56 protein-coding genes (1 of these 56 only partly in view) are annotated in these 57,671 nt (G+C 48.4%); 38 read left to right on the forward strand and 18 right to left on the reverse strand.

Features of this window, described 5'->3' with window-relative positions; translation table 11 throughout:
- From B0D95_RS18155 to B0D95_RS18180, 6 genes are all read left to right on the forward strand, one after another.
- Positions 1-916, forward strand: the 3' portion of a protein-coding gene (locus B0D95_RS18155) for a glycoside hydrolase family 13 protein (RefSeq protein ID WP_078045178.1). It extends 932 nt beyond the left edge of the window; the window shows 916 of its 1,848 coding nt (coding positions 933-1,848); the start codon falls outside the window, past its left edge; its stop codon occupies positions 914-916.
- A gap of 82 nt (positions 917-998) precedes the next feature.
- On the forward strand, positions 999-2,909 hold the full coding sequence (locus B0D95_RS18160; RefSeq protein ID WP_078045179.1) for an alpha-amylase family glycosyl hydrolase: 1,911 nt from the start codon (positions 999-1,001) through the stop codon (positions 2,907-2,909).
- Positions 2,910-3,459: 550 nt separating this feature from the next.
- On the forward strand, positions 3,460-7,944 hold the full coding sequence (locus B0D95_RS18165) for an alpha-1,6-glucosidase domain-containing protein (RefSeq protein WP_168172479.1): 4,485 nt from the start codon (positions 3,460-3,462) through the stop codon (positions 7,942-7,944).
- Positions 7,945-8,016: 72 nt separating this feature from the next.
- Positions 8,017-11,010 (forward strand): TonB-dependent receptor, encoded by a 2,994-nt coding sequence (locus B0D95_RS18170; protein WP_078045180.1) that lies wholly within the window; start codon positions 8,017-8,019, stop codon positions 11,008-11,010.
- A 450-nt stretch (positions 11,011-11,460) separates the two neighbouring features.
- On the forward strand, positions 11,461-11,922 hold the full coding sequence (locus B0D95_RS18175; RefSeq protein ID WP_078045181.1) for a CYTH domain-containing protein: 462 nt from the start codon (positions 11,461-11,463) through the stop codon (positions 11,920-11,922).
- A gap of 125 nt (positions 11,923-12,047) precedes the next feature.
- On the forward strand, positions 12,048-12,260 hold the full coding sequence (locus B0D95_RS18180; protein WP_078045182.1) for a DUF2061 domain-containing protein: 213 nt from the start codon (positions 12,048-12,050) through the stop codon (positions 12,258-12,260).
- A 46-nt stretch (positions 12,261-12,306) separates the two neighbouring features.
- On the opposite strand, the gene tatC is transcribed toward B0D95_RS18180, so the two are convergent.
- Genes tatC through B0D95_RS18215 form a run of 8 tightly spaced genes read right to left on the reverse strand, consistent with a single transcriptional unit; the run spans position 12,307 to position 16,769 of the window.
- Positions 12,307-13,074: a twin-arginine translocase subunit TatC gene (gene tatC, locus B0D95_RS18185; RefSeq protein ID WP_078045183.1), complete on the reverse strand. Its 768-nt coding sequence runs from the start codon at positions 13,072-13,074 to the stop codon at positions 12,307-12,309.
- Positions 13,075-13,080: 6 nt separating this feature from the next.
- Positions 13,081-13,539, reverse strand: coding sequence for a Sec-independent protein translocase protein TatB (gene tatB, locus B0D95_RS18190; protein ID WP_078045184.1), 459 nt, complete (start codon positions 13,537-13,539; stop codon positions 13,081-13,083).
- A 2-nt stretch (positions 13,540-13,541) separates the two neighbouring features.
- On the reverse strand, positions 13,542-13,787 hold the full coding sequence (gene tatA / locus B0D95_RS18195; RefSeq protein WP_078045185.1) for a twin-arginine translocase TatA/TatE family subunit: 246 nt from the start codon (positions 13,785-13,787) through the stop codon (positions 13,542-13,544).
- A gap of 29 nt (positions 13,788-13,816) precedes the next feature.
- A complete protein-coding gene (locus B0D95_RS18200; RefSeq protein ID WP_078045186.1) occupies positions 13,817-14,155 on the reverse strand; it encodes a phosphoribosyl-ATP diphosphatase in 339 nt (112 codons plus the stop codon).
- Positions 14,156-14,183: 28 nt separating this feature from the next.
- The gene (gene hisI / locus B0D95_RS18205; RefSeq protein ID WP_078045187.1) at positions 14,184-14,564 is read right to left on the reverse strand and encodes a phosphoribosyl-AMP cyclohydrolase; all 381 of its coding nucleotides are present in this window, start codon (positions 14,562-14,564) and stop codon (positions 14,184-14,186) included.
- 21 nt (positions 14,565-14,585) lie between these two features.
- The gene (locus B0D95_RS18210) at positions 14,586-15,449 is read right to left on the reverse strand and encodes an aldo/keto reductase (protein ID WP_078045188.1); all 864 of its coding nucleotides are present in this window, start codon (positions 15,447-15,449) and stop codon (positions 14,586-14,588) included.
- Positions 15,450-15,492: 43 nt separating this feature from the next.
- Positions 15,493-15,903, reverse strand: a complete 411-nt coding sequence (locus B0D95_RS20900) for a hypothetical protein (protein WP_246841650.1) — start codon at positions 15,901-15,903, stop codon at positions 15,493-15,495.
- The gene (locus B0D95_RS18215) at positions 15,885-16,769 is read right to left on the reverse strand and encodes an FAD-dependent oxidoreductase (protein WP_246841651.1); all 885 of its coding nucleotides are present in this window, start codon (positions 16,767-16,769) and stop codon (positions 15,885-15,887) included. Before B0D95_RS18215 ends, B0D95_RS20900 begins: the two co-directional genes overlap by 19 nt.
- A gap of 97 nt (positions 16,770-16,866) precedes the next feature.
- Here B0D95_RS18215 and B0D95_RS18220 point away from each other — a divergent pair, with 97 nt between their 5' ends.
- Positions 16,867-17,784, forward strand: coding sequence for a sugar nucleotide-binding protein (locus B0D95_RS18220; RefSeq protein WP_246841652.1), 918 nt, complete (start codon positions 16,867-16,869; stop codon positions 17,782-17,784).
- Between the two features lie 89 nt (positions 17,785-17,873).
- Here B0D95_RS18220 and fabB read toward each other — a convergent pair whose 3' ends face one another.
- From fabB to B0D95_RS18240, 4 genes are all read right to left on the reverse strand, one after another.
- Positions 17,874-19,085, reverse strand: a complete 1,212-nt coding sequence (gene fabB, locus B0D95_RS18225; protein WP_078045190.1) for a beta-ketoacyl-ACP synthase I — start codon at positions 19,083-19,085, stop codon at positions 17,874-17,876.
- Positions 19,086-19,234: 149 nt separating this feature from the next.
- Positions 19,235-19,759, reverse strand: coding sequence for a 3-hydroxyacyl-[acyl-carrier-protein] dehydratase FabA (gene fabA, locus B0D95_RS18230; protein WP_078045191.1), 525 nt, complete (start codon positions 19,757-19,759; stop codon positions 19,235-19,237).
- Positions 19,760-19,926: 167 nt separating this feature from the next.
- A complete protein-coding gene (locus B0D95_RS18235; RefSeq protein WP_078045192.1) occupies positions 19,927-20,889 on the reverse strand; it encodes a polyprenyl synthetase family protein in 963 nt (320 codons plus the stop codon).
- Between the two features lie 66 nt (positions 20,890-20,955).
- Entirely contained in the window at positions 20,956-21,732 is a 777-nt protein-coding gene (locus B0D95_RS18240) for a 4'-phosphopantetheinyl transferase superfamily protein (RefSeq protein WP_078045193.1), read from the reverse strand.
- 152 nt (positions 21,733-21,884) lie between these two features.
- Here B0D95_RS18240 and B0D95_RS18245 point away from each other — a divergent pair, with 152 nt between their 5' ends.
- Positions 21,885-22,382 carry a peptidylprolyl isomerase gene (locus tag B0D95_RS18245; RefSeq protein ID WP_078045194.1) on the forward strand — a complete coding sequence of 166 codons (498 nt, stop codon included), beginning with the start codon at positions 21,885-21,887 and terminating at the stop codon, positions 22,380-22,382.
- Between the two features lie 229 nt (positions 22,383-22,611).
- Positions 22,612-23,823 carry a DUF5009 domain-containing protein gene (locus B0D95_RS18250; protein ID WP_078045195.1) on the forward strand — a complete coding sequence of 404 codons (1,212 nt, stop codon included), beginning with the start codon at positions 22,612-22,614 and terminating at the stop codon, positions 23,821-23,823.
- Between the two features lie 56 nt (positions 23,824-23,879).
- Here B0D95_RS18250 and B0D95_RS18255 read toward each other — a convergent pair whose 3' ends face one another.
- The gene (locus B0D95_RS18255; RefSeq protein WP_078045196.1) at positions 23,880-24,527 is read right to left on the reverse strand and encodes a TetR/AcrR family transcriptional regulator; all 648 of its coding nucleotides are present in this window, start codon (positions 24,525-24,527) and stop codon (positions 23,880-23,882) included.
- Positions 24,528-24,855: 328 nt separating this feature from the next.
- On the opposite strand from B0D95_RS18255, the gene B0D95_RS18260 reads away from it, so the two are divergent.
- The 4 genes from B0D95_RS18260 to trxC all read left to right on the forward strand — a co-directional run bounded on the left by B0D95_RS18260 (position 24,856) and on the right by trxC (position 31,428).
- Positions 24,856-26,025, forward strand: coding sequence for an efflux RND transporter periplasmic adaptor subunit (locus tag B0D95_RS18260; RefSeq protein WP_078045197.1), 1,170 nt, complete (start codon positions 24,856-24,858; stop codon positions 26,023-26,025).
- Between the two features lie 129 nt (positions 26,026-26,154).
- Positions 26,155-29,364, forward strand: a complete 3,210-nt coding sequence (locus B0D95_RS18265) for an efflux RND transporter permease subunit (protein WP_078045198.1) — start codon at positions 26,155-26,157, stop codon at positions 29,362-29,364.
- Complete coding sequence (locus tag B0D95_RS18270; protein ID WP_078045199.1) at positions 29,361-30,812, forward strand: efflux transporter outer membrane subunit; 1,452 nt, start codon at positions 29,361-29,363, stop codon at positions 30,810-30,812. The genes B0D95_RS18265 and B0D95_RS18270 overlap by 4 nt, the downstream gene beginning before the upstream one ends.
- Before the next feature lie 175 nt (positions 30,813-30,987).
- Positions 30,988-31,428: a thioredoxin TrxC gene (trxC, locus tag B0D95_RS18275; protein ID WP_078045200.1), complete on the forward strand. Its 441-nt coding sequence runs from the start codon at positions 30,988-30,990 to the stop codon at positions 31,426-31,428.
- 69 nt (positions 31,429-31,497) lie between these two features.
- Here the strand turns inward: trxC and B0D95_RS18280 are convergent, their stop codons facing one another.
- Positions 31,498-32,136 (reverse strand): Crp/Fnr family transcriptional regulator, encoded by a 639-nt coding sequence (locus tag B0D95_RS18280; protein WP_078045201.1) that lies wholly within the window; start codon positions 32,134-32,136, stop codon positions 31,498-31,500.
- Between the two features lie 146 nt (positions 32,137-32,282).
- On the opposite strand from B0D95_RS18280, the gene B0D95_RS18285 reads away from it, so the two are divergent.
- From B0D95_RS18285 to B0D95_RS18300, 4 genes are all read left to right on the forward strand, one after another.
- A complete protein-coding gene (locus B0D95_RS18285) occupies positions 32,283-34,499 on the forward strand; it encodes a tetratricopeptide repeat protein (RefSeq protein ID WP_246841653.1) in 2,217 nt (738 codons plus the stop codon).
- 28 nt (positions 34,500-34,527) lie between these two features.
- On the forward strand, positions 34,528-34,962 hold the full coding sequence (locus B0D95_RS18290; protein WP_246841654.1) for a hypothetical protein: 435 nt from the start codon (positions 34,528-34,530) through the stop codon (positions 34,960-34,962).
- Positions 34,963-35,229: 267 nt separating this feature from the next.
- Complete coding sequence (locus B0D95_RS18295) at positions 35,230-35,577, forward strand: hypothetical protein (protein ID WP_078045202.1); 348 nt, start codon at positions 35,230-35,232, stop codon at positions 35,575-35,577.
- 275 nt (positions 35,578-35,852) lie between these two features.
- Positions 35,853-37,226 carry a sensor histidine kinase gene (locus B0D95_RS18300; RefSeq protein WP_078045203.1) on the forward strand — a complete coding sequence of 458 codons (1,374 nt, stop codon included), beginning with the start codon at positions 35,853-35,855 and terminating at the stop codon, positions 37,224-37,226.
- A 28-nt stretch (positions 37,227-37,254) separates the two neighbouring features.
- On the opposite strand, the gene B0D95_RS18305 is transcribed toward B0D95_RS18300, so the two are convergent.
- The 3 genes from B0D95_RS18305 to B0D95_RS18315 all read right to left on the reverse strand — a co-directional run bounded on the left by B0D95_RS18305 (position 37,255) and on the right by B0D95_RS18315 (position 39,845).
- Positions 37,255-38,232: a response regulator gene (locus B0D95_RS18305; RefSeq protein WP_078045204.1), complete on the reverse strand. Its 978-nt coding sequence runs from the start codon at positions 38,230-38,232 to the stop codon at positions 37,255-37,257.
- 273 nt (positions 38,233-38,505) lie between these two features.
- Positions 38,506-39,012: a thioesterase family protein gene (locus B0D95_RS18310; RefSeq protein ID WP_078045205.1), complete on the reverse strand. Its 507-nt coding sequence runs from the start codon at positions 39,010-39,012 to the stop codon at positions 38,506-38,508.
- A gap of 254 nt (positions 39,013-39,266) precedes the next feature.
- A complete protein-coding gene (locus B0D95_RS18315; RefSeq protein ID WP_078045206.1) occupies positions 39,267-39,845 on the reverse strand; it encodes a hypothetical protein in 579 nt (192 codons plus the stop codon).
- A 493-nt stretch (positions 39,846-40,338) separates the two neighbouring features.
- Between B0D95_RS18315 and B0D95_RS18320 the strand changes: the two genes are divergently transcribed.
- A complete protein-coding gene (locus B0D95_RS18320; protein ID WP_210403647.1) occupies positions 40,339-40,785 on the forward strand; it encodes an excisionase family DNA-binding protein in 447 nt (148 codons plus the stop codon).
- Between the two features lie 79 nt (positions 40,786-40,864).
- Here the strand turns inward: B0D95_RS18320 and B0D95_RS18325 are convergent, their stop codons facing one another.
- Positions 40,865-42,517 (reverse strand): P-loop ATPase, Sll1717 family, encoded by a 1,653-nt coding sequence (locus tag B0D95_RS18325; RefSeq protein ID WP_078045207.1) that lies wholly within the window; start codon positions 42,515-42,517, stop codon positions 40,865-40,867.
- Between the two features lie 310 nt (positions 42,518-42,827).
- On the opposite strand from B0D95_RS18325, the gene B0D95_RS18335 reads away from it, so the two are divergent.
- From B0D95_RS18335 to B0D95_RS18430, 20 genes are all read left to right on the forward strand, one after another.
- Complete coding sequence (locus B0D95_RS18335) at positions 42,828-43,670, forward strand: ParA family protein (protein ID WP_078045209.1); 843 nt, start codon at positions 42,828-42,830, stop codon at positions 43,668-43,670.
- Between the two features lie 10 nt (positions 43,671-43,680).
- Positions 43,681-43,932 carry a hypothetical protein gene (locus B0D95_RS18340; RefSeq protein WP_078045210.1) on the forward strand — a complete coding sequence of 84 codons (252 nt, stop codon included), beginning with the start codon at positions 43,681-43,683 and terminating at the stop codon, positions 43,930-43,932.
- Positions 43,922-45,616 carry a ParB family protein gene (locus B0D95_RS18345; protein ID WP_078045211.1) on the forward strand — a complete coding sequence of 565 codons (1,695 nt, stop codon included), beginning with the start codon at positions 43,922-43,924 and terminating at the stop codon, positions 45,614-45,616. Before B0D95_RS18340 ends, B0D95_RS18345 begins: the two co-directional genes overlap by 11 nt.
- Positions 45,616-46,164 carry an STY4526/YPO1902 family pathogenicity island replication protein gene (locus B0D95_RS18350; protein WP_078045212.1) on the forward strand — a complete coding sequence of 183 codons (549 nt, stop codon included), beginning with the start codon at positions 45,616-45,618 and terminating at the stop codon, positions 46,162-46,164. Before B0D95_RS18345 ends, B0D95_RS18350 begins: the two co-directional genes overlap by 1 nt.
- Positions 46,165-46,169: 5 nt before the next feature.
- Positions 46,170-47,474, forward strand: a complete 1,305-nt coding sequence (locus B0D95_RS18355) for an STY4528 family pathogenicity island replication protein (RefSeq protein WP_149867947.1) — start codon at positions 46,170-46,172, stop codon at positions 47,472-47,474.
- Between the two features lie 350 nt (positions 47,475-47,824).
- Positions 47,825-48,709: a PFL_4669 family integrating conjugative element protein gene (locus B0D95_RS18360; protein ID WP_078045214.1), complete on the forward strand. Its 885-nt coding sequence runs from the start codon at positions 47,825-47,827 to the stop codon at positions 48,707-48,709.
- A 41-nt stretch (positions 48,710-48,750) separates the two neighbouring features.
- Positions 48,751-49,446: a hypothetical protein gene (locus B0D95_RS18365; protein ID WP_168172480.1), complete on the forward strand. Its 696-nt coding sequence runs from the start codon at positions 48,751-48,753 to the stop codon at positions 49,444-49,446.
- A gap of 10 nt (positions 49,447-49,456) precedes the next feature.
- The gene (locus B0D95_RS18370; protein WP_078045216.1) at positions 49,457-49,693 is read left to right on the forward strand and encodes a hypothetical protein; all 237 of its coding nucleotides are present in this window, start codon (positions 49,457-49,459) and stop codon (positions 49,691-49,693) included.
- Between the two features lie 133 nt (positions 49,694-49,826).
- Complete coding sequence (locus tag B0D95_RS18375; protein WP_149867948.1) at positions 49,827-50,357, forward strand: hypothetical protein; 531 nt, start codon at positions 49,827-49,829, stop codon at positions 50,355-50,357.
- Positions 50,358-50,618: 261 nt separating this feature from the next.
- On the forward strand, positions 50,619-51,104 hold the full coding sequence (locus B0D95_RS18380) for a single-stranded DNA-binding protein (RefSeq protein ID WP_078045218.1): 486 nt from the start codon (positions 50,619-50,621) through the stop codon (positions 51,102-51,104).
- Positions 51,105-51,119: 15 nt separating this feature from the next.
- Positions 51,120-53,060, forward strand: a complete 1,941-nt coding sequence (locus B0D95_RS18385; protein ID WP_078045219.1) for a DNA topoisomerase — start codon at positions 51,120-51,122, stop codon at positions 53,058-53,060.
- Positions 53,061-53,063: 3 nt separating this feature from the next.
- Entirely contained in the window at positions 53,064-53,447 is a 384-nt protein-coding gene (locus B0D95_RS18390; RefSeq protein ID WP_078045220.1) for a hypothetical protein, read from the forward strand.
- Positions 53,428-53,850: a hypothetical protein gene (locus tag B0D95_RS18395; protein ID WP_078045221.1), complete on the forward strand. Its 423-nt coding sequence runs from the start codon at positions 53,428-53,430 to the stop codon at positions 53,848-53,850. The genes B0D95_RS18390 and B0D95_RS18395 overlap by 20 nt, the downstream gene beginning before the upstream one ends.
- 22 nt (positions 53,851-53,872) lie before the next feature.
- Positions 53,873-54,061, forward strand: coding sequence for a carbon storage regulator CsrA (csrA, locus tag B0D95_RS18400; protein WP_078045222.1), 189 nt, complete (start codon positions 53,873-53,875; stop codon positions 54,059-54,061).
- Between the two features lie 49 nt (positions 54,062-54,110).
- The gene (locus B0D95_RS18405) at positions 54,111-54,860 is read left to right on the forward strand and encodes a complement resistance protein TraT (protein WP_078045223.1); all 750 of its coding nucleotides are present in this window, start codon (positions 54,111-54,113) and stop codon (positions 54,858-54,860) included.
- A gap of 56 nt (positions 54,861-54,916) precedes the next feature.
- Positions 54,917-55,114: a hypothetical protein gene (locus B0D95_RS18410; protein ID WP_078045224.1), complete on the forward strand. Its 198-nt coding sequence runs from the start codon at positions 54,917-54,919 to the stop codon at positions 55,112-55,114.
- Between the two features lie 42 nt (positions 55,115-55,156).
- Positions 55,157-55,330, forward strand: coding sequence for a hypothetical protein (locus tag B0D95_RS20595; protein WP_168172481.1), 174 nt, complete (start codon positions 55,157-55,159; stop codon positions 55,328-55,330).
- A 493-nt stretch (positions 55,331-55,823) separates the two neighbouring features.
- Complete coding sequence (locus tag B0D95_RS18420) at positions 55,824-56,033, forward strand: hypothetical protein (protein ID WP_078045226.1); 210 nt, start codon at positions 55,824-55,826, stop codon at positions 56,031-56,033.
- Between the two features lie 12 nt (positions 56,034-56,045).
- Positions 56,046-56,267 carry a hypothetical protein gene (locus tag B0D95_RS18425; protein WP_078045227.1) on the forward strand — a complete coding sequence of 74 codons (222 nt, stop codon included), beginning with the start codon at positions 56,046-56,048 and terminating at the stop codon, positions 56,265-56,267.
- Positions 56,268-56,509: 242 nt separating this feature from the next.
- Positions 56,510-57,316: a DUF3577 domain-containing protein gene (locus B0D95_RS18430; RefSeq protein WP_168172482.1), complete on the forward strand. Its 807-nt coding sequence runs from the start codon at positions 56,510-56,512 to the stop codon at positions 57,314-57,316.
- The last annotated feature ends 355 nt before the right edge of the window (positions 57,317-57,671 follow it).

The following is a 57,671-nucleotide window of genomic DNA, read 5'->3' on the forward strand; positions in this document are numbered from 1 at the left end:
AATTCAGAACAGTTTATGGTGGGTTGAGTTCGCCGGCTTAAGTGGTATTCGTGAAGATACTTATGGCTACGCTGATCAGGCATTTTTATCGCGCTGGGCAAAAACCATTATGGACGAATACCCCAACTTCAATATTGTTGGCGAAGAGTGGAGCGCGAATCCTGCAGTGGTTGCACATTGGCAGCGCGGTAAAGTCAATGCCAGTGGCCATGTGCCTTATATGCCCAGTGTGATGGATTTTCCAAATCACGAAACCCTGCGCGAAGTGCTGCTGGAAAAAGAAGCCTGGGATAAAGGCTGGGTTCGCCTGTATGAAATGCTGGCCAATGATTTTGTGTATGCCGACCCCTTTAATTTAGTGATCTTTCCCGAAAACCATGACACATCGCGGCTGTATTCCTATGTGAATGAAGATGTTGATTTATTTAAAACAGCGATGGTGTATATGGCGACCATGCGCGGTATTCCCCAGTTTTATTATGGATCTGAAGTGTTGATGACCAGCCCGCGTGAGCGCGACGATGGCGCCGTGCGTGCCGATATGCCGGGTGGGTGGAAAGGTGATGCTAAAAATGCCTTTACCGGTAAAGGTCTGAGCGCAAAAGAGCGGGATATGCAACATTATTTAAAAACCTTGCTCACCTGGCGAAAAACCTCAGCGGTTATTCATAAAGGAAAATTGCAACATTTTTCACCGGCAAACGGGTTTTATGTTTACTTCCGTTATTTGGATAATCGTGCTGTTATGGTAGTGCTCAATAAAAATGAACAGGAAGGTTCATTGGATTTAAATCCATACCAACACTTTTTAGCGGGTAAGAAAACAGCGCGCAATGTAATAACGGGAAAACAGGTTACGCTGGGTTCTGCATTGGTATTGCCGGCAAAAACCTCGGTCGTTATTGAATTGCAGTGATGCAATAGGTGGGAAACTATCCGGTTTAGGGTTTCTTTTACTGCGCCAGTCAATATTGGCTGGCTATTTTCAGGTGTCACTTATGAATGATTATAAAAAAATAATTACCGCCCTGACAGGTATATGCGTGGTGAGTATTGTTGCGCTGGGACTGGTTGGCTGTAATCCATCGCCACCTCCGCCGGTCGAGCAAAACAAAACAGTAACGTCAGGTAAGCCTGTTGTATACCAAATATTTACCCGCCTTTATGGCAACACTAACTCCACCAATAAACCCTGGGGAACCCAGGAGGAAAATGGTGTTGGTAAATTTAACGATATTAACGAGGCCGCACTTAAATCGATAAAAGAATTGGGTGTTACGCATGTGTGGTTCACCGGTGTTCCGCATCACGCTGTCATTCGCGACTACACCGCTTACGGCATCAGTAACGATGATCCTGATGTAGTGAAAGGTCGCGCCGGTTCACCCTATGCGGTGAAGGATTATTACAACGTTAACCCGGATTTGGCGGTTGACCCTGCACAACGCTTACAAGAATTTGAAGCGCTTATCGCTCGCACCCATGCACAAGGTATGAAGGTGATTATCGATATAGTGCCCAACCATGTTGCGCGCCATTACGAGTCATTGAGCAAGCCCCAGGGTGTAGAGAATTTTGGTGCGCGCGATAATGTGACTGTGGAATACCAGCGCGATAATAATTTTTATTACGTGGTGGGCGAAAATTTCCGAGTGCCAGAGGCGCAAGGAGATTATCAGCCGCTGGGTGGAGAATCTCATCCCCTCAGTGATGGCCAGTTTGATGAGAAACCGGCGAAGTGGACCGGCAATGGTTCGCGCTTGGCGCAACCAAAATTTGATGATTGGTATGAAACCGTAAAAATCAATTACGGTGTACGCCCGGATGGCACCAAAGATTTTCCTGAATTACCCGCAGATTATGCGCAAAAAGACCTGCTTGCTCACGCCCAATTCTGGCAGGGTAAAGACGTACCGGATTCCTGGATCAAGTTTCGTCAAATTGCAGAATATTGGTTAGCCAAAGGTGTGGATGGGTTTCGTTATGACATGGCAGAAATGGTGCCGGTAGAGTTCTGGAGTTATTTGAATTCAGCGATCAAACAAAAAAATCCCCAAGCCTTTTTATTGGCTGAAGTCTATAACCCCGCCGAGTATCGTAATTATATCCGCCTGGGAAAAATGGATTACCTTTACGACAAGGTGGAAATGTACGATGGTTTAAAAGCGGTTATGCAGGGTAAAAGCAGCACCGACGTTATTGCGCAGGTGCAAGAAGGCATGAGCGATATTGAAGAACATATGCTGCACTTTTTGGAAAATCACGATGAACAGCGAATTGTCAGCCCCGAGTTTGCCGGTAGCGCCGAAAAAGCCAAACCAGCAATGGTGATATCCACGCTGATTAGCCGTTCACCAACCATGTTGTATTTTGGTCAGGAAGTTGGTGAAACCGGTGCATTGGATTCCGGTTTTGGCGATCCATCGCGCACGACTATTTTTGATTACGCCGGTGTTCCTGCGCATCAACGTTTTATGAATGGTGGAAAATTTGATGGCGGGCAATCTACGGCGGAAGAAAAAGCGCTGCGGGAGTTTTATCGCGGTGTATTGAACTTGTCTCACACTGATGTGATTGCAGTGGGCGATTATCAGGAGTTGCACAGCCACAATATTAACGCTGGCCAAGGTTATAACAATAAGTTGTTCGCTTTTACTCGTGCAACCCATGCTCAGAAATGGATTGTCATTAGCAATTTTTCAGCGCAAAAAAGCGGGCCGTTACGCTTGTCATTACCCGCGAGCTATGTGACGGCCTGGGCACTGGACAAGCCGGTGTATGAGCTGTCGCCCCAGCTTGCACATCACTCACAATTTTCAACCTTGGCTGTTAATGCAGAAGGGGCAAGTGTTGAACTTGAGTTAGCGCCCTATGACTCTCTGGTACTGGCGATAAAGGGCAGTAAATAAAATAATTTTTCGCATGGTTTACATCAATAATTATCTCTACTCCTGTAAGACATATTGGTTAGTGACAGTTTATGTAAGCTGTTTTTAATAGGCCTGTGCAGGCCGGGCCTCTGTTGCGAAGTAGCACATATGCCCGGCTTTTTTTTGCCAACAAATATTTAATAACACTGATTTAATTAATGCTGCCGATCGCTTGATATGTGAAGCATGTGTTTCCATGTTCTGTGCTTGTCTGTGATCGCCCAATAATCCCAACTGTTGAGTGACGCACAAAGTGTTACTTTTCTTCATGTTTTTTGCTTTTGCATACGTATGCAATTTGCGTTTTTTTATTCCTCGTTTTTTGCATACGTATGTAGTTTGCGAATTAAATTTGCCCCTCATAGACTGATTAATAACACCCGTCCGTGTTTTTTTATTTTGGTTAATAAATATAACAACCGTATTTTTCAATGTCTCTGGCCGCTGTTTTTTGCCAGTCAGCCTTACTCAATGTATCCGTTTTAATGTTCGAATCTGTTGTAAAAAATAATTAAATGGGGGAAATCAAATGAAGTTCAATTCGCGAAATGAATCCGCGCGAAAAGCACTAGGGCTAGCTGCACTATTGCTTGGCTTATTCGCACTCAGCTCTTGTGGCGGTGGTGGCAGTGGCACCAATAACAATGCCGCTGAATTACCAACCTGTCGCGACCCACAGGTCTTGTTGGATAACGGTGTGTGCGGCGATCCGCGTCCGCCATTTGAATTGCCTGCATGCCCTGAGGGAACTATTCGTTCCGGCGCTGATTGCATAGTGCCCGATTTCCCCGTGCCGGAAAGATTGGCAGGGCCAAATGAAGCGGTGATCTTCGTTAATATTGAAGGTACTGCCGATGAAAAAAATGCGGCGTTCGCTTCATACAATCTGCACTTGTGGCAGGCTTGTGGTAATGGTTGGGGCAGCTCCGTAACAGACGGTAATAATACTACCTATGCTATCCCCACAACTTGGCCAAATGGTCCAGGTGTTGCCAGTAAAAATGACGGTGCCGTGGGCGTTCGTCACGATCCTTACTATGGTGCTTATTTTGTTATCCCTGTCAGTGAAACAGGGACTTGTGGTAATTACATTATTAAAACTCCCGGTGGTGCCGCGCAAACCAACGACTTGTCGTTGACGATTAAGCGCGATGGTGGGGATTACGAGCGCATGGCGTGGATCATTGTTAACGCCGATAACATGCGCAACAGCCGTGTGAGCAATGTGCCTATTTGTATCAACGATGTGTGCAGCCTTGAGCGCCCGTTGTTGAGTATCAGTGATGTGGAGGCGCACTGGATTAGCCCGCACACTATTATTTGGAATCGCTCATTTACTGCGGATAAACCCGTGAAGCTCTATCAGTCCGCCGCTGGAGGCATGGCGCCGGATGCAAGCGGTAACCTTCAGGGTGGTGAGTTATTTGCCACATTGAACGCTGGTCGTCCAATGACTGATGCAGAAAAGGCTTTGGTTCCTCATTTGGCCGATTATGTTGCCTATGATCTCCCTGTAGAAATCAGTATCGACAGTATTAAAGCTGCGTTGAAAAACGAGTTGCTGATTGTTGGCCGTTTCGATTCTGTTGAAGAAAATGAGCAAGGCCAAACCGTTACTGTTGAGCGCGGCCGAGCGACGCGTTTGCAGTTGCCTCATGTATTGGATGCGCTTTATGCCGACAGTGCCGCCGATGAAAAATTGGGCGTTAGCTATGGCTCCGGCGTAACCGCCAAGGTATGGGCGCCTACCGCGCAAAATGTTGATCTGCGCGTTTTCTCTGGCGATCCCTTGCGTGTATCTGCCACCTTGCCAATGACATTTGATGCAAATACCGGTGTGTGGAGTGTTACTGGCAGCGTTGCGGAATTGGATCGTAAGTTTTATCGCTTCCGCGTGACTGCATTCCATCCATTACAGAAAGCGGTGCGTCGCCTTGAAGTGACAGATCCTTACTCTGTATCGCTCTCCACGAATGGTCGTCATTCCCAGTTTGTAAACCTGGATGACGTAGATACCAAGCCTGCCGGTTGGGATGGCCATTTTATTCCTGAAGTGACGGCGCCAGAAAACATGGCAATTTACGAAGCACATATTCGTGATTTCAGTATTGATGATGCCAGCACGTCAACCAGCTATCGCGGCAAGTACCTTGCCTTTACTGAATCCAATTCCGTACCTGTACAGCATTTGAAATCCTTGGCAAATGCAGGTTTAACACACGTGCACCTGTTGCCGAGTAATGACAGCTCTAACATGAAAGAGGATTTTGATGGTCAGGTGAATTTGAACAGCTACATCCTTGAGCTTTGCCAGCGTGTACCTAATCGTGCTGCGGTCAGTGTGTGTGATGGCTCTGTGCCTAACAACTCTACTGTGCGTCAAGTGTTGGAAAGTTATGATCCACAAACGCCTGCTGCCCGTGAATTGATTGCCGCTATCGCCGATTTGGATGGCTTTAACTGGGGTTATGACCCTCAGCATTTCAATGCACCAGAAGGCACTTATTCAACCAATCCGCAGGGTTTCACTCGTGTAAAAGAAATGCGTGCGATGAACATGGCTCTGCATGAAATGGGGCTGCGCGTGGTGATGGATGTGGTGTACCCACATACTGTATCGTCTGGGATTGAGGCTGCAAACTCAGTGTTCGATAAAGTGGTTCCCGGCTATTACTACCGTGTAAATCCGGCTACTGCAGAGGTGGAAACTGGCACTGGCGCCGGCCCCGATACCGCAACCGAACACCGCATGATGGGCAAGTTTGTTGCTGACTCTGTTGTGCAGTGGGCCGAGCACTACAAAGTGGATGGCTTCCGTTTTGACCAATCCGGTTATATGCCCAAGTCTGTATTGGTAAATGCCTATGAGGCAGTAAAAGCTGTTGATCCTGATAACTACTTCTATGCAGAAGCCTGGACTCCGGGCGGTGGTTCATCCGGTGATCGCATTGCTGAGCGTGCAGTTCAGGAGGCGCTTGCTGGCACTGGTATTGGTACCTTCAATGATCGTATCCGCAACCCATTACAGCAAATGGCGCTGATCAATGGTGGTAATGTCGATGCGATTCGTGCCGGTCTGGCGGGCAACCTGAAGGACTTCAAACTGAAGACCAAATCCGGTGCGGTGATTAATGCTTCTACCGTGGGTGCTTACAACCTGGATCCACAAGAAGCGATTAACTACGTTGAGAAGCACGATAACGAAACCCTGTGGGACTGGATGCATCGCCCGGGTGCTGTGCCTGCCGATATGTCTATTGCCAACCGCACCCGTGTTAGCAGTCTGACGCTATCTGTACCGGTATTGAGCCAAGGTGTTCCGTTTGTACAAATGGGTACCGAGCTGCTGCGCTCCAAATCCATGTCGCCTAACAGCTATAACGCGGGCGATTGGTTCAATAAGGTGGACTTCACCAAGCAAACCAACAACTGGGGTGTAGGCCTGCCGCCAGAGCTGCGTGATGGCATTACTGATGACTATGTAAAAGGTGTGTTTGCCAACCCGCAAACCAAGCCTGAGCCAAGCCATATTGAACAAGCATCTGCTGTATTTACCGAGTTCCTGCGTATTGCCAGCGGTAGCCCGCTGTTCAGTTTGCAAACCGCCGAGCAGGTGATTGACCGTGTTGGCTTCCACGACGGTGGCAAGACACAAGTGCCAGGTTTGATTGTGATGAGCATTGATGATGGTGTGGGCACCGTTGCCGGTACCGAGTCAACGGCACGTGCTGATCTTGATCCTGCGGTAGACGCCATTGTGGTTGTGATTAACGCGACGGCGACAACGCAATCGCCCACTGTCAAAACAGCCGCGGGCTTTACCCTGCACCACATCCAGCAAAACTCTGCGGATGCCGTGGTGAAAACCGCCAGTTTCGCTGCCGAGGGTGATGATGGTGTATTCACTGTGCCTGCCTACACCACCGCGGTGTTTGTAAAAACCCAAGCGGGTGCCCAAGGCGCTGGCTTGTCGGCAACGGCAACCCTTGGTTCCAGCGTTGCTGTGCCATACGGTGATACTGCTGTTTATGTCCGTGGCAATGTTTCGCCTGGAGGATGGGATCCAGTTGCTACCAACCGTCTGGTATACGAGGGCGATGGCATTTACTCGGTATTGTTAAACGTGCCCGCCGGCGCTGAAATTATCTTCAAAGTTGCTGAAGCGGGCTGGAGCATGCCCAACCTTGGGTCCACTGCGATTATGGAGATTGGTGACACTATCACCCTGACCCAAGGCAGCAACGACAACATTCGCATCAACGTCCCAACGGCCGGTACCTATCGCTTTGTGTTGGATGCATCGGAAAGCACCACGGCGCCAACCCTGACAGTAGAAAACCCTGATGTGTATCGCGATGTAGCCGTATACCTGCGCGGTACTGTCACCAGTTGGGATACCACCACCAGTGCCAACCAATTCGTGCATGAGGGCAATAGTGTCTACGCCATCAGTATCCCCTTGGCAGTGGGCGATGACTTTATGTTCAAGATTGCCTCTGCAAACTGGAGCACGGTGAACCTGGGGTCAGCTACTCCGGTGGTACTGGGTGAAAACGTCGCTCTGACCCAAGGTAGCAATGACAACCTGATGCTGGATATTACGGTAGCGGGCAACTATCGCTTTGAGGTAGATGCGCGCAACCCTGACGCACCAATAGTGAAGGTGTACCGCGAAGATCTGTTTGCCGCTACCCCGATTTACCTGCGTGGCACTGTGTCATCGGCTGGCTGGGGTGATGCTAACAGCATCAACCAAATGACCTATGCCGGCAAAGGGTTGTACACCAAAACCCTCACTATGGCTGCAGGTAACTACGAGTTCAAAGTGGCCGAGGCAAACTGGAGCAACCCTAACCTTGGTGGTTCAGCTGTCGTCCTGGGTGAGCCTGGCGAAGTCACCCAAGGCTCTAATGACAATATCGGCCTCTCTATCACAACGGCCGGGGATTATCGCTTCACGCTCGATACCCGCAACCCAAATGCCATCACCATCCGTGTTGATGCGCTGAATTAATCGGGCCAGCTCCCCCTGCGCGGGGGAGCCTTGAGTGATAGTAAAAACAGATAACGAGCTGAGATAAAGCACATGAAAACATTTACTGTAAAGCCGCTGGCTGCTGTTGTTTCCGCCTTGGCAATGGCATCCCTGTCACCCGCCTTGCTGGCTCAGGATACTGACGCCGATAACGGGCCACAAAATCCATCGCTGGTTGAAGAAGTCATGGTGACGGGTTATGCCCGCTCCATCCAAAACAGTATTGAAACCAAGCGCAACGCCGATACCGTTGTGCAGGCGATATCCGCTGCTGACCTGGGTGGTCTGCCGGATGTCTCGATTGCCGATGCCTTGGGCCGTGTGCCCGGTATTACCGTGACCCGCTCTGGCGGTCAGGCCGGTACCATCCAGGTTCGTGGTATGGGCGAAGGCTTTGTATTCTCCACGCTGAACGGTCGCGAGCAGGTATCGCCTAACGGTACCCGCGCCATGGAGTTCAGCCAATTTCCCTCCGAGTTGATCCAGTCGGTAGAAGTCTACATGTCGCCCAAGGCATCGCTGATTGAAGGTGGTGTGGCAGGCTCGGTCGAATTGAAAACCGCCAACCCATTGGAAATGACGGAAGATCAAAAAGTGGTTGTGGGCGTACGCGGCAGTTACAACGACCAGGCAGATGATATTTATGGCGCCGAGCCCTACGGCCAGCGGTTTTCGCTGTCCTTCCAGAAAAAACTGTTTGACGACAAGCTCGGTGTTGCACTGGGTTATGCACGCTTGGTGCAGCCGCGTTCAGCGACCCGCTTTGAGCAGTACAACTACGAAGCTGCTCCCTACACCTTGGTAGAAGGCAAGGGGTTGGAAACCACCATTGTTGATAAAAACTTCAATGCGGTAGCAACCGACAACCGCCCGTCAGCAGTGTTTATGGCGGAAGGTTTTGAGCTATTCCAAACCGGTGGTGAAGAGACTCGCGATGGTTATGTGGCTGCCATACAGTTTGAGCCTACCGACAGCTTGTCGATCCAGTCCGACGTGTTCTATTCAAAATTCGAGTCAGATAGCTACTCGCGTGGCTTCCGTATTCAGCCGTTGCGTAATGCACTCACTAACAGTTTGGTGCTGTGGGAAAACCAGGCCGTGATCGGTGGTGCATTTGCGGTAGACGATGCGGCGGCAGATTCCCTGAATTTGCAGGTCAACAGCAATGACGTAACCCAAACGAACGAGCTTCTGTCCGGCGGCTTGAACATTGAATGGCAGCAGGATGCACTGACAGTGGCACTTGACCTCTCGCACTCGGATGCCTCCGGTGTGCAAGCGGACGGTGTGGTTCGTGCGCACCTTTATCGTCCTATCGAAAATCCTGTTCCCGGCGGTGCGACCTTTGAGCGCGACCCGGATCAATCCATGACCTATTTGCTGGACGGCATCAATTTGCCCAGTGTCAGCTTGAGCCGCGATTACGCGTCTTACGGTGCCGATGGTGTCAGCAGTTTGCGCATGACTAACTATGAACGCTATCCACGCATTAACGATGACAAAATCAGCGCTGCGCGTTTGGATCTGAAATACGATCTGGAAATGCCAGTGATCAAGTCGGTGGAGGCGGGTGTGCGCCGTTCGGAGCGCAACCATAAAGATCGTCGCCAGGTATTTGTCTATGGCGATCTTGCGCAATACGATCAGGACTTCCCACTGGAGATCAATACCAGTAATTCGGACGTAGTGAATTGGAAAGGTGACTTCTCACACTTCCCGTCCTTCCTCGCAATTGATGGCGACAAAATCATCCAGAACGCCGTTCAGCAGGGGCTGGTGTTGGATAAGGGGGTAGAAGTGCTTGGGGAACCGGGCAAGGTTTATTCTCCGCGCTCCATCGACCCCAAGGCTCGTTGGACCGAAGGTCGCGATTGGTCGATGAAGCAGCGCTCTGACATCGATGAAAATGTGGATGCGATTTACCTGCAAGCCAATTTGGAAACCACACTGTTTGATCGCGACCTGGTAGGTAACATAGGTTTGCGCCATGTACGTACCGAGCAATCCAGCGTGGCTCTGGTGAACGTAAACGGTAATGCAGAGGCAGGTGCAGTTACCATTTATGACGAATTGGGCAATGCAGAAGGTAATTACGCTTATCAAACCCTGGGCACTGAATACAGCCACAATTTGCCATCGCTGAACCTGAATTACAGTGTGGCGGAAGACAATCAGTTGCGTTTGGCGGTTGCGCGCGTCCTGTCGCGTCCACCCATCAACCGTTTGGCTGCGCCGGATTCCGAGGGTTCGGTAACGGTAGAAAACGAAACTACGCCCGTGTTCAACTACGGTAGCAACACCTCGCCGTTCTTAACGCCATTTATTGCCGATCAGGTTGACTTGTCCTACGAGTACTACATGCCGGACACCAATGGTGCGTTTGTTGTTGCGGTGTATCACCGTGAAATCAAATCCTTCATTCAGGATATTACCTACGAAAACTTTGATTTCCGTGCAGCCGGATTTGATGTGCCGGATACCTGGGTAGTCAATGTTGGTGGGCTGGATACGGAAGTGGAAGTACAAAACGGCGACTACTCCACGTCCATCAATAACCTCGATGGTGGCTTTATTCGCGGCTTGGAATTGTCCTACACCCAGACCTTCAACTTCCTGCCTGAATTCTGGCAAGGGCTGGGGATTAGCGCGAGCTACTCCTTGACCGATTCCGAAATCACCGTCGCCAATCCGGTAGAAGGTGTGAGTACTGGTGCGACCTTGCCATTCCCTGGCCTGGTAGAAAAATCAGCGAACTTCACCTTGTTCTATAGCTACGGTGGTTTTGAAACGCGCTTGTCTACTACCTTCCAGGATTCGTTTGTGGGCGAGACGCGCAATATCAACTTGCAGCCCATTGTCTATGCACCGGAAACGCTGCTGGATTATCAAGCGGCCTACAAGTTTGATAATGGATTGGATCTGGTATTTTCCATCAGCAACCTCACCAACGAGCCCAACAGAAGTTATATGTTTGATGAAGAGCTGACACGTACCCTGCAATGGTTTGGTCGCACTTTCTACATGGGGGCTAACTACACCTTCTAATCTTTTAAAGGGGTGGCGATACCATGGCCGCACATGACAATGTGCGGCCTTTTTTATCGCCAAAAAAACGCTTACATACGTATGTATTTCGCGGCAGCAGATGAATACGTATGTAGTCCATTGAGGCGCAATCTGATAAAGCCTAGTATGACTTTATTGCATGAGTTCCCCGAGTATTGTTGTGGTGTTGGGTTTTAACTCCCTCTGGGTTTGCGCAATCGCTAGCTCCATCTTTTTTGTTGTATATCGTCGCTGTTGATGATTCGGCGCAGTCCTTTGACTGCGCCATTTTTTTTATCTGCTATTTATTTTTCTCTCGCTTATTCCTCATGCCTTGCAGCCGCTATTTCCATGCGGTGTACTTATTCATAAACGTATTTTTTGCATTTTTTTAGCCACAACCATCCAGTGTTAATATGCGCACTCCAATATTCTGCGCAGGTAAGCCCTATGGCAATTGAAATCGAACGCAAGTTTTTAGTAGTGGGGGATGCCTGGCGTGAGGCGCCTGCTTTGTTTTATAGCCAGGGCTATCTCAACAGTGACAAGACTCGTACCGTGCGCGTTCGTATTGCCGGTGAGCAGGCATTTCTCACCGTAAAGGGCGCCAACCAAGGCGCGAGTCGCGTGGAATTTGAATATGGCATTCCGGTGAGCGACGCGCGCGCACTCTTGCAACTGTGCGAACAACCGCTGATTGAAAAGTATCGCCGCAAAATAACCTACGCCGGTTTTGTGTGGGAGGTAGATGAATTCCTGGGTGAGAATCAGGGGTTGGTCGTCGCAGAGATCGAGCTACCGGCAGAAGATACCGTTTTTGCCAAACCGGAATGGGTCGCAGGGGAGGTGACCCATGAGTCGCGTTACTTTAACTCCAACTTGGCGCGTGAGCCCTATTGCCGGTGGAGGTAGTTAAATAGCTATTCGCTATTGATTTGCTAAAATCAATTTTCTTTGATAATAGTTATTGTTTGCCTAATATGGATTCATCGGCGGGTGACACAACCGCCACCTGAATGGCAAATGAGGATCGCATCATGGCAAAGACAGCAACATTCGCAGCAGTTCACTTCACTGTCGCCTTCTCCGTTGGTTACGCCTTGACGGGAAGCGCGGTAATCGGCGGCACCTTGGCGTTAGTGGAGCCCGCCGTGAATACAGTCGCCTTCTACTTTCACGAATTGGGTTGGAAGAAGTTTGCCGAGCACAAGGCTGTCATTACGGAAGCCATGGCACAACGGGTGATTTAGCGGGGGGAGGAGGATTGGTGCGCTCTGTTGCAGGGCGCACCAAGGGTTACTCGGGGGTATCCGTTGTTTCTTCGCGCTCTTGACCACGTTTTCTAAGCATGCGACCAAAAAACAGCCCTGCCTCAAATAGCATCCACATGGGAACGGCAAGCATCGCTTGGGAGAAAATATCAGGTGGTGTAAGCAGCATGCCCACTACAAAGCAGCCGACAATAATGTAGCGCCGCTTTTCAGCCAAACCTTCCGGCGTGACTATGCCTGCGTGAATCAGGAGCACTGTGGCAACCGGAATCTCAAACGCAAAGCCAAACGCAAAAAACATATGCAGCACCAAATCCAGGTATTTGGTGATGTCAGTCATTGCACTGACGCCTTCCAATTGGATACCCATGGTGAAGTTGAACAGCATGGGCAGCACCAGAAAGTACGCAAATGCCATGCCGGTAAAAAACAGCAATACACTGGAAATCAACAGCGGTGCGGCCAATTGTTTTTCGTGCTTGTAGAGCCCCGGCGCAATAAAGGCCCATACCTGATAAAGAATGAAGGGCACCGCCAGCAGCAGGGCTAAATAGAAGGTGAGTTTCAGCGGCGTTAAAAATGGCGAGATGACATCGGTGGCGATCATGTTACTGCCCTCGGGCAGTACCGCGATCAGCGGAGCTGAGACAATGCCGTAAATGTCGGTCGCAAATGGAAACAGGCAGATAAAAACTGCCAGCAGAAAATACACAATGTGCAGCAACCGGGTGCGCAGCTCAATGAGATGCTGCACCAGGGGCTGTTCTTTGTCCTGATGTGATGGGTTGTTCATACGCAATTAATGGCCTGTGCCAGTGGGCGGCGTGGGAGTAACGGGCTTATCGGTCACTGCCGCTTCCGTCGTTACGGGCGCCTGTTGATCCTGGGTATGGGCGTGATCCGGCAGTTCTTCCGGCGAGCCGTACTGACCACTGCGTTCGCGACGTGCCTGCTCATCGGCGTTATCCACCCCTAGCGCAGGCGGTTGGATGGCATTAGCCGATTCGTCGATGACGTTTTGGAACTGACGGCGAGTTTCTTCGATGTTTTGCAGAATCTCTTCATTGTGCAATTGGCGACGAATATCATCCGCGCCGATCTGCCGCTCAATTTCACTGCGGGTTTCGCGCAGGCTGCGTTTGAGCCTGCCAATCCACAGCCCAACCGTGCGCACAGTGCCTGGTAATTGCTCCGGGCCTATTACCACCAGTGCAACCACCAGACACACTAAAAGTTCGGTAAAACCTATATCAAACACAATTAAACCTTGGTGTTGTTTTGTTCAGTTTTTTCCGCGCTGGTCGTGGTAGCTGTACTTTTTTGTTCCAGGTTTTTCTGCGCTTCCTCTTCTTCTTTTTTGGCTTCATCGCTCATGGAGTTTTTGAAGCCTTTAATCATGCTGCCCAAATCGCTGCCCAGGGTTTTAAGGCGCTTGGTGCCAAATAACATCACAACAATCGCCAGTACAATAAGCAGTTGCCAAATACTGATTCCGCTAATACCCATGATGATTCTCCAATAAAGTGAATAGGTGATTAAGTGTTAGAACGTGCGGCCTTTTCATCGTGGCCAGACATATTAAAGCGACGCGCCAATTCGTTTAAGACTGCATCGGCACTTTCTCCCAAATGGGAGAGCATAACCAGGCTGTGAAACCAGAGGTCAGCGGTTTCATAAATGAGATCGCTGTTGTCACCACTGGTTTGTGCATCTTTGGCGGCCAGAATGGTTTCTGTACATTCTTCGCCAACTTTTTCCAGAATTTTGTTCAGGCCTTTTTGGTGCAAGCTGGCAACGTAAGAGGACTCTGCGTCGGCGTTGTTTTTGCGCGCCTCAAGAATAGCGGTCAGTTGTTTCAAAATGTCGTTGCTCATAGCCTTCTCTATCAATTTACACTCTGCTTTAGTAAATCTCGGCAGGATCTTTGAGAACCGGATCCACCGTTTGCCAGTTGCCATCTTTCAGAACCCGGTAAAAGCAGGATTCACGGCCAGTATGGCAGGCAATACCGCCCAACTGCTCTACTTGCAGTACCACTACATCTTCATCGCAATCCAGACGGATTTCATGCAATTTTTGTATATGGCCAGAGGTTTCCCCCTTGTGCCAGAGTTTACCGCGGGAGCGCGACCAATAAACGGCTTCACCGCGTTCAGCTGAGAGTTGCAGGGACTCGCGGTTCATCCATGCCATCATCAAAATGCGACCAGTGTTGGCATCCTGGGCGATTGCGGGAACCAGCCCATCGCTATTCCAGTTCACGGCGTCTAACCAATTACTCATAGTCTACTCGTACCCAATAGTTTACTCGTTTACCCTTGCTACAGAATCTTGCGCACGTATCGCTTTGAACAAATTATCGCGTAAATGTTGCTCGTTGAGCGTGCCAATAATCGCGCTGGTGACACCCGGTGGCGCATAGGCAAAGTCCAGTGCGCGCTGAATCGGGTCCTGCGTTTCGCGCTGTGCGGACAGGTTTGCATCAGGTGCGGGCGCATCATGGCAGATATGACCGCTGGCGAGAACCTTTTTCAAGAGGACGGCAGCACCATGTTGCGCAGATTTTGCGATGACTGGTGCCTCATCTTGCTGTCCGGCGTTGTAGGTCACCATCACCGCATCGCAGACTTCAGCGGCTAGCAGCCCGCCTTCCAGGGTTTTACTGGAGATACCCACCGCGCGTATCCAGCCTTCCTGCTTGAGCTGTTGCAAGGTGTGTAGCACCTCGGTGTGTTGCAGGATATCAAGGTCATTGCCATCCGAGTGGATTAGCACCAGATCCAGATAATCCGTACGCAGGCGACGCAGGGAGCGCTCTACGCTCCGGCGTGTGTGTTGGGCGCTGAAGTCAAAGTGGGAGTGGCCCTGGGTGGAAAACTTGTCGGGGGTGAACTCCTCACCGACTTTGGTGGAAATCACCCAGTCTTTGCGCGATTTGCGCAGTGCATCGCCCACGCGCTCTTCACTGTAGCCGTATGCAGGGGCAGTATCGATCAGGTTGACGCCCATGGCGTAGGCGCAGTCGATCAGGCGCCGGACTTGCTCATCGCTGGGCAGCTCAAATTGGGTAGGGTATTTGAGGCTTTGATTGCGGCCGAATTTAACGGTACCCAAGCCCAGAGTGCTTACGTCAATATCGGTGCGGCCAAGGCGCTTGCGGGGCATCATGCGGGGTTATCCTCTTGCTGTGGTATGGCGCCAGCGTGTTGTTTCAGGGCTGCTCATCGTCCGGCTCGCGAAAGCGCAAGGCGAGGGCCTCTTCGGCACTGAGCGCGGGCGGAAAGGCTTGTTCCCATGGGGTTTTGGCCAAGGAGGCCAGCGGCAGCCAGGTGAGTAGTGATGTTTGTGGGTGTATTGGTGCGATATTACCGCTGGTCAGTAACGCCAGTGCCTGATTGGCTAAATTAGGTGCCAGGGTCAATTTAGTAGGCCAGCCGACCAGCAGGTTACTGGCGCCGGTTGCCGGTGCTACAAACGCATTGTCGGGGCGGACAAAACCGGGTTGTAGCGGCTCTGCCCGGTCAATGGGCAGGCAGGCCCACTCGGCATCGTCCAGGTTTACCCAGGGGATGAGTTCTGCCAGCTCGGCGCGCGCACGCGCAATCAAGGCTTCTGCCTCCATGCTGGCACCTTGTTCTGCCAGGCTGCCCCCAGGTACCAGACATGACCGCCATCGGGTAAGCGATGACTGGATATGGTCAGGCGCGGGGTGGTTTCGCGGCCCAGGCAATGGCCGTAAAAGTCGAAGGGGTAATGGTGTTTGAGCATCACCTGTTGCAGCGGTCGCAGTTGCATGGCGGGTTGATCCAGTCCCAGTTCAGCCAGCAATTGTGCATTGCCTTTACCGGCGGTGAAGATAAAGCGCTGTGCATGGATAACCACATCGCCCTGATCGCCAGTGATTTTCACTGTCACCTTATTGGTGTTGTCGCGCTGCAATTGGGCCTTTTGCCAATCAATCTGGTAGCAACAGCCTTCGATATTGTTGGCGAGGTTGGCAACCAGGCTGGGGGTGTCTATCACCAGGTCTTCCAGGCGATAGAGGCTGCCGCTAAAGTCCTTGTGGCGCAGCAGGGGCGGGCGTCGATCCGGGTGCACCGCATCGACGCGGCCACGGGTGATCTTGCTGGCAAAAAAGCTGGTGATCTTGCTGCCGAGATCATCGCCCGACCACATAAAAAAGTGATCGCTGAGAATACGGGTATGGCGCAAATCCACATCGCCCTCGCCACACAAGCAGGCGCGCCAGTGTCCGGGCATTTCAGCGATGGCTTCGGAGGCGCCGGTCAGGGTCCCGGCCAGGGTGTATTTCATGCCGCCGTGAATCATGCCTTGTGAGGCGAGTGTTTGGTCGCTGCCCAAGGCCTTGGACTCAAACAGGGCGATGCTAAAACCGGCGAGTTTGGCGCGATTGGCCAGCCATAGGCCCGCTACCCCGCCACCGATAATGGCGATGTCCAGATGAATCTCGTGTTGGGGTGTGCTCATCGGCAGTGAATTTCCGGTAGCTGATCGGTCAGGCGGCGCAGTATAAGTGTTTCAGTGGCGAATTACCCTTGTCGCGCCATGCGCATGTGCTGCTAATATGCGTAAAAATTTTACGGGTATGTGGATCACGATGTCATTCACCTTGTTGTTAACGGATGTAAACTCCCCTCTGGGTAAAGCGCTGGAGCACGAGCTTGAGCGCGAGCCTTTCAAGCTGCTCATGCCGGCTGGCAGCCTGTTGGATTGGTCGGATCAGGCGGCGGTTAGCGCCTATATTGAGCGCGAAAAGCCTGATCTGGTAATTAATTGTCGCGGCTGGGAAGAGGCCTATCATCCCGGTGGCCAAATGCCCTTGGTCGAAACCGCGCGGCACTTGGTACCGGCCTGCAAGCTGGCCGATATCCCCCTGATCCACTTTTCCAGTTACAGCGTGTTTGGCGCTGACCCCAAAGGCACCCACAGCGAAAAGGATGTGCCTGCACCCCAGAACGAAACCGGTGCGGCGTTTGTGGAAGCTGAACAGGCGATCAGTGCCGGATTACAGCGCTTTATTGTATTGCGTTTGAGTTGGGTGATTGGAGCCTATGGCGATAACCATTTAACACGGCTACTCAGCGCCTTTTTGGCGGGAGCTTCGGTAACGGTGAATCGCCGCTTGCGCGGTGCGCCTACAGCCTTGTCCGATGCGGCGCGAGTGGCCGTTGCCATGGCCAAGCAAATCAGTTGTGGTGCCGAGAATTGGGGGGTGATGCATTACTGCAGTGGCGACGCCTGCGCAGAGGATGAATTTGCCGATCAAGTCCTGCAATTGCTGATTCAACAGCAGTTATTAACCGCTGAGCCAAGCCTGACACTGGTGGATGCCGAGCCAGAAAATGAACCGCTCAGTGCCGTGTTGGGGTGCCGCCACGCGCGCGATAATTTTGGCATACAGGCGCGCTCCTGGCGCCCCAGCTTATTGCCGTTGGTCAAGCAATGGCTGCACAACCGCGAGCAAATCAAAGCGGCGCAGTAGTGCGTGCATCGGCATAAAAAAAACCGCGAGACGCTGATGCGGCTCGCGGTTTTTATTTTTCTACGGCGGGTAATTAAACGCGCTGCCCTTTAGATCCTTTGAAAAACCAGGGTCGCGTTGGTGCCGCCAAAGCCAAAGCTGTTGGACATCACACGGTTCAGTTTCACGCCGTCTTGACGCTTGAGCGCGATGGGCATACCCACGGCTTCCGGGTCGAGGGTTTCGATATTGGCTGAGGCGCAAATAAAATCGTGTTCCATCATCAACAGGCTGTAAATCGCCTCTTGTACGCCGGTGGCGCCAAGGCTGTGGCCGGTGAGGGATTTGGTGGAACTGATGGCAGGAATATTGGCACCAAAGGTTTCTTTGATGGCGCGCAATTCAGCAAGATCACCCACAGGAGTAGACGTGCCATGTGAGTTGATGTAGTCGATATCGCCGTCAACGGTAGACAGCGCTTGTTTCATGCAGCGCACAGCACCTTCTCCTGATGGTGCCACCATATCGTAGCCATCGGAAGTTGCGCCGTAGCCGACGATTTCGGCATAGATTTTCGCACCACGCGCTTTGGCGTGTTCATATTCTTCAATCACCAAACAGCCACCGCCGCCCGCGATTACAAAACCGTCGCGGTTAGCGTCATAAGCGCGCGAGGCCTGGTCAGGAGTTTCGTTGTATTTGGTGGAGAGTGCACCCATCGCATCAAACAATGCGGTCAGGGTCCAATGCTCTTCTTCGCCGCCACCGGCAAATACCACATCTTGTTTGCCAAGTTGGATTTGCTCCATCGCAACACCAATACAGTGGGCGCTGGTCGCACAGGCGGAGGAGATCGAGTAGTTAACCCCTTTGATTTTAAACGGCGTTGCCAAACAGGCAGAGGTAGTGCTGCCCATGGTTTGCGTTACGCGATAAGGGCCAACACGCTTCAAGCCTTTCTCGCGCAGAATATCTGCCGCTTCCACCAGATTTTTGGAAGAAGCACCGCCTGAACCCATGATGATACCGGTGCGTTCGTTGGATACCTGGTCTTCGCTCAAACCGGCGTCGGCAATAGCTTGTTCCATGGAGAGATAGGCATAGGCCGCCGCATCGCCCATAAAACGCAGTACCTTGCGATCGATTAGCTCGGCCAGATTGATATCGATGGAGCCTGCAACATGGCTGCGAAAGCCCATTTCTTTGTACGCTTCCTGAAATTTGATACCGGAACGGCCAGCGCGCAATGCATCCAACACGGCATTTTTATCATTGCCCAGACAGGACACAATTCCCATACCGGTAACAACAACGCGTTTCATAGGCTACCTCTTTTGTATTTAGCTACAGCGCCTGAACAGCAGGTTTTCACAGAGTCTGGCGGATTAAACGGAGTGCCAGTATGCCATAGAAGGCACGCTGCTCACTCCTTGTTGTAATGGCTTGTAAGTTGTCGCGTGGGGGTTACGACTTAAAAGCTGTCTGTATTTTGGAACAAGCCAACACGCAAATCGTTTGCGAAGTAGATGTCTTTGCCATCGCAAGAAACGCGGCCATCGGCGATGCCCATGATCAGCTTGCGCTCGATCACTCGCTTCAGGTTGATGTGATAGGTGATTTTCTTCGCGGTGGGAAGAATTTGGCCGGTGAATTTCAGTTCGCCGCAGCCTAGCGCACGACCGCGCCCTGGGTTGCCTTTCCAGCCAAGGAAGAAACCCACTAATTGCCACATAGCATCCAACCCCAGACAGCCGGGCATAACCGGGTCGCCGGGAAAGTGGCACTCAAAGAACCACAAGTCAGGGGAGATATCCAACTCTGCCACAATTTCGCCTTTGCCAAATTCACCGCCGGTTTGGCTGATATGTGTAATGCGATCTAGCATCAACATATTAGGTTTGGGCAACTGTGCATTGCCTGGGCCAAACAGCAGGCCGTCGCCGCATTTCAACAGGTCTTCACGGCTATAGGAGCTTTGTGGTTCAAAGGTGGTCATCGACATTACTCAGGTTGTTAATGATGGCTACAGCAAGGCCGCCGCGCAAAAGTGCGCCATTCTAACCGCTGTAGCTCAGTTGTCCAGTTAGACGGATACCTGTTGCCTGGGCAATAGGCGTCGTCAGGGTGAATTGTTTCCTTGGGTAGCGCCCCGCGCTTGCGCGCTTAGAAACTGCGCGCCAAGGAGAACTCGGCCAGTTCCTTCATCGCCCGGGTGTAGAGGTTATCGGGCAGGTGTTGCAACTGTGCAATGGCAGATTGGACCTGCGCTTTGGCGGCATCGAGGGTGTAGGTCATGCCGCCTGTGGCTTGCACTATGTCCAGAATCGCGGGGAGTTGGCTGGCATCGCCGTTGCGAATTGCGGTAGCGATCAGCTCGGCCTGCGCCGGTGTTCCGGTACGCATGGCATAAATCAGTGGCAGGGTGGGTTTGCCTTCGGCCAGGTCATCGCCCACATTTTTGCCCAGGGTTGCGGCATCGCCGGTGTAGTCCAGGGCATCGTCCACCAACTGGAAGGCAACTCCCACATGACGACCATACAGGCGCAGGGCGTCACGCTGGGCCGCCGTGCCGCCACAATGAGTCGCAGCCACTTCGCAGGCGGCGGCAAACAGGATGGCGGTTTTTTTATCGATCACGCGGAAGTAGTTTTCCTCGTTTACCTTAGGGTCTTTGGCGTTAACCAGTTGCTGTACTTCACCTTCAGCGATGATGTTGGTGGTATCGCTGAGAATGGCCATCACATCCATATTGCCGATTCCCACCATCATCTGGAAGGCGCGGGAATACAGGAAATCGCCCACTAATACACTCGGGGCATTACCCCATTGGGCATTGGCGGTGGGGCGGCCACGGCGCAGGTTGGACATATCCACCACATCGTCGTGCAGCAGGGTGGCAGTGTGGATGAATTCGATAATCGCCGCCAGCGACAAGTGATCCTTGCCCTTGTAGCCCAGTGCATTGGCGGTCAGTAGTACCAGTAGGGGGCGCAGGCGTTTGCCGCCGGCTTCGACAAGGTAGTGGCCGATGTTTTCAACCAAACCGACATCGGAGTGAAGTTTCTCGATAATCAGTTGGTTGACTGCGCTGAAGTCGTCTTTGACGGCCTGATGAAATGGCAACATGAAGTTTTCTTATTTATCAGATGGGAGAAAAGATTGGCGGCAATGCTAGCAGCGGAGGATCGAGAGTCAAGGAAAAGCTGGTGCGGCGAGTGCATCGAACCAGATTGTCGGCTGTGGCGCCGTCGCGGCATAGGCGAGGGCGATTGAGTCCCCTTCGGGCAATTGCCACTGCTGAAACTGCCAGTCGGCATGGGCGTGGGGGAGTGTCGGGTTAATCGCGGCACGGATTTGGGGCGGTGCGCCGGGGTTGTTATCGCTCGCCAGCGTGAAATGAATATTCTCCAGCCCGGCAGAAATGCCCAAGCCGATGGCCTTGAAGAAGGCTTCTTTCAAGGTCCAGAGGCGATAAAAATAATCCGTTTGATCGTCGGCGGGCTGGCTGCTAAGAAGGGCGTATTCCTGCGGGTGAAAATAATGCTCGGCAATGCCCGGTAAATCCCGTGCGCGGCGATTGGCTTCTATATCCACGCCGAGCAGCGCTGTGCGGGACACCGCCAATAGTGCCCAATGCCCGCTGTGGCTAAGGCTGAAATGAATATCGCTGTGCGGGATATAGGGCTTGCCCTTGTCTGTGCGCGCAAAGGTGATGGCCGCCGCCGGTGTGCCGGTGTAGCGTGCCAGGCAGCTGCGCAACAACCAGCGACTGGCGATGTAACTTTCTTTGCCGCGAATAAACTTTTCTGCCTTGGCCTGCTCCTCCGCGCTCATGACGCTGAGAGCGGCCCTGCTATGCCATTCACCAACATGGCGTAGATCCAGCAGCCATAAATGTACCTGCTGATGCTCCAGCGACATGGGGGTGGAAAAGGGCGGGATGGACGGTGAGTGATTCAAGTTAGTCATGTGCTGCAATCGGGTTCGGGTGAAGCGGGATAATACGCGACTTGGCGCTCGCCCGCTAAATTGTGCCTGTGGCTGCTTTTATGCTCTAATTCGCGCCCTCAAAACATGCGATCCCTTTTCTCTCATTACTCCCACTATTTTCTGGAGCTGTTATGCAAATCACCGCCGACAAAGTTGTCAGCTTTCACTACCGCCTGAGCGAAACCGGCGGCGAGCTGCTGGAATCCTCATACGATGCAGAGCCAACACTCTACCTCCATGGGCATAATGGTTTATTGGCTGCGCTGGAAGCCGCGTTGGATGGCAAGCAAGCGGGTGACAAAGTCACCGTGAACCTGACGCCCGAGCAGGGCTATGGCCAGCGTCAGGAAGGTGCTACCCAACGTATTCCCATCAAGCATTTGTTGGGCTATGAAAAAATCAAAAACAAAATCAAACCCGGCATGAAAGTCGCGGTGAACACCCAGCACGGCCCTTGGGATGCCATCGTATTAAAAGTCGGTAAATTCAATGTGGATATCGATAGCAATCACCCACTCGCGGGTAAACATCTCGATTTTGAATTGGAAGTGGTAGAAGTGCGCGATGCCTCCGACGAAGAGTTGGCTCATGGCCATGCTCACGGCGTAGGTGGTCACCATCACGATTAATTTTCACGTGTTGTTGTGCCCCAAAAGCCCGCACTTGCTGCGGGCTTTTTATTGATGGGTAGTTTTGCGGCTCGCTCGCCTGTGTTGAGAATTGTAAACCTGAAGTCAACGTTGTCATTTTTTGATTGCGACTTGAGGTGGTGCTCGGTTATGGTGGGTTTTTAGGGCGGTATCCACCCTAACATTTACTATAACAACAGCGCTTGTCAGTGGCGCAACGGGCAATCACATGAATAATCCAACCAGCAGTGCCAGTCGTGTGTTATCGATTGATGTCTTTCGCGGCATCATTATTTTCACCATGGTGTTTGTCAATGAGTTGGCGGGTGTCGCCGATGTGCCCCAGTGGATGAAACATTTGCCTGCTGATGTGGATGGCATGACCTTTGTCGACCTGGTATTCCCGGCGTTTCTGTTTATCGTCGGCATGTCCATTCCCTTTGCAATTCAGGCACGCACCAACAAAGGCGATTCAGCGCTGGATATTTTTAAACACATCGCACTGCGCAGTCTGGGCTTGCTGGTGATTGGTGTCTTTATGGTGAATGCCGAATCCGGCTACGACGCTGCAGCTATGGGCATTTCTATGCCGCTGTGGACGCTGTTGATGTTTATCTATGTGTTATTGATCTGGTCGAATTATCCCAAAACCCTTTCACCTGCCTTGGTGTTGGGCGCAAAACTGATGGGGGTTGCTGGGTTAGTCATGCTCTGGTGGATGTACAAAGGCCCGGACGATACCGGCATGACCACCCAGTGGTGGGGTATTCTCGGGTTGATCGGTTGGGCCTATTTAATGGCGGGGACTTTGTTTTTAATCACTCGCCAATTCGCCGCACCCGCGACACAATTTTTTATGCTTGCGCTGGCATCGCTCGCCCTGATTGCATTATTTTTTGTGCTGGATGCAGCGAAAGCGAATTTGATGGGGGTGCCGGTATTGGGTGCACTGGCAGAATTCAATGGCAATAATACCCATGGGGCAATTGTGTTAGCGGGCGTGATTCTCTCGCAATTATTTTATTTGCCGAATTTCGCCGCCAATAAATTCAAACACTATCTTATTTTTACCGCTGTTGTGGCGTTGCTTGCGTTTGCCAGTTGGCAGGTTTCACCCATCTCCAAAATATGGGCAACACCCAGTTGGGCATTATTCAGTGTGTTCTTTTGCTGTTTGATTTTTGGTGCGGTTTATTGGCTGGTGGATGTAAAACAGCAGCGCGCCTGGACGGTATTTTTTGAGCCCTCGGCCACCAATCCCCTATTGGTTTATATATTGCCGTACATAGTGTTATCACTGTGTGGGATTTTAGGTTTTTATCTTCGTCCTGCGTTTTTTAACGCAGGTCTGGCGGGCATTCTGTGGAGCCTGGGTTTTGCGTGCGTGATGATGGGAATTGGCGCACTACTGACGCGCATGGGGTTACGGGTAAAACTCTGATGTATTGAAATAGCTGCCCTGTAGCGGGGCAGGTTTGCACTAATTGGTTTGGCGGCTTATGCGTCTTCTGTGCGCGGCCATGTAGGCTTGGCGCTAAACCAGAACTCCGGTTTTAAACCAATCAAACGATAAACGCCTTGCGGCAAATCCTGTTTGACATTGACTATGTTGCGGGTCACCTGTGCGTGGCTAATTGCACCTTGCACATACTGCTGCATCAGGCGCGCAATTTGTTCAATGTCTTGCTCGGGGGATTCAAGCAAATAATTGCCATCTTTTAAACTGCGAACCAGTGCTTGATTGTATTTCGCACCGCGCTCAGTCATCAGCTGCAGTGTGTCGGTGATGCGCGTGTCGCCGCAGCCGGTTTGCATACCCGCGCTAAACATGGCGCAGCCGGGGACATTGTCTTTGTCATCCCCCAGTTTGTTGATGTAAATAAACTGCAGCCAATTTTCCAACTGTTCCAATGGGGTATTGATGGGGGACAGGATACAGTCCAGATCCCGACGAATCACATCCCAATGGTGAGTGGTTGCCTCGCAAAAAAGCTCCGCTTTGGATTCAAAGTGGTGATAGAAGCTCCCCTTGGTTACGCCCGCTTGTTTGCAGATTTCATTCACGCCCACAGAGTTGTAGTTGCTGTTCCAAATCAGGTTCAGCGCGGTTTCCAGTAGCAAAGTGCGGGTATCTGTAGTGCTCATAAGCTGGATTCTCGTACAAACGTTATGGTTATTATGATACCGGGTGGTATGTTTTTCAATCGCAAGCTTGCGCCTTGCTGGGGCAGTATGCCACTTATTCTGCTCCATATTAACTCCCTCTATGTGCCGACCCCCTTGATTTTACTCACTTTTCTGAGCTGGCTGCCGCCCAGATTTTGCGCACCATAAAAACAAAATAAAAAATTTGTTGACCACCATACCTACCGGTATGTATAGTTTTCCGAAATGACCCGTTTAACCCCGCCGATTTTGTATCCAGGGAGTTTTACCCAGGCATTATTTTGCTCAGGAGCAACAGGAGACTATCATGAGTAGCAGTATTTCCCCTCGCAAGTTCTTAACTTATGGCGCTCTGGCCATACTCACAGGTATAGCTGGCTTTCATTACATAACGGGCGTTGCCGCTTCGGCCCCTGCTGCCGTACCGCCTGCTCCCGCTGTGGATGTAATGGTGCTGGCGCCTCAGGAGATCCGTACCTGGGCCAGTTTTTCCGGACGTTTGGCGCCAGTTGAAAGTGCCGCAATCAAGCCGCTGGTGAGCGGCACTATCCAGCAGGTGCTCTTCACCGAAGGCCAGCAAGTGAAAAAAGGTCAGCCACTGTTTGTGATTGATCCGCGTCCGCATCAGGCATCGGTTCAGCGCGCACAGGCACAACTGGCGACGGCCCAATCCCGCGCCAAGCTGGCACAGGATGAACTCAGTCGTGCCCAGCAATTGATTGCCGCCAAATTGGTCTCGCAAAGTATTTATGACTCGGCGTTGAGCACCCATCAGGTTGCGCAGGCCGATGTAAAGCAAGCGGAAGCGGCCTTGAGTCAGGCAAAGCTGGATTTGGAATACGCCCACATTAGTGCGCCAATCAGCGGTCGTGTTGGTCGCGCGGAATTAACGGTAGGCAATGTGGTAGAGGCGGGAGCCAATGCGCCGCTGCTTACCCAAATTGTTGCCAACGACAAGCTTTACGCCGAGTTTAATGTGGATGAAGCGACATACATTCAATTTGTGCGCAACACCAAAAATACACAATTAATGCCGGTGGAATTAACACTCGCCAGCGATACCAGTGTGGTTTATCAGGGCAATATCAGTGCCTTTGATAATCGCCTGGATACCAACAGCGGCACCATTCGTGCACGCGCCATTGTCGACAACAATGATGGTGCATTAACGGCGGGAATGTTTGCCACAGTGCGTTTGGGGTCGGCTGAAAAAATTCAGGCGTTATTAGTGCCCGAGCGCGCTATTGGCACCAACCAGAGCAAAAAGTTTGTATTGGTTGTGGATGAAAATAACACGGCAACTTATCGCGAAGTAACACCCGGTGAACATCACCAAGGGCAGCGCGTTATCCTCTCAGGTGTGGCGGCGGGTGATAAGGTGATTGTGAATGGTTTGTCCCATGTGCGCCCCAATTCCACCGTTAATCCCAGTGTGACCCAAGCGATCGATGCAACCGTTGTTGCTGCCAATCATTAAGCGTTTCCCTTAGTCAATTTTTGTGTGTAGGTCGATGTGCTGGTGTATTTCACCAGCACTCTCCAAACGCATCCGTTATTTCATTGTTTTTCTTTTGCTTTTATACAGCCATTAGCAGGCAGGCTCACCATGAACATATCCAAATTTTTTGTGGATCGTCCCATTTTTGCCGGCGTGATTTCACTGTTGATTTTTATCGCCGGTTTACTCGCCATGTTTCAATTGCCCATTTCGGAATACCCGGATGTATCGCCTCCATCGGTCGTGGTGAGTGCGTCTTACCCCGGCGCTAACCCGAAAGTCATTGCCGAAACGGTTGCAACGCCGTTGGAAGAGCAGTTGGCGGGCACTGAAAATATGTTGTACATGTTTTCGCAGGCCACTACCGATGGTCGCTTGACGTTGACTGTCACTTTTAAAATCGGCACCGACGTTGACCTCGCGCAACAGATGGTACAAAACCGTGTTTCCCAAGCGCTGCCACGTTTGCCGGATGTCACCCGCCAGCGCGGTGTTACCGTGGTAAAAAGCTCGCCCGATTTAACCATGGTGGTGCATTTAATTTCGCCGGATAAAAGTTACGACGAACTTTATTTGCGCAACTATGCGCTCATGAATATCAAAGATGAGCTCGCCAAAGTGACCGGTGTAGGCCAGGTGCGTTTGTTTGGTTCAGGCGATTACGCCATGCGTATCTGGTTAAACCCGGAAACTATCGCCGAGAAAAATCTCACCGCTAATGACGTAGTCAATGCGATTCGCGAACAAAACGTACAAGTTGCTGCCGGTATGATCGGTGGTGCACCCGTCACCGATTTGGTGGATGTGCAATTACCCATCAATGCTAAAGGTCGTTTGGATAACCCGGAAGAATTTGGCGAAATTATTATCCGCGCGGGCGCTACTGGTGAAATTACTCGCTTGAAAGATGTGGCGCGCATTGAAATGGGTGCGTCAGAATTTAGCTTGAATGCCATGTTGGATAACCAACCGGCGGTGGCAATTCCTATTTTCCAATCGCCCGGCGCCAATGCCATTCAAATTTCCGATGCGGTGCGCTCTACCATGGCGCAGTTGTCCGAGCGTTTTCCGGCGGGTGTAGAATACAAAGTGGTTTACGACCCTACCATTTTTGTTAAAAGCTCAATCAATGCGGTGATCAAAACCCTGCTGGAAGCACTGGCTTTGGTAGTGGTAGTGGTGATTCTATTTTTGCAAACCTGGCGCGCGTCTATTATTCCGCTGCTTGCCGTTCCTGTTTCAATCATCGGTACCTTTTCGTTGATGTGGGCTTTCGGCTTTTCGATTAACACCTTGTCTCTGTTCGGTTTGGTATTGGCGATTGGTATCGTGGTGGATGATGCCATCGTGGTAGTAGAAAACGTTGAGCGAAATATCGAAGAAGGTTTAACGCCGCTGGCCGCAACTTATAAAGCCATGCAAGAAGTGAGCGGGCCGATCATTGCAATTTCCCTGACCTTGGTAGCGGTATTTGTACCCATCGCGTTTGTCAGTGGTTTGACCGGTCAGTTCTATCAACAATTTGCGTTAACTATTGCAATCTCTACCGTGATCTCTGCCATTAACTCGCTGACATTAAGCCCGGCATTGGCTGCGATTTTGTTAAAAAGTCACGATGCACCCAAAGATCGCCTGACGCGCATTATGGATAAACTCTTTGGTCGCTTTTTTGGTTGGTTTAATCGCAGTTTTAATCGCGCCTCCGGTGATTACTCAACCAAAGTCGGGAAATTATTAGGCCGCAAAGCAATGGCTGTAGGCGTTTATGCGGTGCTGCTGGCGGTGACGGCGGTCGGTTTTAATATTATTCCCAAAGGCTTTGTGCCCGCGCAGGATAAACAATATTTGATCGCTTTCGCCCAGCTGCCCGATGGCGCCACTCTGGCGCGCACTGAGCAAGTCATCCGTGAAATGGGTGAGATTGGTTTGGCCGAAGCCGGTGTGGAAAGTGCAGTGCAATTTCCAGGCTTGAGTATTAACGGTTTCACCAATAGCTCCAGTGCCGGCATTGTGTTTTTAACGCTGGATGCGTTTGATGAGCGCAATGGTACAGATTTATCTGCTGCCGCTATTTCACAAAAACTGCAAATGAAATTTGCCGGTATTGAAGAGGCATTTATTGCGGTATTCCCGCCTCCGCCAGTACGAGGATTGGGAACTACCGGCGGTTTTAAATTGCAAATTGAAGACCGCGCTGGTTTGGGTTACGAAAAGCTGGCAGAAGTAGTTGCGCAGGTGCAACAAAAAGCCATGCAGCGCCCGGAATTGGCGAGTGTGTTTTCCAACTACAAAATCAATGTGCCGCAATTGTATGCCGATGTGGATCGCACCAAAGCCAAACAACTGGGCCTGAATGTAAAAGAAATCTTTGACACCATGCAAATCTATTTGGGGTCGCTCTATGTGAATGATTTCAATCAATTTGGTCGCACCTATCAAGTGATAACCCAGGCTGATGCGGAATATCGTAATACACCATCGGATGCATTGAATTTAAAAGTACGCAATGTGCAAGGCGATATGGTGCCGCTGGGTGCAGTCTTGTCGATGCAAGAAAGTTATGGTCCTGAAAGTGCGGCGCATTACAACGGTTATCTGGCGGCGGATATTAACGGCAATGCAGCTCCCGGCTATTCCAGTGGCCAGGCGCAGGATGCGATTGACGAAATCTTGGATGAAGTCCTGCCCTCCGGCATTGTGTATGAATGGACTGACTTGACCTATCAGGAAGTGCTGGCGGGCAATACAGCGATTTATATTTTGCCACTGTGTCTGTTGTTGGTGTTCCTGGTGCTGGCCGCACAGTATGAAAGCTTGGCATTGCCACTGGTAGTGGTGACTATTGTTCCGCTCTCCATTTTGTCTGCCCTCTTTGGTGTGTGGATCACTAATGGCGACAACAATATCTTCACCCAAATCAGTTTGTTTGTGCTCGCCGGGCTTGCCAGTAAAAACGCCATTCTGATTGTGGAATTTGCGCGCGAATTGGAGCAGCGCGGCATGGCAACTTACGAGGCAGCAATTACCGCCAGCCGTATGCGTTTGCGCCCGATTTTAATGACCTCATTTGCGTTCATCATGGGGGTTTTGCCAATGGTGTTCTCCAGCGGCGCTGGTGCAGAAATGCGCAGTGTTATGGGCATCGCGGTTTTCTCTGGCATGTTAGGTGTTACTTTCTTTGGCTTGTTCTTTACGCCGATGTTTTATGTGTTGTTGCGCAAGCTGGAAGGCAAGCGCAATTATAAAGTCGACGGTAAAGATGCATTTTTACCTGCAGAACATTCTGCTGTTGCAAACCATAAGGAGTTGCAATCATGAATATTCCATCCCTCTTTATAAAAGGGTTTGTCGTGGCGGTGCTACCTGCCATGATCAGTGCTTGCCACAGTTTTAAATCAGTAGAGCAGTCGGCACAGCTCGCCACTATCCAACCGGCTCCGGCGGCTTTTGTGCTGCCTGCCAAAGCCAATGAGCAACAACCTGTCGCCGCATGGTGGGCGCAATTAAATGACGAGCAGTTAAATCAGCTTATTGCGGATTCACTGCAACAAAATCATTCAATTCGTATCGCGCAGGCATCATTGGCGGAGTCCCGTGCATTGCTGCGCAACAGTAAGTTGGATCGCTACCCCAAGGTTGAAGCAAGCCTGAGCGGTGTGCGCCAACGGCAAAGTGCTGATGTGGTCGGCGATGTAGATTCGCGTATTAGCGAATCCTACCAAGCCGGTTTTGATGCGAGCTGGGAGCTGGATATTTTTGGCCGCGTGCGCAATGGTGTGAAATTATCCAAGGCGCAACTCGCTGCGCGCGAGGCCGATTTACAGGCCGCGCAGGTAAGTATTACGGCAGAAGTTGCCAGCGCCTATATCAGTTTGCGCGGCAATCAATATTTATTGGATGTTGCCCTGCGCAATGTACTGAATCAACAGGAGACGCTGGAACTTGCCCAGCGATTTTCCGAGGTGGGGCGAGGTGATCAATTGGATGTGGCGCGCGCCGAAGCGCAGTTGGAATTGACTCGCGCCAGTATTCCCGGTTTAAACGCCGATATTAATATTGCGTTAAACCGTATTGGCGTTTTGACTGGAAAACCGACAGCTGAATTAAAAACAGCACTGGCGCTGGTGAAATCCCTGCCGCAAATTCCGGCATCGTTTGCAGTGGGTAATCCCACGGATTTATTAAAGCGTCGGCCGGATATTCGTCGTGCCGAGCAAGCCCTGGCAGGTGCGGTTGCGGAATACAATATTCGCGTAGCGGATTTGTACCCGAGTGTTACCTTCACCGGTGGTTTGGGGTATTTGTCCAGTGATTGGACGCGCTTGGGCAATAGCAATACGGACACCTTTTTATTTTCGCCCCGCATTCAATGGGCAGCATTGAACCTGGGCCGGGTAGATGCGCAAATCGATGCGGCTGATGCTCGCACCCAGGCGCGCATCGCCGAGTTTGAACAGAACGTTCTCACTGCGCTGGCAGAAACCGACAATGCGCTGCAGAACTTTGCACGCGAGGAAGAGCGTCGTACAACCTTGCAGCGCGCTTTGCAGGCGAGCAATCAAGCGGCCTCTTTTGCGCGCAAGCGTTTTGAAGTGGGTAGCAGTGATTTCCTTACGGTATTGGATGCCGAGCGCTCGCAGTTAAATCTGAGTGCGCAGTTAGCGCAAAGCGATATGCAAGTCTTGTTAAATTTGATTGCAGTCTATAAATCCCTCGGTGGCGGTTGGGAATTTGCCCAGCAATCTGCGCTGGCTGCGCGCCACTAGGATAGGTGCCTCGCTGCGCACCTTGTAAGGCCTGAAATGTTTTCTTTTTTGCCCGTGACTGTCCCCTTACAGTCATGGGCTTTTTTCTGTGGGGCGCTATACTAGCCACAACGTGAAACCCCAGTGGCTGCCCCCATCTCATGGATATGGCGCCCTGTTAATGAGTCGATATTCTATGAACCCGGTTCAAATTAATTGTCCCCATTGTTTTTCCACTAACCGTTTGCCATCCGAGCGGCTGACCGACAAGCCCAATTGCGGTAAATGCAAGCGCCCGTTGTTTGTGGGCAAGCCGTTGGAGTTAAACCCGGGCAATGTCGCCAATACCTTGGACAAAAATGACATTCCGGTATTAGTAGATTGCTGGGCTCCCTGGTGTGGCCCCTGCCAAGGTTTCGCGCCGGTATTCGAACAATTGGCAGTGCAATCCGAGCCTTATTTGCGCTGTGCCAAACTCAATACCGAAGCGGTACCATCCATCGCCCAGCGCTGGGGTATTCGTAGTATTCCTACGCTGATTTTATTTAAAGGCGGTAAAGAAGTGCAGCGCGTGTCTGGTGCTATGTCTTTACCACAATTGAAAGCCTGGCTGGTACAGGTGGGGGCGTTTGGTTAAGGGCAAACTAAATATAAAAAAGCCAGCGGGTCGCTGGCTTTTTTCGGGAAATGAACGGGACAAAGGCTATTACCAATAGCGCGGCAAATTTTTTTTAATTTCGATGTAACCCGTGTACTGCTCAATGTAACCGCCAATTAATAATTGCTTCATAATTCTGCTCACCATTTCGCGCGATGAGCCAACCATGTTGGCAATGTCCTGATGAGTCACTTTCGGGTTGTGGATGCGCTTGTCGCTATCGCATAACTTTTCCAGCGTGCTGCTCACACGTCCATATACATCCAGCAATGCCAAATCCTTTACGCTATCGGTCAGCTCGCGCACACGGCGCGTCAGCTCGGTAATCATCATCAGCGCAAAATCCGGGTATTCTCGCATCAATTCATGCACACTGGCTTTGGGCAGCATGAGCACTTCGCAATCGCTCAAGGTAATGACCGACGCCGAGCGCGGTTGACCATCCAGTAGCGACAGCTCACCAAAATAATCACCCTCCTGCATGTAATTCAAATTGACCTGGCGTCCTTCGTCATTGGTCAGGTAAGCGCTCACAGTTCCTTTGCGAATTACATACAAATGGCTCGACTCATCTCCCTCAGTCACCAGCACGGTATTTCTAGGGTATTTGCGCAATACGCTGTGCTTTTCCAGTTGGGCAAGATAGTGCGCCGGAACGGCAGCGAATAAACGGACGCTCTCTAACATGGCGGTGTACTTCCCGGTAAAGAAAATGGATTGTTATTGTCATCAAAACACACAATAATCGCTACTACTTATGCCCGTTTTTAGCGGGCAAGGATCATAATTCGGCATTAAATTTTCCCAATTGTCGCACGGAGAGCTATCGGCCTATGGCTGCTGCAGATTCACACCATTGTGAACAGACGCTCATGTTCACCGATATCGTTGGCTACTCGCGCCTGATGGGGCGCAATGAAGCCATGGCGATAGACATGCTGGGTGATTATCGCCAGATTCTGCTTTTCCATATTGAAGGGCAGGGCGGCCAATTAGTGGAATGTATTGGCGATGCTATTTTTGCTCGTTTTGATTCCGCCGCCCAGGCCGCTGCCGCTGCCATTGCCATCCAGCAACACCTGCAAGCCTTTAATGAACCAGATGACAAAAAACTACCGCGCCTGCAAACCCGCATCGGTTTACACAAAGGTGAAGTCACGCTGCGCGACAATGCAGTTTTTGGCGACACGGTAAACATCGCCGCCCGTCTTGAACCCCTCGCCGTTGCCGATGGTATTTGTATTTCACAAACGGTATACGATGACATTCGCCTTAGCCTGTCGGCACCAGCCAAATATCTTGGTGTGCAGACATTAAAAAATATCGAACAAAAAATCCGTGTCTACCTTATCAAACCCGCCGGTATTAATTGGCGTGACCACCTGCATTATTTTCTGCGCGGGTTAAATAAAAAAATTATTACCTATCGTTACCCATTAACGGCATGCTTGTTTGTCTTTATTGCCGCTGGTTTTTATTTTGTCCCTCGCTGGTTAGTGCCGGGTTATACGGCCAACTATGTGGAGATTGCCGATTTTCAAAATTTAATGAACGAAAAAGGCGATGCCGATTATTTCTCCGCCGGTATCACCGAAGCGGTGCGCTCACAGCTGGCAGATATGCGCGATGTATACATAGTAGGCACCAAAGAAGGCATTCACGCCCCCATCCGTCTGGAGGGCAGTGTACAACGCTTAGGCGACAATCTCCGTATTGCCTATCGCTTATTTCGCCGCAAAGACAATGTGCAAATTGCTGGTGGAAAGTTAGATGGAACCTATCAGGATATTTTTATTTTGCAGGATCGATTGGTGGGTGAGATTGCACGTTACTTGGCAGATGAGTTTGATTTGCAGAACTTTAGACCCGCGCCCTTAAGGTTAACGGGGAATGTAACGGCTTATGATTATTATTTGCAGGGTTTGGCGTATTTGGCTAAGCCGTCTTCTCTCGAGAATATAGATTCATCGATACAGTTATTCAACACAGCATTACTTCATGATGAAAAATTCTCTCTGGTAAATACAGGGCTTTGTGAGGCATATCGGCTCAAATATGAGCTGATTAAATTGGCTCGATGGCTCAATGAGGCAGAGCAATATTGTTTGCTTGCTTTGGCACAAGATGAGCGTTCCATAAAGACTTATAAAGCGATAGGGCGTATTTATTTTGAAACAGGGCAATATACGAAGGCGATAAATTATCTTGATCGTGCTCTTTTAATCGATGGTGGCGATGTTGCATCTTCCATTGAATTGGGAGGTGTTTATGATGTTCTTGGTCAAAAAGATAAAGCTGAAAATATTTATATTAAAACAGTGACTAACTCACCTAATAATTGGGAGGCATACGATGGATATGGTTATTTTTTGTTTCGAAATGGACGATATGACGAGGCAATAGAAAATTACAAAAAAATTCTTGATATTACCCCTGAGAATATATCAGCGTTGAATAATATAGCAGCTATGTATCTGCTGAAAAACGAATTCGATCGTGCTGCTTTTTATTTGGAGGAAGCATCACGCATAGAGCCAGATAGTGCTGTTTTTGCAAATATAGGAAGCATGTATTATCTATCCAAAAAGTTTACAAAGGCAGCTTTTATGTATGAAAAAGCCTTGTACTTGGAGCCTGAAAACTATCAATGGATGGTGTATTTGGCGGACGCGTATAAATTTATGCCTGGAAAAGGATTTCTAGCAGATCTATATTTTAGAGATGCTATCAAGTTTGCCAATAAAGATATCGAAGACAATCCAAAAATAGCAAAGAGCTATCGTTATCTCGCTTTGGCTAAAACTTACTTTGGCAGCTTCTCAGAAGCAAATGAAATATTAGAAAAAGCAGATAGCCTTGATGCCAAAAGTATTGAAGCGCTATCTTGTCATTTAAGGGTTGCTATTGCCCAGAAGGATGAGGAAAGAATCAGAGAGTATGTTAAGAAATTGCTCCAATCCCAGTATTCAGATAAATTGCTGCTTGCTAATCCTGATTTTGCTGTTTTAAAGGAGTCCAGGTTTGGTGATTTATTTGATCGGATTCATTAACTTTATTTAATAAACCGGGAGGTTTAGTATGCATATTCTTATCAGGTTAATTGTTCTGTGCGGAGCTTTTTTCACTGCCGGCTGTACTGCGGCCAGTTTGGAGAAGAGTCATAGCATCGTTTATCCCATGGAGGGAACCAATACTGCGGTGGTTGGCATTGGTGTGGATAAACAGGGGATTCCTTTCCTTGCAGCCAAAGAAATCATTGTTGCGCCAGGACAAAAGATACTCTTTGCTGGACCTGACGAATTTATCGTAGTATTTAAGAAAAAGAAAAGCCCTAATCGTAAAATAGAGAACCCTTCCAAAAATGGTGTGGTTGTTATCAGTGTGCCTAACCAAATTTTTGAACAGAGCGAGTTTGTAGAGGAATTTCGCAAAAACAGCGAAGTAAGATTTAGCTACGGTGTTATTGTTAATGGCAAAGAGCTTGATCCCGATATCATTGTCAGGCGCCGTTAAAATCAACGCTTTGTTGACATGATTTAAAAAGCGACCCCAGTGGTCGCTTCTTTATGTGAATAAATCACAATCCCCCCTAACAATTTCTCACAGACTCCCAATCTCTGCCGGAGTAATGTCTGGTTTGTAGCAGGGCGTCTGCAAGGATAGGCGAGCGAAACATGGGTTTTGTTGATCAAGGATGACCGTGTTATGCCTTTCAGGCTGGGCGCCCGGCTACATTTGCGTTGGTGGCAAATGTACGTCTCTTGCAAAGGAATTTTGCTAATGAACCGCATGCATCTCTTTCTTTTATTTGTAGTTTTTCTATTAATCCCGTTGTCTGCACCTGCGTTCTCAGGTCTTATGCCCGCCGCTCAGCCGGATTGCGATGGTACCTCTGCACAAGAATGTCATCCCTCTACCTTGTTGGCGGCGGATCATCCCCCAGTTGTTTCCGCTGTTGTGTCGCCCGATGATTCGGCGGGTAAAGCTACTAATCGCCCGGTTGCACCCCTCGTATTGCAGGAATTTATGCAACAAGAGCACGCTGAAAGCCGTAAACAATGGTTTTTATTGGTGATTATTGCCGTGGTGGTTTTAGTGGCGGTTCGTAGTGCTCCCTCCATGAAATAATCTGCTCGCGACCCTCATCGGTGGCAGATGAATATGCTAAGCACTCACTCATGTCATTTAGGTTGCAATCTCCTGTGTCACCAGCGGAGTTCTGGCAGATTCAGGCAAAAAGCAACGCTCCTTCTATTATTGCTGCTATAAGTTCTTTTGCTGTTTTATGCGCCATAAGCCTGATGCATTAAGCTGCATCAGGCTTTTTATGCAGATTAGGTGATGACAAAGTAGCGTCAAGCCCGCAGAATTCAGCTCCCGATACCCCCCGAAACCGAGCGCCCATGTATTCGATATTGCCCGCCATAGTTGCATTTTTGTTTTTATTTTTTGGCCTTTATGTCGCGCATTCCAAAGGTCTGAACCGGGTAACAGCCGCATTTTTAATCCTATGCATTACCACCTTCTTTTGGCAGTTTGTATGGGCAATCTTATTTCAGGTAGAAAACGAAAAGCTCGCACAGAACCTGATAGATTTGGGGTGGCTGTTAATCTTGTTTTTGCCGACAAGTCTGTTTCATTTCCTGGTGGAGTTGACCGGGCAGCAGCATCACAAACGCAAGGTATACGCTTCTTATATTTTTTCCATTTTCCTCGCGGCTACCCATGTCACTACAGATTTGGTGATTAATGGCAACTATCATTATTTTTGGGGCTTTTACCCCAAAGCAGGTATCTTCCATATTCTGCACGTACTGCAAACAGCCACTGTGGTTATGTATGGATTGTATCTTGCTTACCAAAAACAAAAGCTGGTGCAGGCCGGCGAAAAAACCAAACTGCAATATTGCAGTGTTGCGTTGCTGATTTTTTCATTATCGGCGGTGGATTATTTGTGTAACTACGGGGTTGAATTTTATCCGCCGGGCGTAGTCTTTATCGCCGTGGGCTTGGGGTTGATTGCCCTGGCAACAGTGCGTTATCACGCCATGGATGATTCACGCATGCTGGTGGCAAGCATTGCCCATGAAATGCGTACGCCGCTGGCATCATTAAAATTACAGTCCAGGATGCTAACGGATTATTTACCGGAATTAATTCTGGGGTATAACCAGGCGCGGGATAGTGGGCTGTTGCGTCAACCTATGAATGAGCAAACGCTCACTCATTTAGGACGCACCGCCAAAATATTGGAGCGTGAAGTGGTTCAAGCCAACCATGCGATAGATATGTTGATGGCGCTAACCACCTCACACTACCTCAATGAAAAAGATTTTAAGCATTTCTCCATGAAGGAATGTGTTGAGTTAGCGGTGAGCCGTGTGCCCTATAAAAACGACGCGGAAAAAATAGTCAGTGTTGATGTGAAATCTGACTTTGTGGTGCTCGCGTCCAACGAATTCCTCACCTTTGTGCTGATCAACTTGATTAAAAATTCATTGGATGCACTGCGAGGCAAAGAACGCGGTAGTATAAAAATCACCATTATTGCCGATGCAGAGGGGAATCGCCTTGAGTTTCTGGATAATGGCATAGGTATTGACGAGAAAATCCTGCCGCACATTTTCGATCGCTTTTTTACCACCAAGGATCGCGGCAATAACTCGGGCGTTGGTCTAACCTTCTGTCGTAAGGTGATGGAATCGTTTGGTGGCAATATTACTTGTGAGTCAAAACTAGGCGAATATACGTTGTTTACGCTCACCTTTAAAAAATAACACTTACACCAGCACTCGACTTGCCGTATTAATGTAGTTTTCCACTGCTGGCAATAACGGCGGGTGCTGGTGTGGCAATGTCTCGTTGGGAAATTACTGCGCAATAATAATTGGTTGTTCCGCTCACCTTTGTCGCAGGGTAAACCTGCACGCTATGGTTGAAACTTTCTGGTTCGTAAAAGCCATCTTCGGAGCTGAACAGCGGGATAAATTCGTGTGAGGCGATACGTTGAATCAAGTCGGTGGGCGCGTCTTCCTCTTCCAGAATTTTTAAATGTTCTGCAATATCTTCCTCTGTATAAATCAAACACAGCGATTCATTGCCATTGCGTGATTGCAGGGTGAAACGCGAAGGGTTAGAGAGATAAAAGTATTCTTTTACATCCAGCTCACTGCATACGCTCTGGAAAAACTCTGCCAATTCTGCATCGGCAAAAAAGGGCGTGTTTACATCGACGGCTTCATTTTTAATGTGGCTGGTTAAATCCTGAAAGTAGGCATTTTGTAATCTGTTCATCGCATTGGTCAGTTGCTCCAACATGTTTTCATCACTCTTTTTAATATAGTAATGAATAATGTTTTCATTGAATGCATTAACTGCATCGCTAGGGGTCGCATGACCAGTCAAGAGTATTTTTTTAATGGCGGGATTGGTGATCTTTTTACAGAATTCAATGCCATTCAGGGTGGGCATGGAAAAGTCGGCTACCACCACAGAAATTTCCATATCGCGCTCGTTATCGCGACGCTTTAAGTGGGAGTGGTTGAGCACCTGTTTGACCCATTTGTCGGAGTCGCCGGAAAGCTCGGGTGTCGCTTTTTTCAACCCTTGTTGCCCCTTGGGTTTGGGGGCATTAATGTAGTTCAATGCCTCTACCGCATCATCAAATAATTTGAGGTTGTATTCGTTGGAAAACACCATGTCTAAGGAGGCAAGGAAATCCGGATTATCGTCAATAAATACGATCTGAGCGGGGTAAAAGAACAGTGGTATCTTGGATTTCAAGGTTATGTCCTGCTATCGGCAAATGCGTTGATTGTGGCGGTTAAGGATTATTGTTGATACGCCTGACTCAAATATATACAAAAGAACAGGTTTTAAACAGTCAGTTTCACGATTTAACCCTCCATTTTGGCGTGTCATTTGTGGTCATTGAAAGAAAAAGCAACGCCTGGCACTTAGGTACCAAGGCGTTGTGTATGGCTAATCAATGCTTTTGTAATAGTGCCCTGTTGTAATTGTTATGCAGGGCTGTCGCTGCGTAGGGCATATGGGTGCTTACTTCAGGTTGTCCAGATCTATATCGGTACGCTCAAACTTTTTGATCTTGCGAATGACCTGATCGGGTAGGCGCGCGATATGTTTCTCTTTATTAGCAAACACAATTTGCTGATAGCCACGCGAGGCCAGTTCATCGTTAATATAAAAGCTGAACAGTAAATAGAATGAACATTTTTGAATGTTAAACGCATTGAGTGCGCAGGTGACTGTCTGGAAGGGGAAGGCTTCTTTCAGATACTCGTTATGGGCGCGTTTGGTGATAAATACCCCCTGATCCTGCAGCATATCGTTAGAGATACATTCAAAGAACCAACGCTCTCTCACCGCACCTTGCCACTCAAAAAAATTGGAGAAATACACGTTCTGTGTCGCATTGGAATGCTTGAGTGATGTCTCAAATTTTTGGTAGTAAGTTTGCGGCGCAATTGGCCAGGCATTGGTGGTTGGCCAGCTGCTAATAACTTCTTCGGCACGGAAAGCAACAGATGAATTGGTAGTTTGCATGATTGAATCCTCATTAGTTTGAAAGGTCGGTTATGCAAATGAATTGTTCATTTGCTGACCTAGAGTAATGAAGCGCCAAACAAGACTCCACCGTTTGTGCTCCCACAAAAAGCGAAATCAAATTTATGTCGTTTAAATCATCTTTTATGTGGAGTTCTTATAAAATTTATCAAGATTTTGTATGCGTATTAATCGTTTTGGCACTTAAATCTTTTATTTTATATGCAGCTTGCTGCGATATTTGTTCGTATCATTTAATTATTTGAGCGCCATATCGGCTCAATTTGCCCCTGCATGCAACGCTTTACCTCATCATCAATACGATTATTGGGCTTCACGCATGCCTTGAGCGAGCGCGATGGCGTGAAGGCTTCCGTTATCTCTGCTGCGGGCATTTGCTGCGCTTGATCTGCATGGCGGCACGCCGTTGTTTTGAAGCTGTAGTTCGTTGCGCTGCCATTCGAATTGTATTGATCAATCCAATAATTACAGGTCGCAATCAATTGTTGCAGCTGTGGGTTTTCTGTATTCATCGCCCGCGGCTTTTCGCGTTTGCCAGGCGCGGGCTTATTACTTGGCAAGGGGCGGGTAGAATTACCTGTCGCTTCAACCCAGCGATGCGTTCCCGCCTTTTTATGGCATCGTTCCAGCGTCCTCGCATAATAGTCCCGCTCCTTAACCCACTGCCTCACCTGACTTTGATTGCCGCCATTATCAATATTGCGCTGAGTAGATTTCAGTTTGGATTGCCATTGACCGCAGTCACTAGCGAAGCTGGTTGTTGGTAGGCTTGACATAGCAAGTGTCGCAACAATGATGAATAGATTCTTCATAGGTCTTCTTCCCTGAATAGTAGTGTGTAGTGCTCCTTCCTTTAATGGATTTTATTCGATTGCAGCAGGGGAATTACGTGATCTATAAAACAGAAGGCGATACTGGCTTCATTCTTCCTGCTATAGCACAGGTTTCCAGGCAATAAAAAAGCCAGCGAGGCTTTCACCAGGCTGGCTTTATCAAATATGGTAATAGAGGCGGACTTGAACCGCCGACCCCAGCATTATGAGAGTTGATAGCCCAACCTCATAAAAACTAAATTCCTTGTAAATCAATGGCTTAAATCCTCACTAAACCTCATTGAATCACGCTGAATAGTCAAAATGTGGATGTCACAATGGTGATTCAAGCCGTCATCTCCTGTTAATAGTTGATTTTCGAATATTTCGTTTGTTGCGAATATTGCGTTTGTGGTTATACTGACAGATATGTCAATTCCGGCATATTCAACTTATCGGGCAAACCTGCAAGGATCTGTGGGTAGGATGAAAAATGACGAATCGCAAATATGAGCTACCTAGCAGCGAAGAAGTAGATCTCGCTAGGGTAAGTGCTGCGTCACTTACAAAATTTCTTCAGGCATTGCCTGATGATCGCCGAGCCAATATCAAGATGGGAGGAGAGGACTTAATTGTCCCAAGGCACGCTGTCGAGTTGTTGCGCGATATTTTGGCTGGTATGTCAGCAGGTAAAACTATCAATATTGTGCCAATGGCCAAGGAGCTAACCACTCAGCAAGCGGCTGACTTTCTGAATGTCTCTCGCCCTTACCTGATTGGTTTACTGGAACAGGGGGAGTTAAACCATACCTTGGTGGGTACTCATCGCCGCATCAGGTTTGATGACCTGCTGGTCTACAGGGAAAAGATGGTTAACAAGTCAAAGGTCGCAATGGATGAACTCATGAAGCTTTCTCAGGAGCTGGGTATAGGCTATTGATGAAATACATAGTCCTTTATGACGCGTGCGTTCTTTACCCTTCGGTATTGCGAGATGTGCTTTATAAAAGTCAATTTTTCTACTGAGATTTGCTGTTGATTGCTAATGCTCTGTGAAGCATTTTATGAATATAAATAATCGAGGTCGGTTCAATTCTTTCTGCTGTTAAATCTTGCGTTCGGTCATGTATCCATTTAGCTGAGCTCGTGCCGTCCACTTTTATGCCTACAACTCCAATTTTATATAATATGTAAAATAAATTGTTCTTAAAGTCTCTCAATATTTTTTCTGATGCAGGATACTCAGAATGCATATATTTATTTGCTAGATTAACAAGAATGTCTTCTTGCGACATGCTTTCGTTTTGAATTTTCATTATTAGAGATTCCATCTCATCCGTTGTAATAGTGGAAACTTTAAAGTTATAATTTTTGTGATAAAGAACTTCCATATATTTGTTTAATAACGGGTGTTCAACAGACCATTCATAAGTTAACGATTCTAATCGGTTGGAGGAGTATGTTTTTTCGGCTGACTTTATTATCTCTCCGCTTATTTGGGTTTTACCTTGGGCTTCAATTAAACACTCATTTACAAAAATAATTGCATCCCTCGGTCTAAGTAGGGTTCTTTCTAGAATGTAATCTGAGGCTGGTGATTTTTCGATGGTTGTAGGGAATATATCGTCAAAGTAAACATCATCTTTGGTGTATTTGTTTTTTAGTAGATGATTTATTCTTAGGTCTAGCAATTTTTTTAGTTGATCTCTTTTCCATTCTACTTTCAGAAAAAGGCTTTCGTATTTTTCTCTTTGAAATCCTGCGTCTCTTGTTTTTTCTATGACTCTATTTAATAAATCTACCCTTAAGGTAAATATAATCTTAACGTTCTCTATTTTTTTGAATTTTTTTATTGTTTCAATTAATGCCTTAATAAGCTTATATCGTAGGCTGTCCTCCACCCAGTTTTCATCAAGTTTGTCTATTACTATATATGTCTTCTTTTGTGGGTCTGTAAATATATCTTCAGAAAGAAGTTGAATTATTCTTGATAGTTTTTCCAGTTGAATCCCATTTACAACATTCTTTCCGATGTGAATTATCTCGGTTTTTTGTTCGTCGCTTAATTTCAATGCTCCTCCTGCCTTAATTTCTGTTCCTGGCATTTTTGAGGCAATACTGAAGCTAAGGTCTTTCTCTATTTTGTTCGTGAATTCTTTTATTCTTTCTTCTGTTGTTATCCAAAACTTGGTTTCCCATTTTTCGAGATAATCCAGTGCTTCTTGTTTCTTTCTGTCGCCAGAAATTATATTTGTAATCGTGGATAGGAAGCTTGATTTTGCTGCTTGTGAGTCTATTTGATATTTGTTTTTTATCAGCTCTACCGCAAAAGTGTGCTGCCATAATACATTGTAAAATATGTCTAGATTTACGCCTACCTCTTCAAAAAACTTCAATACCGAAGAGTTGGATATGTGCTTTAATGCGAGTGATTCGGGCTCTATTCGTATGACCCGTTCGCATTTTTCTTCGAGCTCGTCAAGAAGTGCGCTTTTGCCTGCGCCGGTTCTCCCCAGAACTATCGCTGGCGCAGCTGCAGTATCCTCTAGAACCTCAAGATCCCCATTGTCAACGAAGCAATCACTTAGAAATCCTTTATCGTTTTCTGCATCCGCCTCTCCTATATTCATATGTTTTCTGAATACAAAGTCACTTTTGGGTAGGTTAGGCATTCTTAGCTCCTGCTTTTGTTGTTTGATAGTTTTTATTGGTGTCTATGTTGCGTTAATCGTGTTCTTAAGTGCTTGGTGGAGTTTTATCCATTAAGGTTGGTGGCGTCAAATTAATTAACGCTGAGCTTTTTGGCTGTTGGTTTTGATGGCGGGGGGGGGGGGCAGGCAATAAAAAAGCCAGCGAGGTTTTCACCAGGCTGGCTTTATCAAATATGGTAGCTAGAGGCGGACTTGAACCGCCGACCCCAGCATTATGAGACATGCGCTCAGCATCTTGAATCTCTTAACTTAACAGTAAGAGGTTTAAAAAATGCCAGCTAAATCAAAAATTTACGGGGTTATCTGTACCAAAGGTGGTGTCGGGAAAACCACTATATGTGCCAACTTGGGCGCCATTCTAGCGGATATGGGACAGCGAGTGCTACTTGTGGACGCTGATCCACAGCAATCCCTATCTCGCGTTTACCCCATCGTAAATCAAGCCAACTTCGGCCTTACTCAGGTCTATCGTGCTGCGAGCGCTGCCGATTGCATCTCTAGTACAGCCATCCCCAATCTCGATATTGTTCTGAATGATGATCCTCATGGGGAGCACATTACAGCGTTTTTGCGAGAATCCTACGTGCATTTTCAGCACCTCTACGTTGCATTGCAGGAGCTTGGTTACGACTACATCCTGATTGATACTCAGGGAGCTAAAGGAATTATTCAGGAGTCTGTGATTTGCGCTGCCGACGTGCTTGTTTCACCCATCAAGCCGCAGGTGCTGGATACCCGCGAATTCATTCACGGCACTATCGAGCTTGTGAACAAGTTCAAGCCTCGCCCCGGATTCATGAGCGTAACCGGGCGGCCACTTCCCCCAATCCGTGTGCTGTTCAATATGTGGGATCGAACTGGTACCGCAGCGAACATTACTGCGGAATTACGCAGCATGTTCGACCAGGCGGTTGATAACCAAGTCACCGTTTTGAATACCACCATCCCACTTCTAAAGCCCTATTCCGAGGCGAATGGGCGCGGTATTCCCGTACACCGCTACGAGGTAGCACGCTCCGGCCCTACGAAATCGGCTTTTTACACCATGCTCGCCCTCATCGAGGAGCTTGAGCCGAAATTAATGGGTATTCGCCCCCAGTGGAAAAACAATTAAGGAGTTGGCCATGGACAAGCATGTCATTCAAACCCGTGAAGAACAGCTGGATTGGGTAGAGAACTTACAGCCAACACACATCAATACCAATCAGCATGAGATCGAAGTTACAGGCAACAGAGTTGCTTCCGACCGTTTTGAGTCCAGAAGCGTTTTTGGGAAAACCCTTGTTGTTAGTAAAACCGGTTCTGGCAAGACTCGCGTGGGGCATTTTTTGAACGCTGTAGTTTGCGATGGCAGAGAGGTGAGCAATGAGCAGTAAAAATAGCCCCCCCGTCAGCAGCCTTCTGAATCGCCCTCACCTGCAAGGTAATGTCAGCGATGTTGTCCCGTCTGATCCGGTGATCCCTACGCGCATCGTTGTCACGCTCAATCAAATCGTTGCGTATACGGACAACCCGCGTCAGACCAGAAACCCCATGTACGATGAGATTAAAGATTCGATTCGTAATCGCGGACTCGATCACGCCCCTAATGTCACTCGCAAAAACCCAACCGACCCTTACATGATTAAGGACGGTGGTAATACACGCTTGCAGATACTGCGAGAGTTATTTGTGGAAACTGGTGACGAGAAATTTTATCGCCTTGATGTGATGTTTCATCCGTGGAAAAACCAGCTTGATATGCTGATTGGTCATGCGGTGGAAAACGAAATGCGCGGCAATATGATTTTTATTGAACGCGCATTGCATGCCAAAAAAATTAAACACGAAATGGAAGCGGTAGATGGAAAAACCCTTTCGATTCGTGAATTGGCGAAAAGAATAAGCACAGAGGGTTGGTCTATTGATCAGACCAGCTTAAATCATTTGCTATATGCAGAAGAAAACCTTTTGCCGGTAATCCCAGAGGCGCTTTGGTCTGGGATAGGTATAGATCGTGTGAAAAAAATCAGGAAGCTGCTGGATGTATGCCGCACCTATTGGGAGGCGGTAAGCACACCTGACGAAGGTGTGTTTGATGAAATCTGGAAGCCAGTATTTTCAACATTAGATGGCGATGGCTTTGATGTATTTAAGGTTGAGTATGAGTTGTGCGGCGCAATGGCGCAGCGGCTCGACGGCCCTATTATGTCGGTTACAGCGCAAATTCAGGGGCTGCTGGAGGGTATGAAAGGATTGGAGCTGATGCGACCAAAGCATTTTGTTCCTGAGCCGAAAGTCCCGCTCGCACCCAAACCATCTACGGCAACAAAAAAACAGGAATCTGCGAATACCATTGGTAGCAATCAGGCACCAGAGCAGGTAGCAACTCAACCTACAACACACGCTGCAGAAAATTTCACTCCAACACCACCCACAACATTTCTCAATACCGGTGGCCAGCCCTGGGATGTAACCACTCAGGGCGAACAGGGAGGCTTCCTCTCACCTGAACTTTCATCAAGCAACTCATTCGAGGATGACTACCGAATTCCTATCAGTGAAATATCGGGTGGTTCTCCGGTGTTGTATCGCGGCCATCCCGGGCATACAACCTTTGGCCTACAAGAGCGTGCGTTTGAAATTGCTCAGCAATATGCCAACCGTTTTGGATTGATCGAGAGCGTGGTGTGCACACTCGACAATCGTGATGCACATATGGGGTTTGTGTTGAGAGGTGGTGACGATTTTTATCGGCTCTCCGAGCTGCAGCGCATCCATTGGTGCGCACTTAACAATATCGCATTGATTCGCTATCCGGATTCACCGGCACGATTGATGGATCTTATGGGGAATCATAATCCCGAGGATGCATTGGGCATGATGGCGTCAGCCAATTTTGCCCGGTTCATTATGTTTGGCGAGGCATGTCGTGGCGATCAATTCATGTCTGATGCATGGGAAGAACTGGCAGAGTTAGAAGCTATTGCGGCCATCATGATTACCCGCACGATTGAGGAATCAGCTCGTGTTGATGAAGTGCCAGACCATTCATTTGATGAAAATTCAGGGGGTGTGTAATGAGTGCGAATTACCACCTGATGATTATCAACCAGCAAATTTTGCTTGCCGCAGCTGATGCCTTGCGTAGCCAAGATGCACACCTGTTGTCGCAACTTGGTTTGTCATCCATTGATGAAGCCACTGCAGAGCAACTGCGTAAAGTGAGTGTGGATAGACTGGCTTGTCTCAATACCTTTCGCGGCACATTGCTCGATGTGAGATTGAATACCCAAACGCTGCGCATGTTCTTGGGTTTTGCTCAGGATAAAGTCAGTGAGGACGACCAGATCAATGCCGCCATTCGCGCGGGAATGCGTCAACCCATGCTGGAGGAACTTAAAGGCATTAGTCGCCGGGAGTTTGCTTCACGGCGTCAGCATATGGGGCTACCAGAGCACACGCGCGGTCGTATTGAGGTGCTGAGCGAGGAAGATGAGCTGAGTGTGTTGCGAGCATGGAAGCAGTTGGAATCGGTCGAGGATGTGCTTGATCGCTACTTGGAGTTGCATCGCCAGACCGGAATTGGCCTTGACCAAGCATATACCACCATTAAGTCTTTGGCGTGATGCGCATGGAAACGAAATCCAAAACAAGTCTACCGATGGATGCGATACAGCGTCAGATTAATCGAGCAGAGCGCGACCTCGTTGAGCAGCGCACTCAGCTAGATGACGATGATGGCATGGCGGTGCTGTTTACCGGCAACCACCATGATGCGTTCCCCAGGCATCTGGTTGTTAATAGCCAGTTATCTCCTGTCGAAAAAACCACATGGCAGGTGATTCGATTGGCGATCAGCGATCCCAGTCGTCCTGGGGCAACACCGCGCCGCAATGATATTGCGGCCATGGTGAATTGTTCCCCACCGACTGTGACAACCAGCAAGACGATGTTGAGGATTCGCGGTTGGCTTACCTACTGTCGATCTGTGCGCAGGAGTGGCCGGTTTGTTGGTGATATCTATTTGCTCAACGACGAACCCATGTCACTACAAAGCACCTTGGAGATCGACCATTCGTTTGTCGATTTTCTTGAGGATCAGTCACAAAGTAAAAATCAGAAAATTAAAATAGCGGCATCAGAGGTGCTTCAAGAAATACGAAACATTTCAAGCAGTGAATTACCGAGCGAGCTTGATCGTGTTGGTGCGCGTGTTGGTCGCGCAATGAAAGACCTCTATTACAACCAGAGCAAAAATTTTGCTCCGGTGGATGAGGCTGAAAAAAGTGATACTGATGCCAATCACGGCGAATCAAGCACTTACAGCGACCAAAGCAAAAAATTTGCTACGGATGAAAACGGTGAAAATTTAAACCAGAGTAAAAAATTTGCTCCGGCTGGGAAAGAAATTTTTTTCTCTCAAGGTAGTAGTAGTAGTTTTATTAATAATAAATATATATCTACTGCGCGCGTGCACACGCAAGGCGGCCAGTCAATCAACACTGCCGATGCGGAGAGCATGGCGAATTATTTGGAAATCGAGCGCCGTGGTCGCTGGGGTGATTATGACCATGAGCGCGAAGAGGCTTGGGTACGGAAGTTTTTACCTTGGTTTGCTCACGAACCTTTCAAACCCTACGTGATGTGGTTGTTTGCAGGCCGTGCGAATCTCATGCCGGTGATCTGGCAAAAAATTAAACCTCTTCCCAAACACAGTCAGGAGCTGGTGATTTACCAGCTGCTTGGACATGTTGCGGCGTGGAAACACGGTTGGCGTGAGCCGATACGTGATTCGGTTGGGTATCTGCACAAGCTGGTTTTGTTGCAGTCCTCGAATCAGTTGTACCCCGATGAGTGGGCGTTAGCGTTGAAGCGGTGTCGGGATGACGGTGATACGTTGAATTTTATTGATAGTCCGGATTTGAAAAGAGTGTAGGAGGCTCCTACAGCAAGAGCCATGTTTAAAAGTAACTTGGATCATTTTGTACCCTTGTAGGAGGCTCCTACAGAGAATTCACTTCCGTCAGAAGCGCACCACCTGCAACGGCAAGGCTTCTGAGGGGCTGATCGACCCTGTCAATAATCCCAGTCAGTACCAAACCCTGACAGCAATGTAAGGTTGGGTGGACTAGCTCCCCATTCATAACATGGTTGGGAGGGCTTTGAGAGTTCTGGCAGGCGGTGCAGGGATTGCTGGGTTGGGTGTTCGCGTGGCGATGCCCTGATTATTTTGGGAGTTTTGGATGAATAGGAATCCACTCCACGTTTATTTAACCAGAGGTTGATATGGAAAAAACTGAGCAAGACACAGTGACGATTGAGCAGCAAGGACAGGTTCAGGCTGTGACAACCAGTGCGACTGATGCACCAAAACCTGCGCGTGTGAGTCGGGCGGCATTAACTGCGCACATGTCGAGACCGCATTGGAATCAGGATGGCCTCAGTGATCCCGCTGCTGGTCGAGTTCCCCCGCTTCCATCGCAAATGAAGATGGGAGCCAAGATGGAGCTGCATAGTCATTTGGCAATTAATTTATTTCGCGGACGCCGTGGTGATCCAGATGCTAAGCGCAGACCGATTTATGGGCTGGCTCGATTTGCGCGTCAGATTGCAATGGTGTGGTCTGCTGCTGAAAAGGATGATCCATACGCAGACCAGTGCATTCTCGATGTGGAGGCAAAGTATCACGAGGCATTATCGATTTTTACTGAGCGCGAAAAGAACCTTAGTGACATCATCGAAGGCTTGGATGGTTTGGATATCGATATTCAAACCAGTGTGAAGCCAGCGGGTATTGATCTGCAGTTTTTTTGCCCGTGGGCTTACAAAGCAACCGTGTTGTTATTGCAGTTTGATCGTATGGTCAGACTGGGACTTACTGCAAGACATTTAGGTTTGATGGGCGATCAGGATTGGGATGCTGTTATTTCCGATAGTGCGCGTGTGTTGAGAAACATTTTTGCATTGCCTAGTCGATGGATTAGTACCGGTGTTACTCGGGATGATTGCCGCAAGAAAACCAAAGTGGCAAAACGTGCGTTAGGCATGTACGCAGAACGGAAGGAAGGCAGGCTCGTTTTATTGGATAAAGTGTTATCGGGTGAAGTAAGAGCAAAAATATCTCCCGTGAGTAAAGAGCTTGAGAAATACTTGGCGCAGGCTGCCAATTGAGTGCAGCGACAAAACCCAAAACCAACATGAATAGCTTAATTATGAATCCAGAATTTTCGCGGAAAATGGTAATTCAACCGGCGGCGCAATTTTGCGAAGCCAATATCATGGACCGTTCTTTAAAAGGCCTTTTAATGGATAAGGGGAGCCGAGGCTTGGTTGAGAAGCTTCACGGAATTCTGCAAAAAATTGAAGCAGTTCAAAGTGCAATGGAATCGCTGGTTGAACAGCAGCGATTAAGCGCCGATGCCGCAGGTTGTGACTGTGCATTGTTGTACTTGGCTCTCAACCTAAAAACCGGCCGTGATCGGGTGGAAGCTGAAAAGATCAAGTCGATGGGATTGGCAGAAATTCTGCTGAATCACACTCGCAGTGCGGCTGCGCTGGAGTGGCGTAGTGGCAAGGTGTTTTCTCAGGCGTATCAAATGACGCACTTAACGCGCATTCATCCTTTCAGTGCAGGGCATGAGCACCATCAGATGATGTTGGAGTATGTGAAAAAGATCGCGCCCGATTATTACCCTGTGTTAGCGGGTTACGATGGAATACGGCTTTCTCTCAATGCAGCGTTTAAGACGTTGAGAAAGGTGTTGGTTGAATTACATGAACTGCATAGGGAAACGTTTTATGGTGAGTCTATCGAGCGGGAAGCTGATGCCATGGGCAAACGAATCTTCAAGACATTGCCGGATAGTGAATACGTTGCTTACATCCTGAATCAGTTGTACGGGACTTAAGGAGTATTCAATGTCTTACGCCCTGCGAGCCAAAGCTGAACTGAAATTAAAAAATAATGATGATGGCGAGAAAATTAATTATCAGTTCGATAGATCACTTGAACCCTTTGAAATCGCAAAGGCCATGATGGTGCTCCATGCAAGTAATCATGGGATCGTTAAACTGAAAGATGATATGGGAAACTTCCTGGCTCAATTTATTGAGGAACTAAAGGCTGAAAAAATCAAGCGGGAGAATTCACAGTAAATACGAGGAGCTGAACGCACCGGCGGCTGCAAAAATGACAGCCTTTTAGGGGGGGGCAAAAAACAGGAAGGAAAATATCATAAATGTGTCGCGGGACACGCAAATTAAAATTTTGGAATTGATGAGTGTTATCATGAGTCTCTATGCGCAAAAAATAATTCAGAAATTGAAGCAGGAGGAGGATGTAGTACGACAGTATTCGTTAATCGTTGAGCTAATTGAAGATGGTTATCGGCCTGCTGAAATTGCGCGGTTATCTGGCCTAAAGGATTACACGGTAAGACACCACTCTCGGTTGCATGAAAAACTATCTGACCCAGTGAAGGAGCTATTCCTTTTTCAGAAAATATCATTCTCACTTGCCCGTGCGATTGCGGGGGTTGATCCAAAACGACAAGAACAAGCTGCAAGAAAAGCCATATCATCGGGAACAAGTGTTTCAAGCTTCCGGCAAATGCTGAATGAAAATGATGATGTAAAACTAAAACGGGAGATGGATCGTCTATCCGAGCATCTATCGCAAATGTCTGGACTGGATATAAAAATAAGACCAGACAAAAGTAATGCTCAAGCAGGTGCATGGATTGTTCGATATGCGGATCTCACCATGTTTGATGTGATATGTGAGCGATTCACCGGAAAGAAATCACTCGAAGATTATTGAACACACCTTATACAAATTGATTGCCGCAATTATTTACCTTTCTTAATAAACTGCAATTGTTGCAGGACTTTCAACTTCCCGAGCAACGACATCATCTTTTTAGGGCGCTGAATAGCGCCCATTTTTTATCTGATTTTTTTCAACGATGAGCGTTTTATTTGCACGATGTTTTGTTGGATATCTCCTATCTACATGCAACTAAAATCGGGAAGATGAAATTGTTATAAAACATTTTATCTATGATCTACGGATGATTCCTAAATGAAAAATTTCTTTTTTGGTGAAGGTAATATTGGTCGAGACCCCGTTTTGAAGTATGTGCCAGTTAAAGGCGTACAAAAACCAGTTCTTGAATTCGATATGCGAGTGACTTACGACAGATTGAATCAGGATTCCGGTGAGTACGAAGATAACGGTGGATTCTGGGCATCTGTAAGTTTTTGGGGTAAGCGCGCTGAAGCTGCTAATAAAATTCTGAAGTCTGGCGTTCGCGTATTTGTCATTGGCGAAATAAGTCAGGATGAATTTGTAGCAACTAAAGGCGAGCGCGAAGGGCAAACCATTTCAGTCACCAATGTCTCGGCATCGCATGTGGGGCTATCCCTGTTGGGGATTGAATCTATCAATTTAACGCCCAGAAAGAACAGGCCTCAGCAAGCCACAGGTGCAGCCCAAGAAGGCCACCCAGCTACCGATACTACCGAAGAAGAATACGCTCGCGCTTATGCAGAGCAATCGGGTCAATAGTTGTAGGGGGCTACCATGTCGCAGCGTGTGTTGATGATTGTTGAATCACCTAACAAGGCAAAGAAAATTCAGGGTTATTTTACTGGGTTTAAATTAATGGCCACGGTTGGTCATTTTAAAGATTTGCCACGCGATAGCATGGGTGTTGAGCCTCCCCATCACAAACCAGACTATGTGGTTTCCGAAGGTCGCCAGGGATTTATTACGAAGCTCCAGGCGGCCGCTAAGGAAGCCGATCTCATTTATGTGGCCACCGACCCTGATCGCGAGGGTGAAGCAATTGCGGCTCATGTTGTGAATACGCTCGGAAAGGCTCATAGCGCTAAAGTTTCCCGCATTACTTATACCGAAATATCCCGCAAAGCCATTGAGAGCGCTATCGAGGCAAAACGTAGCGTGGACTGGTCGTTAGTGCGCGCGCAGGAAGCGAGGCGCGTTGTTGATCGATATGTTGGCTATTTGGTATCGCCTGAGTTAACCAAAAAATTTAAAGCACGTGGTCAGTCGGGTTTTCTATCCGCTGGTCGAGTGCAATCAGTAGCCGTAAAGCTGATTGATGAACGTCAGAGATCGATCAGCAACTTTGTGCCAGTTGTCCACTATGGCGTTACTGCAAGCCTCGTTAAAGCCGGAATAGAGTTTGAAGCCGTTTGGAAGCCAGTTATTCCACAAGGTCAGCTTATTACTGACATGGAAGAAGCAAAGCGAGTTGCTGCGCGCACTCATACCTTAAAGGTTGTGAAAGTGCTTCAGGTACCGCGCAAGGTGGCGGCACCCAAACCCCTTATAACGACGACTTATGTTCGGCTGATGGCTGCAGCATTGAAGTTGACCACCAAGGCGGCGATGGATGCTGCGCAGAAGTTATTTGAGGCTGGGTTAATTACCTATCACCGTACTGATAGCCCCACCATGTCAGATGATTTTTCTCAATCTGTTCGTTCGTTTGCGGAACGAAACAAATTACCCGTTCCTCTCTCGCAGAGAGTCATCAAACAGTCTGCTAATGCACAGCAGGGGCATGAGTGTTTGCGCGTTACCGATATCGATCTGATGAATGCGCGTCTTGCAGGCGTTGATGATCCTGTTTTGTCAAAAGTTTATGAGTTGGTGTGGTTGGTCACATTGCAGTCGCAACTGGCTGACGGTGAAGATCAATCCGTGACTGTTAATTTTGTGAATGGCAATGAAGATAATTTTGTAAGCCGGTCACGCAAGAGCAAATTCGCTGGCTGGCGTGTAGCAGCAGAGAAGTTCAAACAAGATGAACAGTTAAAGCCTCTTGTGGCACGTGAGCAGCGCGATGATGCAGAGGGCGATGAGTCGGCCACATTGATCCAGTGTCTTCCCGAGCTTGCCGAAGGTGATGCTCTGACTCCACTTAAAGTCGATCTAAAACATAAGACAACTGAACCCGAAAGTCCCTATACCGAAAAAACCCTGGTAGAAAAATTAGAGAAGCTGGGTATCGGTCGCCCAAGCACGTATGCAGCGACTATCGAGCGGATCATCTCCATTGGGTACATCGAGCGAAACAAAAAAACACTGCAGCTAACGGTATTACCCGTGGGTTCTCAAATGGTGGCTGAGCTGGATAAACAATTCACCTTTATGGAGTACAGCTACACCGCTGAATTAGAGGGAGCATTTGATCTAATCGCACACCGTAAAGCGGAGTACCTAGCGGTTGTTCATGGTGCCTGGGAAAAGCTGCAAGCCGAGCTGAACGTATTCAAAGGGGAGAGCGTTGCAGCTAACCAAAGTGATGATGTTAAGCCGGTAGCTCAACTCAAGAAAGAATCAGTCAAACGAGAATGTAGTCCCGGCGACAAGTGTCCATCTTGCGAAGGTGGAAAGCTGACCGTGAAAAAATTGAACAACGGTGCAAATGCAGGACGATCATTTATTGGTTGCACCCGTTTTCCTACGTGCCGTTTTTTCAAATGGATGCATTGACTCATGATCGCGGCATCAACGTTTCAAAATCAGAAATTATTGATTCGAGAGGCGATCGATAAACTGGAGCGCCGCTCAAAAGAAATTCGCGCCCTCGTTTATAGCAACCCCTCGCGTGAAATTCTCACGCTACGAAAAGCGGTTGAAGAAAAGATTGCAGCGGTTGGTTATGCACAAGCGATCCCTTTAATTGAAGAGGCAACTCTGCAAGAGCGTAAATTGTTGTCCAGGTTGCGTTTGTTAAGGAGGACTTCACATGAACTTCTCCTCGAATTAATCGGTGTCGATTTGCAAATCGATGATTTAAAAAAAGAACTTTTTCAGTTGCATTATCCCCAGCTTAATCGTCAAAAATTCGGAGAATTGAATGAAGCAAAAAAACAATAACCTTGTTTATGTGTTGTTAGTACAAGCCTGCCTGATCGCTTTTAATTGTCACGCGACTGAAGTGGCTCGCACCGATCGTTACACCTTGGTATCCCTGGAGGCGCAATCGGATCAAGCAAAGCCGTTATCGACGATTGTGAGTGTCTCGCTCGGTAGCGATATTACTTCAGTAGGTGATGGTGTCAGTGAGCTACTCAAAGGTTCTGGATATCGCTGGCAAAGCATGAACGATGACGATTTGTTGCTGAATAAGTTGCCCTTGCCAGCAGTAGTTAGAAATCTGGGGCCTATACGTTTGAGTGATGCGCTTCAAACGTTAGCGGGTGAAGCCTGGATGTTACGAGTGGATAACTTGAATCGTGTCGTTTGGTTTGAAGTATCAAGTGCGACCAACAATAACTAACGGAAAGTAAAGGAGTATTGCAATGTTAATTTTAACCCGTAAACCAGCTGAGGCGCTGGTCATCAGTGGTGGTATCCGTGTGCACGTCATGGGAGTGAATGGAAACCAGGTGCGTATTGGAATTGAGGCTCCAAAGGATGTGGAGGTAGACCGCGAAGAAATTTATCTACGAAAACAACAGGAGAAAAATCACAAAAAAAATCAGCAGTAATAGACCGTTAAAAACCTATCCAACAACACTCATCAACGGAGTTGATTATATGAAGTCCATCTTTACATTAACCAAAGTACTGGCCATCTCTACAGTAATGATCTTATCGGGCTGTGCGGCCACTAACACCGCACTTAAAAAGAAAGACCTGGATGTGCAAACAAGAACAAGCACTGCGATTTTTATTGATCCGGTGTCACCTGCACAGCGCACAGTATTTGTCGATGTTAAGAGCAGCGTCCAAGAGTTCGATCGTGCAGTATTTAAAAAACTGCTAAAGGAAAGTTTTGCGGTAAACGACAATAACTATCAGTTGGTTGATGACCCTGAGAAAGCCCAGTTTGTTCTATCGGCATTTGTGTTAAATCTTGAAAAAGCATCACCCAGTGCATCCGATCAAGCGTTGAACAGAGGATTTGAAGGCGGTGGTGTGCTTGCTGGTGCCGCTATCGGTGGAGCAGCTCGTGGTGATTGGAAAGGTGCAGTAGCAGGCGGCGTGGTAGGTGCCGGTGTTGAAATGATTAGTGGTGCCCTGGTTAATGACATTACCTACATGCTGGTTTGCGATATTCAGATTAAAGAGCGCACCAAGAATGGAGCGTTAGTGAAACGAGCAACAGATATCTCAACTCGTGTTTCCGATGCTGGGTACACACAACAAAGTATTGATGAGACCAGCAACATGAAGGAATACCGCACTCGCATTGTTACAACGGCTAATAAGGCAAACCTAAAACTTGAGGAAGCCGCCCCTGTAATTTACTCAAAAACCGCTTCAGCTATGAGTGGATTTTTCTGATTGTTGTTGCGATCTGGTTTGGCCACCTTTCGGTGGCCTTTTTTTGAGGTTGTCTTATGACTAAGTTTTTCAGTGTAATGATAGCGCTGCTATCTATTGTGCTATGCCTATCTTTAACTTGGGCGTTGTATCAGCAGAGTATCCCGTTTGAAACCCAAACTGATGGGGTGCTTTTTATGCTTAAAGCACTTGCTATTAGTGCCCCATTTATTTTTGCTAATGGATATATTCAGCGCAAGATTAATGAAAAATAAATTAACTGATATGCGCCAATACGCTTATAAGAGCGATTTTTTATGATGGAAGAGAAGCTTGCGCGATTAAAAATTGTTGAGGATTCAGCTTTGCAGCTTAGGAGGGCGGTTAGTGATTTTGAGTTGAATGGAATGCTTTCTGAGTCAAAAGCCTTGTTCTATGTTGAGGTGCTTAACCAAATTGAAGCGGATCTGGTGTCATCGATACATGGCTGAGCGAAAATTAGTAATTTCTTTTTCTATGGTTCAAATCTGCTGGGCAATTGTGACTGCTATTGCAATGCTGACGCTTTCCTATTCGCTCGTAATCTTGTTCGGATTTAATGATCTGCCTTGGTTTTTTGAGCACGATAGCAACGCGACTATTCGAGTCAGCTTATTGAGCCTGTTTATTGTTGTAATCTGCATGTTTTTTCATCCCGAATAGGTCAGGCCTTGTTCCTGTAGGTATATCAGCGATTTTGCTGGCTGCTACATGTATTGAACAATTTGTCTAGGTAATCTCGCAAATAGGCTTGAGATTTATGGTGAGTCGATTATCATTAATTCGCTTGATTCGATTTAATCTTTATAGAACCGCCACAGCACTTAAAGCGGTTTCGTTGCAAGACGGTGCTTACCTTCAAACAGGCCTTTGCCTATCTCAAAAACCCTTGGGGATTACTTATCCCATGGGTAGGTTTCCTCAATTATTCAGGAAACCACATTTATGAACACAACTTCTCTCGGATATTTAGCGGCATTGTCTAATGGCCCCAAACTGCCATTGCAAGTGCTTCAGTCTCGTGCCGGTTTTTATATTGGAACTTGTACAGACGAAGGGCCTTACAGTCGTGAATCTGTTGAGTATTGGGCTACTGAATCACAAGCAGCGCTCGCACTGGCTGAGAATTCTTGGACACAGCGTCCAAATTGTTAAGGGTGAGTTCAAATGACTGATACACAATCATCGCTTGCAGATTTATTCCCTGCTAATGATTTGGATTACTACCGAGATTTAACCCGGGATATGCTTCTGACTGTGGAGCTTACTCGGGATGAATGTGCGGCGGTGCTAAAGGCATATGATCGGGGCTTAGGTGTTTTGAATACAGAAGAAGCTGACCTTATAAACGCTATGATTGCTAAGTTGAAGGACTGCATTCATCCATAAAGTTGTTGTAATTGCCCATTCATTGAGTGGGCTTTATTCCCTAAGCCTTTCTTGGAGAGGCTTGCGGAATAAAATTTAAGTCCAACGTCACACGTTGATCTTAAAACGCTGCACACAGGTCTGCGATGCAGCGGGGCGAAAGCCTGACCTTATCTTGACCCCATTGGGAATTATCACTCCCAATGGGCGTGGTCTTTTCCCACTGGGGTTTTCTTTTTTCATCCCTAGCTAGGAGAAATACCATGTCACACACTATTTCTGAGAAAAACATTCGCTGGTTTAACGCTCACACTGAGGCGTGCGGTTATCTGAATGGCCTGAAGGAAATTACCCCAAAGGCCGGTCAGGATTTTAAACCGTTTTGGGTATCAACCTTTTGTATGTTGGAAGGCAATCCAGAAAAACCACGTAAGACTTACATCAGTATCAATATTGTCAATCCAAAGGTTGTCGATATCCTAAAGCCTTATGCGAACCAGCTTAATGCTGATAGCTCCAAGGTGTTTGTTACGGCACGAATTTCTGATATCTGTGTAGAGCCATTTGTCTACCCTGATAGCAGTAAGAATGCTGGTCAGTTGGGCGTTAGTTGGCAGGCCAATCTCATATCCTTGATCGCATTAAAAGTCGGGGATTTTGCGGTAGACCTGAAGAAAGATACGACGACCGATTTTGGAGTCAACGCTAAGCAGCCAGCACAACCAGCTGCTCAAGACATTCCAATTGTTGATGGGCTTTTTGAACTGCCGTTAGTGGTAAACCTGGACAAAAGCGAGCCTCATTTTGAAGAAACTAAGGCGCGCTTGAAAGACACGGGTTATCGCTGGAACAGTGAAAAACTTGCCTGGTGCTTAGCCAGTGTCGCGCTTGAGAAAAGTGACCCGGTTTTTGATGCAAAGTATGCAGCATTGAAGGCGGCAGGTTATTCGTTCTCAGCAAGTGACAAGTTGTGGAAGCTGCAAGCTGCCCCAAAGCAGCAAGGCAACTACAGCAAGTCTCAAAGCAACCGGCAGGGCGCTTATCAAGGTCGGACTCAGCAGGCTCGCTAGGTCAGCGTTTGCTGTCTGTAACTATGATGCTTCTCGGGGTGGGTTAACCATCCCCCTGAGGCGTCATACCAAAGGGTTTAGGTTCCCTGAAAACCAAAACCCTATGGTATGATTAAGATTCTCCAGTGCCGGCTGTCTCCGGGCCTTTTGCTCCTTCCAGGAGTTTGGCGAACCAAACAGGGTTAAACGTTCGCAAGGTGAAAGCCTCCTTGTACCTTCACGCTGGGTTGAGTCGTGTGTTCCTGTCTAGCTGGCAACCTCGCACACCTCTCTATCTGCCCCCAGAATGCCTATTCCAGTGAGATGGAATATGTTCAATCAAAACAGCAGCCTTAGTGCTCTTTAGGGTGTTAAG

This window comes from Cellvibrio sp. PSBB023, from assembly GCF_002007605.1.
In the GTDB taxonomy this organism is placed as follows: Bacteria; Pseudomonadota; Gammaproteobacteria; order Pseudomonadales; family Cellvibrionaceae; genus Cellvibrio.

Bases quoted from the DNA above. Each gene is read 5' to 3' on its own strand.
- B0D95_RS18160 (WP_078045179.1), top strand. From the start codon at position 999: ATGAATGATTATAAAAAAATAATTACCGCCCTGACAGGTATATGCGTG.
- B0D95_RS18165 (WP_168172479.1), top strand. From the start codon at position 3,460: ATGAAGTTCAATTCGCGAAATGAATCCGCGCGAAAAGCACTAGGGCTA.
- B0D95_RS18170 (WP_078045180.1), top strand. From the start codon at position 8,017: ATGAAAACATTTACTGTAAAGCCGCTGGCTGCTGTTGTTTCCGCCTTG.
- B0D95_RS18175 (WP_078045181.1), top strand. From the start codon at position 11,461: ATGGCAATTGAAATCGAACGCAAGTTTTTAGTAGTGGGGGATGCCTGG.
- B0D95_RS18180 (WP_078045182.1), top strand. From the start codon at position 12,048: ATGGCAAAGACAGCAACATTCGCAGCAGTTCACTTCACTGTCGCCTTC.
- tatC (WP_078045183.1), bottom strand. From the start codon at position 13,074: ATGAACAACCCATCACATCAGGACAAAGAACAGCCCCTGGTGCAGCAT.
- tatA (WP_078045185.1), bottom strand. From the start codon at position 13,787: ATGGGTATTAGCGGAATCAGTATTTGGCAACTGCTTATTGTACTGGCG.
- B0D95_RS18200 (WP_078045186.1), bottom strand. From the start codon at position 14,155: ATGAGCAACGACATTTTGAAACAACTGACCGCTATTCTTGAGGCGCGC.
- hisI (WP_078045187.1), bottom strand. From the start codon at position 14,564: ATGAGTAATTGGTTAGACGCCGTGAACTGGAATAGCGATGGGCTGGTT.
- B0D95_RS18210 (WP_078045188.1), bottom strand. From the start codon at position 15,449: ATGATGCCCCGCAAGCGCCTTGGCCGCACCGATATTGACGTAAGCACT.
- B0D95_RS20900 (WP_246841650.1), bottom strand. From the start codon at position 15,903: ATGGAGGCAGAAGCCTTGATTGCGCGTGCGCGCGCCGAGCTGGCAGAA.
- B0D95_RS18215 (WP_246841651.1), bottom strand. From the start codon at position 16,769: ATGAGCACACCCCAACACGAGATTCATCTGGACATCGCCATTATCGGT.
- B0D95_RS18220 (WP_246841652.1), top strand. From the start codon at position 16,867: ATGCGTAAAAATTTTACGGGTATGTGGATCACGATGTCATTCACCTTG.
- fabB (WP_078045190.1), bottom strand. From the start codon at position 19,085: ATGAAACGCGTTGTTGTTACCGGTATGGGAATTGTGTCCTGTCTGGGC.
- fabA (WP_078045191.1), bottom strand. From the start codon at position 19,759: ATGACCACCTTTGAACCACAAAGCTCCTATAGCCGTGAAGACCTGTTG.
- B0D95_RS18235 (WP_078045192.1), bottom strand. From the start codon at position 20,889: ATGTTGCCATTTCATCAGGCCGTCAAAGACGACTTCAGCGCAGTCAAC.
- B0D95_RS18240 (WP_078045193.1), bottom strand. From the start codon at position 21,732: ATGACTAACTTGAATCACTCACCGTCCATCCCGCCCTTTTCCACCCCC.
- B0D95_RS18245 (WP_078045194.1), top strand. From the start codon at position 21,885: ATGCAAATCACCGCCGACAAAGTTGTCAGCTTTCACTACCGCCTGAGC.
- B0D95_RS18250 (WP_078045195.1), top strand. From the start codon at position 22,612: ATGAATAATCCAACCAGCAGTGCCAGTCGTGTGTTATCGATTGATGTC.
- B0D95_RS18255 (WP_078045196.1), bottom strand. From the start codon at position 24,527: ATGAGCACTACAGATACCCGCACTTTGCTACTGGAAACCGCGCTGAAC.
- B0D95_RS18260 (WP_078045197.1), top strand. From the start codon at position 24,856: ATGAGTAGCAGTATTTCCCCTCGCAAGTTCTTAACTTATGGCGCTCTG.
- B0D95_RS18265 (WP_078045198.1), top strand. From the start codon at position 26,155: ATGAACATATCCAAATTTTTTGTGGATCGTCCCATTTTTGCCGGCGTG.
- B0D95_RS18270 (WP_078045199.1), top strand. From the start codon at position 29,361: ATGAATATTCCATCCCTCTTTATAAAAGGGTTTGTCGTGGCGGTGCTA.
- trxC (WP_078045200.1), top strand. From the start codon at position 30,988: ATGAACCCGGTTCAAATTAATTGTCCCCATTGTTTTTCCACTAACCGT.
- B0D95_RS18280 (WP_078045201.1), bottom strand. From the start codon at position 32,136: ATGTTAGAGAGCGTCCGTTTATTCGCTGCCGTTCCGGCGCACTATCTT.
- B0D95_RS18285 (WP_246841653.1), top strand. From the start codon at position 32,283: ATGGCTGCTGCAGATTCACACCATTGTGAACAGACGCTCATGTTCACC.
- B0D95_RS18290 (WP_246841654.1), top strand. From the start codon at position 34,528: ATGCATATTCTTATCAGGTTAATTGTTCTGTGCGGAGCTTTTTTCACT.
- B0D95_RS18295 (WP_078045202.1), top strand. From the start codon at position 35,230: ATGAACCGCATGCATCTCTTTCTTTTATTTGTAGTTTTTCTATTAATC.
- B0D95_RS18300 (WP_078045203.1), top strand. From the start codon at position 35,853: ATGTATTCGATATTGCCCGCCATAGTTGCATTTTTGTTTTTATTTTTT.
- B0D95_RS18310 (WP_078045205.1), bottom strand. From the start codon at position 39,012: ATGCAAACTACCAATTCATCTGTTGCTTTCCGTGCCGAAGAAGTTATT.
- B0D95_RS18315 (WP_078045206.1), bottom strand. From the start codon at position 39,845: ATGAAGAATCTATTCATCATTGTTGCGACACTTGCTATGTCAAGCCTA.
- B0D95_RS18320 (WP_210403647.1), top strand. From the start codon at position 40,339: ATGACGAATCGCAAATATGAGCTACCTAGCAGCGAAGAAGTAGATCTC.
- B0D95_RS18325 (WP_078045207.1), bottom strand. From the start codon at position 42,517: ATGCCTAACCTACCCAAAAGTGACTTTGTATTCAGAAAACATATGAAT.
- B0D95_RS18335 (WP_078045209.1), top strand. From the start codon at position 42,828: ATGCCAGCTAAATCAAAAATTTACGGGGTTATCTGTACCAAAGGTGGT.
- B0D95_RS18340 (WP_078045210.1), top strand. From the start codon at position 43,681: ATGGACAAGCATGTCATTCAAACCCGTGAAGAACAGCTGGATTGGGTA.
- B0D95_RS18345 (WP_078045211.1), top strand. From the start codon at position 43,922: ATGAGCAGTAAAAATAGCCCCCCCGTCAGCAGCCTTCTGAATCGCCCT.
- B0D95_RS18350 (WP_078045212.1), top strand. From the start codon at position 45,616: ATGAGTGCGAATTACCACCTGATGATTATCAACCAGCAAATTTTGCTT.
- B0D95_RS18355 (WP_149867947.1), top strand. From the start codon at position 46,170: ATGGAAACGAAATCCAAAACAAGTCTACCGATGGATGCGATACAGCGT.
- B0D95_RS18360 (WP_078045214.1), top strand. From the start codon at position 47,825: ATGGAAAAAACTGAGCAAGACACAGTGACGATTGAGCAGCAAGGACAG.
- B0D95_RS18365 (WP_168172480.1), top strand. From the start codon at position 48,751: ATGAATCCAGAATTTTCGCGGAAAATGGTAATTCAACCGGCGGCGCAA.
- B0D95_RS18370 (WP_078045216.1), top strand. From the start codon at position 49,457: ATGTCTTACGCCCTGCGAGCCAAAGCTGAACTGAAATTAAAAAATAAT.
- B0D95_RS18375 (WP_149867948.1), top strand. From the start codon at position 49,827: ATGAGTCTCTATGCGCAAAAAATAATTCAGAAATTGAAGCAGGAGGAG.
- B0D95_RS18380 (WP_078045218.1), top strand. From the start codon at position 50,619: ATGAAAAATTTCTTTTTTGGTGAAGGTAATATTGGTCGAGACCCCGTT.
- B0D95_RS18385 (WP_078045219.1), top strand. From the start codon at position 51,120: ATGTCGCAGCGTGTGTTGATGATTGTTGAATCACCTAACAAGGCAAAG.
- B0D95_RS18390 (WP_078045220.1), top strand. From the start codon at position 53,064: ATGATCGCGGCATCAACGTTTCAAAATCAGAAATTATTGATTCGAGAG.
- B0D95_RS18395 (WP_078045221.1), top strand. From the start codon at position 53,428: ATGAAGCAAAAAAACAATAACCTTGTTTATGTGTTGTTAGTACAAGCC.
- csrA (WP_078045222.1), top strand. From the start codon at position 53,873: ATGTTAATTTTAACCCGTAAACCAGCTGAGGCGCTGGTCATCAGTGGT.
- B0D95_RS18405 (WP_078045223.1), top strand. From the start codon at position 54,111: ATGAAGTCCATCTTTACATTAACCAAAGTACTGGCCATCTCTACAGTA.
- B0D95_RS18410 (WP_078045224.1), top strand. From the start codon at position 54,917: ATGACTAAGTTTTTCAGTGTAATGATAGCGCTGCTATCTATTGTGCTA.
- B0D95_RS20595 (WP_168172481.1), top strand. From the start codon at position 55,157: ATGATGGAAGAGAAGCTTGCGCGATTAAAAATTGTTGAGGATTCAGCT.
- B0D95_RS18420 (WP_078045226.1), top strand. From the start codon at position 55,824: ATGAACACAACTTCTCTCGGATATTTAGCGGCATTGTCTAATGGCCCC.
- B0D95_RS18425 (WP_078045227.1), top strand. From the start codon at position 56,046: ATGACTGATACACAATCATCGCTTGCAGATTTATTCCCTGCTAATGAT.
- B0D95_RS18430 (WP_168172482.1), top strand. From the start codon at position 56,510: ATGTCACACACTATTTCTGAGAAAAACATTCGCTGGTTTAACGCTCAC.